The sequence below is a fragment of the Streptomyces phaeoluteigriseus genome (assembly GCF_001896135.2).
Classification (GTDB): domain Bacteria; phylum Actinomycetota; class Actinomycetes; order Streptomycetales; family Streptomycetaceae; genus Streptomyces; species Streptomyces phaeoluteigriseus.
The window spans coordinates 641,656-695,144 of the sequence record NZ_MPOH02000011.1 but is presented as its reverse complement, the minus strand read 5'-3'; the positions used below and the strand labels follow the sequence as shown (position 1 = coordinate 695,144).

The following is a 53,489-nucleotide window of genomic DNA, read 5'->3' as shown; positions in this document are numbered from 1 at the left end:
CTCCGTACCCACCGCACCTGCCCCGCGCCCCGCATCGGCCCCACCGCACTCGCCCCGCCCTCATCACCCGCACGTCGGATCCTCACAACTCCGGGGTGCGGCTCCCCTTCCTTCCTCACGGTGCCGGGCGTACCTTGACGGCCCTATCTGATGCGCCGTCAGGAAAGCAGCGGTGCCGTCGACGACCTGTCAGGAAAGAGGGGACCGTGTCGTACCGGAAGCCAACCGCCGTGCTCGCGACTGCCGCGGCCCTGGCCGGACCGGCGGTGTGGATGGCCGCCCCCGTGGCCAGTGCCCAGGTCGTCGATGTCAACTACGCCTGCAAGACGCCCATCGGCGACAAGAGCGCCGTCTCGCCCATCGACATCAAGGGCGTCGAGAGCGGCGGCACCTACAAGATCACCATGTCCTGGCAGAAGGGCGTCTCCTCCAGCCCCGTCGAACTCGGCAAGGGCGCGATGAACCCGAGCGCCACCATCAAGCTCGGCGGCGCCGACAACGGCACCCTGAATGTCAGCGGCCCCGCCAACCAGGAGGCGATCCCGGCCGACACCCCCATCAAGATCAACGACCTGAGTGGCACGTACACCCCGAAGAAGACCGGCAAGGTCACCTTCACCGCCGGCGTGCTCACCATCAAGGCGCTCGGTACGACCACGACCTGCACCCCCACCAAGAGCCCCCCGCCGTCGCTCACGCTCGACGTGACGGCCGAGGGCGGCGGCGGACGACGACAGGCGGCGGAACGCAGAACGACAGCGGCAGCGCGGCGCCGGCGCCGGCGCCGCGCCGGCGGCGCGCTTCCGCGGACCGGCCCCGAGGACTCCGCGATCGCCCTCGCCACCCTCGGCGGCACCGCCCTCCTGGCGGGCGCGGCGGGCACCCTGTGGCTGACCCGGCGGAACCAGACGCGCTGACCTCACCCCCAGGAGCCGCCGATGCCGTACGCCGCCGCCTGTGCCCTGCTGCTGACCTTGCCCGTCCTGCCTGTCCTGCCCGTCCTGCCCGCCTCCGCCGACGCCGGGTGGTCCGCCGCGCCCGCCGGCCGGGGCAGGCCGTCCTTCTACGCGGAGGGCGTGCCCGGCGCGCTGCTCCGGGACACCCTCGCCGTCACCAACCGCGGCACCCGGCCGCTCACCGTCCGGCTGCGCGCCACCGGCCTGCCGATCGCGCTGGCCGGGACCGCCCTGCGCGTCCCCGCCCGTACCCGCGCCGAGGTGCCCTTCACGCTGAGGGTCCCCCCGGAAGCGGCCCCCGGCGACCGCCCCGCCACGATCGTCGTACGCGCCGCGGACGGCCGGGAGACGACGGTACGGCTGCTGCTGCGGATCGGCGGTCCCCGGCTGGCCGCGCTGACCGTCGAGCATGTGTCCCTACGCGCGGGCCGGATCACGTACGAGCTGGTCAACCGGGGCACGACGGTGCTCGTGCCGCGGCTCGCGGTGCGCGCCGACGGGGTCCTCGGCACGGTCCTCGACCGCGCCCCGCGCACCCTGCCCGTGCGCCTGCCGCCGGGCGGCCGGGTGAAGCTCGACGAGCCCTGGCCCGACCGCCCCGCCCTGGACGCGGTGACCGTCCGGCTGACGGTGACCGCGTCCGGCGGCGCGCGGGCCACGGGCACGGCGTCGGCCCGGTTCGTGCCCTGGCGTACGGCGGCCGGAACGACGGCCGGTGCGCTGCTGCTCGCGGTGACCCCCGTGGCCGTACGTCGGCGAAGGCGCCGTACGACGGCCGAGGCACGGCGTACGGAGGTGGAGCCGACGTGAGCGCCAAGGTGCGGATTCCGGCGCTGGCGGTGGTGCTGGCACTGCTGGTGCTGCCCTGGGCGGGGTCGGCCTCGGCGGCCGGGACGCCCGGCGTGAAGCTGTCCGAGTCGCAGGCGGGGACCGGTGGTTCGATCACCGTGACCGGCAGCGGATGGCGGCCCCGCGCACTGCTGATGCTGCTGATCTGCGGGCAGGCCGAACCGTCGAGGGGCGTCATCGGCGGCACCAACTCCTGCGCGAACGCCGACGGCCGGGCCGTCACCACCGACGCCGACGGCCGTTTCAGCCGCGCGCTGCCGGTGGCCGACCCGCCCGTGCCGTGCCCCTGCGTCGTGCACGTGGCCACCGCGACCGGCGCGAGGGCGCAGGCCGACGCGGTGTTCCAGGTGGCCGGGCACGCCGTCGAACCACTGCCCGCCGAGGCGGTGGGCGGACGGCTGTCGGTCCTCACCGACACGGTGCTGAAGGGCTCCGACTCAGTGCTCACCTGGTTCGGCGCACCCCCCACCCGCACGCTGGTCCTCACGGTCGGCAATGTCGGCACCGCGCCGGTGAAGGACCCGGTGTTCGAGGTCGGCACCGCCCACGGCGTGTTCGCGCCGCAGTGGGACGAGCGCCAGTGGCGCGGCACCGTCGCTCCCGGGAAGAAGGCCCGCGTCGAACTCCCCGTGGAACTCGCGGGCGGCGCCCACGGCGACTACACCGTCTCCCTGAGGTACGGCGGCAAAGTCCTCGCCGAGCAGCCGTGGGGCGTGCGCCGCCCCTGGGGCGTGACCCTGTTCTGGGTCCTGCTCTGCCTGGTGGTGCCGGCGGCGGTGTTCCGCGTCGGCATGGCGGTGGTGGACCGCGTCCGGCCGCGACCGAGCGGGATCCGGCGGAGTACGGCCGCCCCGCGCAGGCACCGGGTACCGCGCCCGACGGCTCGCATCCCCCGCCCGCCCCGGCGCACGCCCGCCCCGGAAGAGCCACCCGTGTCACCCCCGACCCCGACCCTGCCGTGGTTCACCCCGGACTCCGGTCCGGGCCCGGCGGGCCGGCTCTCCGCACCGCACGACGACCGTCCGAGGAGTCCGACGACTCCCACCACTGCGACGACTCCCACCACTGCGACGACTGCGACGACTGCGACGAGTCCGACGAACCCGACGGCTCCGAGGAGTCCCGGCAGGAAGGGATTGACGTGAGCGAGCGCGAGAGAGCCGTACCCCGCGGGCGCAGGAGAGCGGCGGCCGCCGCCGTCGCCGTACTGGCGGGCGGATCCGCCGTCCTCCTCGGCCCGGCCGCCTTGCAGGCGCAGGCCGCCGAGGTGTCCTACGCCACCCGCTGCATACCGCCCGCGGGCATCGGCCTGCCCGACGTCAACGGCACCACGAAGGTCGAGATCACCGCGCCGGCCTCGGCGAAGGTCGGCGACACCGTCGACATCGGGTGGAAGTTCACCCAGGCCGCCTCGAAGAACCCCGACATCATCGATCTGCCCGCCAACTCGGTGCAGCCGTCCGGCACGCTCAAGGCGGCCGGCGCACAGACCGCGAGCGTCGAGATGCGGGGGCCGCGGGAGAACCCGGCCATCCCCAAGGGCGGCGCGATGGTCCTGTCCTCGATGAAGGGCACTCTGAAGCTGACGGCGGCGGGGCAGGTGACGCTGACCCCGGACGCGTACGTCGTGAACGCGATGTCGACGGACACCAAGTGCGCGCCGACGGAGCCGGTGCAGCCGGCCGCGACCATCACGGTGACGTCCGGTGGCTCCTCCAGCGGCTCGCCGGACCCGTCGCAGTCCCCGTCCCCGTCACCGTCGTCGTCGCCACCCCCGTCGCCGTCGCCGTCGGCGACCCCGTCCGTCTCGCCCTCGTCCTCCGGGGGCGGCGGACAGACCGACTTCACGGGCAAGGTCGTCGACGTCCCCTACACCTGCGCCTCACCCATCGGTGAGAAGAAGGCCACCTCGCCGGTGCAGATCAACGCGAAGAGGAACGGCGGGAGCTACGACCTCACCGCGCAGTTCAAGAAGTCGGTGATGGACAGTCCGATCGACATCCCCGCCGACTCGGTCAAGCCGTCGATGCAGATCGTCCTCGGCGGCGCGGACCAGGGCTCGGTGAAGGTGACCGGGCCGACGAACAAGGAGGCCGTCAAGTCGGGTGCGCCGATCGAGATCCCCGACCTGACGGGCACGTACAAGCCCGGCGCGACCGGCACCTCCACCCTCGCGCCGGGGGTGCTCACCATCGAGGCCCTCGGTACGACCACCACCTGCACCCCCGACAGGTCTGCGGTCTCCCTCACCCTGGACACCGCCGAACAGGCGAGCGGCGCCTCGGGCGGCGGCAACGGCTCCGGCTCCTCCTCGTCCTCCTCCGGCGGCGGTACGTCGACGAGCGGCGGCCTCGCCGAGACGGGCGCCGGCGACCACGCGGCGCTGAAGGCGCTGGGGCTTCTCGCGGGCACGGCGGTGCTGCTGGGCGGCGCGGTGTTCACGTATCTGCCGGGGCGCCGGCGGACCCGCTGAACGCGCGGAGGGCCGCCGCGACTCCGGTCGCGGCGGCCCTCGGGGAACCGGTGGGGGAGGGGACGTCAGCGGACGTCGCCCATGAGTTCCTTGACGCGCTTGCGGTACATCCACACCGCGACACCGGCGACCACCGCGAGGGTGGCCTCCATGGCGACGATGCCCGTCCTGTTCAGGTCGACGCCGGCGATGGAGAGCAGACCGGTCGTGGCGTCACCGGCGGTGACGGCCAGGAACCAGACGCCCATCATCTGCGAGGCGTACTTCGCGGGCGCCATCTTCGTGGTGACCGACAGACCGACAGGGGAGAGCAGCAGCTCACCGACGGTCTGGACGAAGTAGATCGCCACCAGCCACATCGCGGCCGCCTTGTGACCGCCGTCGGCGATCGAGAGGGGGGCGAGGAAGAGGAAGAAGGACGCACCGACCAGGACCAGACCCGAGGCGAACTTCACGATCGTGCTCGGCTCCTTGCCGCGCTTGTTCAGCGCGAGCCAGAACCAGGCGAAGACCGGGGCCAGGGCCATGATCAGGACCGGATTGACCGACTGGTACCAGGAGACCGGGAACTCCCAGCCGAGGACGGTGTTGTCGGCGGAGGAGTCGGCGAAGATCGACAGGGTCGAGCCGCCCTGGTCGTAGATCATCCAGAACACGGCCGCGGCCACGAAGAACCAGATGTACGCGGACATCTTCGACTGCTCGGGGCGGTCGAGTTCCTTGTCCCGCTTGATGTTGACCAGCACCATCACCGGGATGATCACACCGAGCAGGGTCAGCGGGACCAGGATCCAGTTCAGCGTGTAGTGGCCGGAGAAGCCGATGACCGAGTACGCCACGACGGCGATGCCGGCCCAGATCGCGGCCTTGCGCAGCGTGCCGGCCTTCTCCTCGGCGGACAGCGGCTTGGGCACGACGCTGGAGCGGTCGGCCAGGTGGCGGCTGCCGAGGAGGAACTGGACCAGGCCCAGCGCCATGCCGAGCGCGGCGAGCGCGAAGCCGAAGTGCCAGTTCACGTTCTCGCCGATGGTGCCGATGATCAGCGGCGCGGCGAAGGCACCGAGGTTGATGCCCATGTAGAAGACGGTGAAGCCGCCGTCGCGGCGCGGGTCGTCCGGGCCGTCGTAGAGGTGGCCGACCATCGTGGAGATGTTGGCCTTCAGCAGACCGGAGCCGATCGCGACCAGGCCGAGGCCGGCGTAGAAGGTCCCGGAGGACGGCAGGGCCAGCGTGAGGTGGCCGAGCATGATCACCAGGCCGGCGACGGCGACAGTCTTGCGCGGACCCCAGACGCGGTCGCCGAACCAGCCGCCGGGCATGGCCAGCAGGTACACCAGCGACACGTACACGGAGTAGATCGCGGTCGCGGTGCCCGCGTTCAGGTGCAGGCCGCCCGGTGCGACCAGGTACAGCGGGAGGAGGGCCCTCATGCCGTAGTAGGAGAACCTCTCCCACATCTCGGTCATGAAGAGAGTGGCCAGTCCGCGGGGGTGGCCGAAGAAGGTCTTCCCGGTCCCGGGTGTTCCCGGACGGACCGAGTCCTTCGTCAGGCTGGACGCCATGGTCGTTCCTTGCTGGTCGGGACGCGCGGTGGAGCGTGCGCGCCCGGTTGGGGCGGCCGGCACCGGCTCGATCGGCCCGTCCACCCACGCCCACGGGGAAACCGCTCCGGGTCACGGAACGGCGGACGGCGACCACCGGGATCCACGCCCCGCGAGTGGGGGCCCGGCCACAGGTCTTTCCTTTCGAAGGCCGGCGGAGAGCCGGCCCGCACACAAAAGAGACCCTCAGCGTCAAGTCGAGCGCCAAAGGTCCTGCGTGCTACAGGCGTCCTTTCACCATACGGCAGGACAGAACCGGATATGGAAGGACTTGAGGCGCAGATCACAGGCCGAGGAGGAACCAGGGGGAGGTTTCCAAGGTCCATACCAGGATGGCATCCCGCGACCCCAGGTCCGTACCAAGATCGACGGAGTTGCTGCGGGCGGGTTGTCCGTCATGTCCCCGAGTAAGAGACCCGGTGCGGCATCACACCACTGGCCTTGCCCTGCGCGGACTACCATCGCCTCATGACCCGTGTACTGCTCGCCGAGGACGATGCGTCCATCTCGGAGCCGCTGGCCCGCGCACTGCGCCGGGAAGGGTACGAGGTCGAGGTGCGTGAAGACGGACCCACCGCACTCGACGCCGGGATGCAGGGCGGCATCGACCTCGTCGTGCTGGACCTCGGGCTCCCCGGCATGGACGGCCTGGAGGTGGCCCGCCGGCTGCGCGCCGACGGCCATGCCATCCCCATCCTGATCCTCACCGCGCGCGCCGACGAGGTCGACACCGTCGTCGGGCTGGACGCGGGCGCCGACGACTACGTCACCAAGCCGTTCCGGCTCGCCGAACTCCTCGCCCGCGTCCGGGCCCTGCTGCGGCGCGGCGCCTCCGAACCCCAGCAGCCGCCCGCCACCCACGGTGTGCGCATCGACGTCGAGTCGCACCGCGCCTGGATGGGCGAGGAGGAGCTCCAGCTCACCGCCAAGGAGTTCGACCTCCTCCGGGTCCTCGTGCGCGACGCGGGCCGGGTGGTCACCCGCGACCAGTTGATGCGGGAGGTCTGGGACACGACCTGGTGGTCGTCGACCAAGACCCTCGACATGCACATCTCGTGGCTCCGCAAGAAGCTGGGCGACGACGCGGCGAACCCCCGCTACATCGCCACGGTGCGCGGCGTGGGCTTCCGCTTCGAGAAGAGCTAGCGGGCGAGGAGCCGGCCGCCGCCGGGTGGGCCGGCGACGGCCCGCCGCCTCACGTACGTCGTCTGCCCGGAGGGCCCTGTGCGTCGCCGTCTGATTCAGTCCACGCTGTCCGTCGTGCTGGTCGTGATCGCCGTGTTTGGGGTGTCCCTCGTCATCGTCGAGACGCGCACGATCAGCAACAGCGCGCAGGAACGCGTGGAGCTGGAGGCCGCCCGGCTGGCCAGCATCGTGGACAGCCGGATCCTCGGCGCCGGGACCGTCGACGCGGACATGCTGCGGGACCAGCTCACGAACGAGCGGTACGCGGTGGTCCGGATTCCCGGCAGGCAGGCCATCGCCGTCGGCAGCCGCCCCGAGGGTGACGTCATCCGGGGCGAGGCCACGGGCGAGGAGGGCGAGACCGTCGTCGTCGAGGAGCCCCGCTCGTCCGTGACCCGTGAGGTCGGCCGCACCCTCATCATCATCGGCCTGGTGGCGCTGCTCGCGGTGATCGCGGCCGTCCTCCTCGCCATCCGCCAGGCCAACCGGCTCTCCTCCCCGCTCACCGACCTCGCCGAGACCGCCGAACGCCTCGGCTCCGGCGACCCCCGCCCCCGCCACAAGCGGTACGGCGTCCCCGAGCTGGACCGGGTCGCCGATGTGCTGGACTCCTCCGCCGAGCGCATCGCCCGCATGCTCACCGCCGAACGCCGGCTCGCGGCCGACGCCTCCCACCAGCTGCGCACCCCCCTCACGGCGCTGTCCATGCGCCTGGAGGAGATCACCCTCACCGACGACCCGGACACGGTGAAGGAAGAGGCCACCATCGCCCTGACGCAGGTGGAGCGCCTCACCGACGTCGTCCAGCGCCTGCTGACGAACTCCCGCGACCCGCGCACCGGCTCCGCCGTCACCTTCGACCTCGACGAGGTGATCCAGCAGCAGCTCGCCGAGTGGCGCCCGGCCTACCGCGGGGTGGGGCGCGCGATCGTCAGCTCGGGCAAGCGCCACCTCCAGGCGGTGGGCACACCGGGCGCGGTGGCACAGGTGCTGGCGGCCCTGATCGAGAACTCGCTGATGCACGGCGGCGGTACGGTCGCCCTGCGCACCCGCGTCACCGGCAACCAGGCCGTCATCGAGGTCACCGACGAGGGCCCCGGCGTCCCCGCGGACCTCGGCGCCCGCATCTTCGAGCGCACGATCAGCGGCCGCAACTCCACCGGAATCGGCCTGGCGGTAGCCCGCGACCTGGCGGAAGCCGACGGAGGCCGCCTGGAGATGCTCCAGACCAAGCCCCCGGTCTTCGGCCTGTTCCTGTCAAGAACCCCCCCGCCCAAGAAGCACCCTCCGGAGGCGGAACGAACGGTGAGGTGACCCGGTGTCCGAGGAACCTCGGGGGCGCACCGGAGGAAAGCCTCGGGGGCTCGGCTGGGGGAACCTCCGGGGCTCGGCTGGAGGACCTCCGGGGCTCGGCCGGAGGAGACATCCGGGGCTCGGCCGGAGGAGACATCCGGGGCTCGCCCGGAGGAGACATGCGGGGCTCGGCCGGAGGCCCAGACCCCGCGCACTGACTCGCGCCCCCGGACCCTGCGCACCGACCCACGCGCACCGCCCCCGACCCCGTCGGCCACACCGGGGTCCGGGGGCGCAGCCCCGGGACGGGACGGGAAGGGGCGGCGGGGGCGAGAGAAGCCCCCTCAGCCCACCCGCTGCTTGCCGGCGGAAGCCGCCGCCGAATCCGCAGCCCCCCGAGCCTCCGCGGCCCCCCGCAGGGGAATCGCCTTGAACACCCACGTCCGGTACGACCAGAACCGGAACAACGTGGCGACCCCGATCCCGATGAACTTGAACACGTTGCTCTGCAACGGACTGTCCCACCCGAACCCGTACGTCGCCAGGAACAACAACCCGTTCTCGATGACCAGCCCCACCACGCTGAACAGCAGGAACAGCGTCATCTCCTTCGTACGCCCACCCTTGTCCCGGTCCCGGTAGGTGAAGTACCGGAACCCGACGTAGTTGAAGGCGATGGCGACGACCGTGGCGATGACGCTCGCCCGCACCACCTGGAGATCGGTGACGTGCCGCACGAGGTTGAAGACGCCGAGGTTGACCAGCAGTCCCGCCCCGCCCACCGCGCCGAACTTGGCCAGCTCACGGGTGAGTCTGCGCAGGCGTCCCTCCCCCGAGGAACCAGCGGAACCATGTGCCATGGTCGTACAGGCCCCCGTCCGGGTGTCGGTTTCGTCAACCCAGCCATGCTAACCACCCCCCTCGCGGGTTTCCTGTGCGACGCCTCCCAGCTGGGTAAGAGCCGCGGAACGGGCGCGGAACAGGCGCGAAACAGGCGCTGGATTCGGCCGGTGCGAAGTGGCCGATACCCTAGGGGCGTGACGTTCCCGGTAGTCGGCATGGTCGGCGGGGGCCAGCTCGCTCGTATGACACACGAGGCGGGCATCCCGTTGGGCATCAGGTTCAAGCTCCTCAGTGACACTCCCCAGGATTCCGCGGCCCAGGTGGTGAGCGATGTCGTCGTCGGCGACTATCGCGACCTGGACACGCTGCGCGAGTTCGCGCGGGGCTGTGACGTGATCACTTTCGATCACGAGCACGTCCCCACCGAGCACCTCAGGGCCCTGGAGGCGGACGGCATCCCCGTCCGCCCGGGCCCGGACGCGCTCGTGCACGCCCAGGACAAGGGCGTGATGCGCGCGAAGCTCGTCGCGATCGGCATCCCCTGCCCTCGGCACCGCATCGTGACCGATCCGGCCGACGTGGCCGCGTTCGCCGCGGAGGGCGGGGCGGGCTTCCCCGTCGTCCTCAAGACGGTCCGCGGCGGCTACGACGGCAAGGGTGTCTGGGTCGTCGGCAGCGAGGCCGAGGCCGCCGCACCCTTCCGCGCGGGCGTGCCCGTCCTCGCGGAGGAGAAGGTCGACTACGTCCGTGAGCTGGCCGCCAATGTCGTGCGGTCCCCGCACGGCCAGGCCGTCGCCTACCCGGTGGTCGAGTCCCAGCAGGTCGACGGCGTCTGCGACACGGTGATCGCGCCCGCCCCCGGCCTCGACCGGGGCCTGGCGCTGAAGGCCGAGGAGATGGCGCTGACCATCGCCAAGGAGCTGGGCGTGGTCGGCCACCTCGCCGTGGAGCTGTTCGAGACCCGCGACGGCCGCATCCTCGTCAACGAGCTGGCGATGCGCCCGCACAACTCGGGCCACTGGTCGATGGACGGCGCGATCACGTCGCAGTTCGCCAACCACGTCCGCGCGGTCCTCGACCTCCCCCTCGGCGACCCGCGCCCGCGCGCCGGATGGACGGTCATGGTCAACGTCCTCGGCGGCGACTACCCGGACATGTACTCCGCGTACCTGCACTGCATGGCCCGCGACCCCCAGCTGAAGATCCACATGTACGGCAAGGACGTGAAGCCCGGCCGCAAGGTCGGCCACGTGAACACCTACGGCGACGACCTCGACGACGTGCTGGAACGCGCCCGTCACGCTGCCGGCTACCTGAGAGGCACGATCACCGAATGAGCCCAGTTGTAGGCATCGTGATGGGGTCGGACTCGGACTGGCCCGTCATGGAGGCCGCCGCCCAGGCCCTCGACGAGTTCGAGATCGCGTACGAGGTCGACGTCGTCTCCGCGCACCGCATGCCGCGCGAGATGGTCGCCTACGGCGAGCAGGCCGCGGACCGCGGGCTCAAGGTGGTCATCGCGGGCGCGGGCGGTGCCGCCCACCTGCCCGGCATGCTGGCCTCCGTGACCCCGCTGCCCGTCATCGGCGTGCCCGTGCCGCTGAAGTACCTCGACGGCATGGACAGCCTGCTGTCGATCGTGCAGATGCCGGCCGGCGTCCCCGTCGCGACCGTCTCGGTCGGCGGCGCCCGCAACGCCGGTCTGCTGGCCGCCCGCATCCTCGCCACGCACGACGAGGACCTCCTCGCCCGGATGCGCGAGTTCCAGCAGGACCTCAACGACCAGGCCACCGAGAAGGGCAGGCGGCTGCGCGCCAAGGTCGACGGCGGCGGCGCCGGCGGTGGCTTCGGCTTCGGGAAGTGACGCCGATGACCTCCCTGGAGCAGGCCCGGGAACTGCTGCGCGCCCACCCGGTCGTCGACGGCCACAACGACCTGCCGTGGGCGCTGCGCGAACAGGTCCGCTACGACCTCGACGCCCGTGACATCGCCACCGACCAGCACACCCACCTGCACACCGACATACCCCGCCTGCGCGCGGGCGGGGTCGGCGCGCAGTACTGGTCGGTGTACGTCCGCTCGGACCTGCCCGACGCCGTCCCGGCGACCTTGGAGCAGATCGACTGCGTACGGCAGCTGATCGACCGGCACCCCGAGGCGCTCAGGGCCGCCCTGACCGCCGCCGACATGGAAGCGGCGCGTGCGGAGGGCCGTATCGCCTCGCTCATGGGCGCGGAGGGCGGCCACTCCATAGCCAACTCGCTGGGCACCCTGCGCGGTCTGTACGCGCTCGGCGTGCGGTACCTGACGCTCACCCACAACGACAACGTGGACTGGGCGGACTCCGCGACCGACGTACCGAAGGCCGGCGGGCTGACGGCGTTCGGCCGCGAGGTCGTGCGGGAGATGAACCGCGAGGGCATGCTCGTCGACCTCTCGCACGTGGCGGCGACGACGATGCGCGACGCGCTGGACGTCTCCGCCGCCCCGGTGATCTTCTCCCACTCCTCCTCCCGTGCCGTCTGCGACCACCCGCGCAACATCCCGGACGACGTGCTGGAGCGGCTGCCCGCCAACGGCGGCATCGCGATGGTGACGTTCGTGCCGAAGTTCGTGCTCCAGGCGGCGGTCGACTGGACGGCCGCGGCGGACGAGAACATGCGCGCCCACGGCTTCCACCACCTCGACACCACCGCCGAGGCGATGAAGGTCCACCGCGCCTTCGAGGAGTCGAACCCCCGCCCGGTCGCCACCGTGGCCACGGTCGCCGACCACCTCGACCACATGCGCGAGGTCGCCGGCATCGACCACCTCGGCATCGGCGGCGACTACGACGGCACGGCCTTCACCCCCGAGGGCCTGAACGACGTCTCCGGCTACCCGAACCTCCTCGCCGAACTCCTCGACCGAGGCTGGTCCCACCCCGACCTCGCCAAGCTCACCTGGCGGAACGCGGTCCGCGTCCTGGGCGCCGCGGAGGACGTCTCCCGCGACCTGAGGACCACCCGGGGCCCGTCCAACGCGACGATCGAGTCACTCGACGGCTGAGCCCATGCGGCCGGTACCGGAATGTCGTACGAGTGCGGTACGGATCTGGAGGTCGTGCGCGAGATGAACCGCCTCGGCGTGCTCGCCGACCTCTCCGGCGCCTCCGACGCCACGATCGCCCGGACCCTCGACATCTCCAGGACCCCGGTCCTGTGCACCCGCTCCGCCGCCCGCGCGCTGCGTCCCCACCCCGACAAACCTGCCCGACGACCTCCTCGCCGCCCTCGGCGCCGCCGGGGGCCTGTGCATGGTGCCGCTGGCCGTCGAACAGACCGGCCCGACCCTCGGGGACGTCGCCGACCACCTCGACCACGTCCGCGAGATCGCCGGGCCCGGCTGCGTCGGCCTGTCCGGCACCCACGACTCCGGTGCCGCCCACCCCCAGGACCTCGCCGACGCCGCCGGCTACCCGCACCTGATCGCCGAACTCCTGCGCCGAGGCTGGCCGGAGACCGACATCACCCAGCTGACCTGGGGAAACGTGCAGCGCGTCCTGCGCACCGCGGACTTCGCCGCCCAGACGGCACAGCAACGCAGGGAGCCGTCGACGGCGACCATCACGGATCTGGACGGCTAGGAACCGGCCGGCCGGGACCTAGAAGGACTCACGAGGACGAACCGTTCTCGATCCGGCACAGGCAGAACGGGTGCCCCGCCGGGTCGGCGTACACCAGGAAGTCCTTCTTCTCCCGGTCCTCCAGGTCCAGCGGTCGCGCCCCCAGCTCCAGCACGCGCGCGTGGGCCGCGTCGACCTCCTCCCAGGTGGCACCGGCGTCGAGGTCCAGGTGGAACTGCTGCGCGTTGCGGTCGGCCCGCGGCCACTCGGGCGGGGTCATCCCCTCCACCCGCTGGAAGGCCAGCCGGGGGCCGCCGGGGACCCGGAGGACGTACCAGTCCTCTTCGCCCTCCTCGGCCTCGGGGGTGCCGCCCACGACGGCGGCGTAGAACTCGGCGAGGGCGCGCGGGTCGGGGCAGTCGAGAACGACGGAACGCAGACGGACGGCGGGTGCCATGGGGCGCCTCCTCGGTGGGTGTGCGACGGACGCAGAGGGCGGCCGAGTGCCCGGACGGGCCGTGGCCCTAACCCACCGGTTGCCCACGGGGCGTCACCCACAGGGCGTTCACACGTCACGCACGGCCCCCGTGCGGCACAATGCGGGGAGACGCCGGTTCGGCCGACTGAGCCTCGGCCGAACGGCGTCACCCGCGTGCCGGCCGGCCCCGTCCCGTCGCCGCCCTCGTCTCAGGCGGTCGGGCGGCCCATCGCCCGGTACGTCCAGCCGGCCTTGCGCCACAGCACCGGGTCGAGCGCGTTGCGCCCGTCCAGGATCAGCCGTTCGGTCGCGACCTCGCCGAGCGCCGCCGGGTCCAGCTCCCGGAACTCCCGCCACTCGGTCAGATGCAGGACGACATCGGCACCCCGGACGGCCTCCAGGGCCGTGTCGGCGTAGCCGAGCGTCGGGAAGACGCGGCGGGCGTTGTCCATGCCCTTCGGGTCGTAGACCGTCACCTGGCCGCCCTGGAGGTGGATCTGCCCGGCGACGTTCAGCGCCGGCGAGTCCCGCACGTCGTCCGAGTCCGGCTTGAAGGTCGCGCCGAGCACGGCGACCCGCTTGCCGAGGAACGGCCCCCCGCCCAGCGCCTGCCGCGCCAGCTCCACCATCTGCCCGCGCTGGCGCATGTTGATCGAGTCGATCTCGCGCAGGAACGTCAGCGCCTGGTCCGCCCCCAGCTCACCGGCCCGCGCCATGAACGCCCGGATGTCCTTGGGCAGGCACCCGCCGCCGAAGCCGATCCCGGCCCGCAGGAACTTCCTGCCGATCCGGTCGTCGTACCCGATGGCCTCCGCCAGCTTGGCCACGTCGCCGTCGGCGGCCTCGCAGACCTCGGCCATCGCGTTGATGAAGGAGATCTTGGTGGCGAGGAAGGAGTTCGCGGCGGTCTTCACCAGCTCGGCGGTCGGGAAATCGGTGACGACGAACGGCGAGCCCTCCCCGACCGGTTGGGCGTACACCTCCCGCAGGGTCCGCTCGGCCCGCTCGCTGCGCACGCCGACGACGATCCGGTCCGGGTGCAGGGTGTCCTGCACGGCGAAGCCCTCCCGCAGGAACTCCGGGTTCCACGCCAGTTCCGCGTCCTCGCCGGCCGGTGCCAGCTCGGTGATCGTGCGGGCCAGCCGGTCCGCGGAGCCCACCGGCACGGTCGACTTGCCCACCACCAGCGCGGGCCGCTCCAGATGCGGGGCGAGCGAGGCGATCGCGGACTCGACGTACGACATGTCGCAGGCGTACTCGCCGTGCTTCTGCGGGGTGTTCACGCAGACGAAGTGGACGTCACCGAACGCGCCGACCTCCGCCCAGTCCTGGGTGAAGCGCAGCCGCCCGCTGGAGCCCTCGAACCCGGCGACGTGCCGGCGCAGCAGCTCCTCCAGGCCCGGCTCGTACATCGGGGTCTCGCCCCGCTCCAGCATCTCGATCTTCTCGCGCACGACGTCGAGCGCGAGCACCTCGAAGCCCAGCTCGGCCATGGCCGCGGCGTGCGTGGCACCGAGATAACCGGTGCCGATCACGGTGATCTTGAGGGCCATGCGTGCTCCTGGACTGGGCGGGGCGGGACCGGATGCGCGCAACGAGCATAGTCGGGGCGTGCACCGCCCCCTCACCGGGCAGTTCACCGGTGGGTTCGCCCTGTCGCCAAGCTCACGTATCACTCGCGTGGGCAGGCCTCTAAAATTTGAGTTACTTAACGGTAATTAGCGAGATCACACCCAGCGTTCTTGGAGCGTGAGAGACCTTGGCCGGATCGGCTGACTTCGACCTGTACCGCCCGTCCGAGGAGCACGACATGCTCCGGGACGCCATCCGCTCACTGGCCGAGGCGAAGATCGCGCCGTACGCCGCAGCGGTCGACGAGGAGGCCCGCTTCCCCCAGGAGGCCCTCGACGCGCTGGTCGCCAGCGACCTGCACGCGGTGCACGTCCCCGAGGAGTACGGCGGCGCCGGCGCCGACGCGCTCGCCACGGTCATCGTCATCGAGGAGGTGGCCCGCACCTGCGTCTCCTCCTCCCTGATCCCGGCCGTGAACAAGCTCGGCTCGCTCCCGGTGATCCTCTCCGGCTCCGAGGACCTGAAGAAGAAGTACCTGGCGCCGCTCGCCAAGGGCGACGCGATGTTCTCGTACTGCCTCTCCGAGCCGGACGCCGGGTCGGACGCGGCCGGCATGAAGACCCGCGCGGTGCGCGACGGCGACCACTGGATCCTCAACGGTGTGAAGCGCTGGATCACCAACGCGGGCGTCTCCGAGTACTACACGGTGCTGGCCGTCACCGACCCGGAGAAGCGCTCCAGGGGCATCTCGGCGTTCGTCGTGGAGAAGTCCGACCCGGGCGTCTCCTTCGGCGCCCCGGAGAAGAAGCTCGGCATCAAGGGCTCCCCGACCCGCGAGGTCTACTTCGACAACGTCCGCATTCCCGCCGACCGCATGATCGGCGCCGAGGGCACCGGCTTCGCCACCGCGATGAAGACCCTCGACCACACCCGCATCACCATCGCCGCCCAGGCCCTCGGCGTCGCCCAGGGCGCCTTCGACTACGCCAAGGGCTACGTCCGGGAGCGCAAGCAGTTCGGCAAGGCGATCGCCGACTTCCAGGGCATCCAGTTCATGCTCGCCGACATGGCCATGAAGATCGAGGCCGCCCGCCAGCTGACGTACGCCGCGGCGGCGAAGTCCGAGCGCGGCGACAGCGACCTCACCTTCCAGGGCGCGGCGGCCAAGTGCTTCGCCTCCGACGTCGCCATGGAGGTCACCACGGACGCCGTCCAGCTCCTCGGCGGCTACGGCTACACCCGCGACTACCCGGTCGAGCGGATGATGCGCGACGCGAAGATCACGCAGATCTACGAGGGCACGAACCAGGTCCAGCGCATCGTCATGGCGCGCAACCTGCCGTAACGCCCCACCGCCGCACGAGAGTCGCCCCCGCCCGTTCTCCGGGCGGGGGGCGACTCTCGTGCACGGACCGGCCAGGGCCTAGGTGAACAGCGGCCGCAGCGCCTTCTCCAGGTCGGCCGCCGTCCGGTGGTGGACGGCCGTCATGCCGAGGGCGGTGGCCGCCACGATGTTCTCCAGGGTGTCGTCGACGAACAGGCAGCGGTCGGGGCGTACGCCCGCCCGTGCCGCGCCCAGTTCGAGGATGCGGCGGTCCGGCTTGGCGAGGCCGACGCGGGCACTGCTGACGACGTCGTCGGCCAGCTCCGTCAGGCCCATGGCCTCCAGGTCACGCTCCAGGCCGAGCGTGGCGTTGGTGACGAGGACGAGCGGCACCCGGACCCGGGCCCGGCGCAGCAGGTCCAGCACGGCCTCGTCCGCCCGGAAGGGGGACTCCAGCAGGGCGGTGCCCAGCGCCCAGCCGGTCTCCTCGTCCACGAGCCCGGCCAGCCCGCGCGCGATGGACGCCACCCACTCCTGCTCGGTGATCCGGCCCAGCAGCAGCGGCCCGTCGACCTCGGGGGAGAAGGCCACCTTCTTGGTGGTCCCCTCCGCGAGGCCCGCGACGCGCTCCAGGGACTCCAGGTGGGTGGAGTCGAAGTGCCGGATCACGTTGTCGACGTCACACAGGACCGCGTCGAAGGGCCGCGCGGCGGCGGGCCGGTCAGCCACCCGACACCGTGACCTTCTCGTCGTTCTTCAGCTGGCTCACCAGCTGCTTCACCTTGGCCTTGTCCCAGACGAGGTTGCCGCCGCTGGACCCGGAGATCGGCATGTTCATCGACGTGCCGTCGCCGCCGTTGACACCCTTCATCGCGAAGAACATCGACCCCAGGTCGTACAGGCCCATGTCCTTGTCGACGATCAGGGTGTCCAGGCCGGCGCTCATGGTCGGGTACAGCTTGAACGGGTTGAGGACCGTGCCCGGCGTGGCCACCTGGTTGGCGAGCGCGGCGAGGAACTTCTGCTGGTTCTTCGTCCGGTCGAGGTCGGAGCCGGCGAGTGCGTACCGGGTGCGGACGAAGGCGAGGGACTCCTCGCCGTTCAGGGTCTGCCTGCCCTTCTTGAGGTCCGCGCCGGACTTGGTGTCCTTGATGTCCTGGGGGATGTCGATCTCGACGCCGCCGACCGCGTCCACGATGCTGGCGAAGCCGGCGAAGCCGATCTCCACGTAGTGGTCGATGCGCAGCCCGGTGTTGAACTCGACCGTGCGGACGAGCAGTTCGGGGCCGTCCTCCGCGTACGCCGCGTTCAGCTTGGTGTGCCGGCCCGTGCCCTCGTAGCGCTTGCCGGAGTCCGAGCCCACGAACGAGGGGATCTCCACGTCCGAGTCGCGGGGCAGCGAGATCAGTGTGTCGCCGTTGGAGCCGGTGTGCAGGATCATCATCGAGTCCGTGCGCTTGCCGTCGGCGGAGCCGGTGTGCAGCGCCTTCTTCTCCTCGGCGGTCATGCCCTCACGGCTGTCGGAGCCGACGATGAGGAAGTTGGTGCCCTCGCCCGCCTCGGGCCGGTCGATGACCTTGGACAGGTCGACCTCGCGCTTCAGCTTGGAGTCGGCCCAGAAGTACGTCCCGACGGTCGTCACGACCAGGACGGTCACGACACTGATCGCGGTCCACTTGATCCGGCGCCGCCAGTTCGGCGCGGGGCGCGCTGCCCGGGTGCCGTGGCCGCCCGGCCCGTCGGAACCGCCGCCGTAGACCTCGCCCGAGCTGTAGCCGCTGTCGTAGCCGGTGTTGCGGGCGTTGGTGAAGTCGCCGCCGCCGTATCCGTGGCCGTCGACGTACGACGGCTGCGGCGGGACGCCCGCGCCCTGCGGCGGGGCGGCCGGACCGCGGCGGACCTGTCGCATCACGCGCGCGCCCTCGGGCTGTGCGCTCGCGCCGCCGTGTCCGTACCCGGAGCCGCGGTTGTTGTCGGACCATCCCTCGGGCCAGTCATTCATGGGCCCCAGTGTGCAGGGCGGCGCCGTGTCCCATACAGGGGCGTCGAGGAATCAGCGCCCCGCTGTTGCCAACCTGACACAAAATCCCGGCTTGTCCGCCTCGGCATAAGGTGGAGGACATGACAGACCAGGTCACCTCCGTGGACTCGGACACCTCGGACATCCCGGGTAAGCCCACGTCCGCGTCCCGCACCACGCTCAGCCACATCATGAGCCACAACGACACCAACCTCCTGGGCACGGTGCACGGTGGCGTGATCATGAAGCTCGTCGACGACGCGGCGGGGGCGGTGGCCGGACGGCACTCCGGCGGACCGGCCGTCACCGCGTCCATGGACGAGATGGCGTTCCTGGAGCCGGTCCGCGTCGGTGACCTCGTCCATGTGAAGGCCCAGGTCAACTGGACCGGCCGGACCTCCATGGAGGTCGGCGTACGGGTGCTGGCCGAACGCTGGAACGAGTCGGCGCCGCCCACCCAGGTCGGCTCGGCCTACCTGGTCTTCGCCGCCGTCGACGCCGACGGCAAGCCCCGCCGCGTCCCCCCGGTGCTCCCCGAGACCGACCGTGACCGCCGCCGCTACCAGGAGGCGCAGATCCGCCGCACCCACCGCCTGTCCCGCCGCCGCGCCATCATGGAACTGCGGGAGCGACGGGTGGCGGAGGGCTTCGACCACTGAGGTCGCGCCGCCCCGGTCTCAGGAGCAGCCGACCTCGTCGCCCCGGACCACTTCGGCCTCGCCCCGTTCCGGGTCGTCCGCCCGGACCTTGCGGACCTGGTGGGCCTCCGCGCCCGCGGTGACCCTCAGGGTGGGGCCCAGGCCCGGGACGGCGCGCAGCTCGCTGCCGGGGAGGGCGGCGGCCAGCGACCTCGCCGAGCGGTCCCAGCGGGGGTCGTGGGAGACGACCGTACGGCGCACCGAGGCGTCGCGGGCCGTGGCCGGCTGTCCGGTCGTACGGAAGCCGGTGGCCCGCAGGGCGGCGTCGACCTGCTTGGCCAGGCCGGGTGTGCGGGTGCCGTTCTCCACCTGGACGCGGATCTGCTGGGGGGCCACCTCCACGCGGACGGCCCTGCCGCGGGCCCGTGGCGTGGTGGCGAGGGGCTTGTCGTCGCGCAGGGCCTCGAAGAGGCGCTCGGAGCGGACGGGGTCCCACTTCACGGTCGAGCCGATGCCCTTCACGGCGTACCCCATCCGCCCGATGGGGACGGTCGTGAACTCCGAGGAGGAGGGGGAGAAGGTGCGCATCGCCCGCCCGAGGTCGAGCAGCTCGGCGGTGCCGAAGTCGCGGTCGGCCCGGACCGAGCCGAGCACCGCCCGCGTCACGTCGCGGAACTTCAGCGGGTTCAGCAGGATCCCGGAGGAGGTCGCCCGGTCGACCAGCCCCGCCAGGAACCGCTGCTGGCGTTGCATCCGGCCCAGGTCGGAGGAGGCGTCGGCGTGCCGGGAGCGGACGTACTGGAGGGCCTCGCCGCCCCGCAGGGTGTGGTTGCCGGGGGCGAGGTCGAGGCCGGTGTAGGAGTCCTGGAGGCGCCGGTCGGTGCAGATCTTCACGCCGCCGAGGACGTCGACGGTCTTCATGAAGCTGGTGAAGTCGACCTCCAGGTAGTGGTCGATCTTCACGCGGGTCATGTGCTCGACGGTCCGCACCGTGAGCTGCGGGCCGCCCTCCGCATAGGCCGCGTTGATCTTGATGGGGTGACCGTGGTGCTTCTCACCGGTGGTCCGGTCGGTGTGCGGGGGCGTCTCGGCGTAGGAGTCGCGCGGCAGGCTGACCACGCTCGCCCGGTCCCGGTCCTCCGAGATGTGCACGATCATCAGCGTGTCGGTGCAGTGGCAGGGCGCGCCGCCGAGCCGGTACCGCTGCCGTTCGGCCTCGGTGATCCGGTCACGGCCGTCGGTGCCGACCATGAGCAGGTTCATGCCGTGACCGGCCCGCGGGCGGTTCTTCATGTCCTTGAAGGGATCGACGCGGGCGATCCCGGAGTCGAGGCTGCTGAGCAGGGTGTGCCCGATCCCGGCGGAGGCCAGCACGACGACCGACAGCGTGAGGGTCGCCCGCATGGCCCAGCGGGGACGTTTCCTCGGTGCGGGGCGGACCGGCCGGCGCGGTGCGCGGCGCGGGTCCCGGCGGACGGGTGCTCCGGCTCGCGCCGGAGGCCTGGCCGCGGCAGCGGACAAGTTCGGGCCGCGGACGGCGGGGGACCGGGGCGGGGTGGGGGACAAGCGGGTCACCTCCGGGCGACGGCCGTACGAGGCGTACGAGGGGAGCCGTGAGCACCGTAGGCCGATACGATCTACCGCCCGCCGCAGGGCACCCGGCGGCGCGCACCCGTGTCCCCCGTTCGCGGTAACGTGATGTCCCTATGAACGCGAAGTCCGACGTGCAGCTCCCCGCCGTGTCCGTCATCATGCCCGTCCTCGACGAGGAGCGGCATCTGCGCGGAGCAGTCCAAGCGATCCTCTCGCAGGAGTACGCCGGCGAGATGGAGGTCGTGATCGCCCTCGGTCCGTCCACGGACCGCACGGACGAGATCGCCGCCGAACTCGTGGCCGAAACCGCGTCCCACAAGAACAAGCGCGTCCACACCGTCCCGAACCCGACGGGCCGTACGCCCGCCGCCCTGAACGCCGCGATCAAGGCCTCGCGCCATCCGGTCGTCGTCCGCGTCGACGGGCACGGCATGCTCTCGCCGAACTACATCGCCACCGCCGTACGGCTCCTGGAGGAGACCGGCGCGCAGAACGTCGGCGGCATCATGCACGCCGAGGGCGAGAACGACTGGGAGCACGCGGTCGCCGCCGCGATGACCTCGAAGATCGGCGTCGGGAACGCCGCCTTCCACACCGGGGGACAGGCCGGCCCGGCCGAGACCGTGTACCTCGGCGTGTTCCGGCGCGAGGCGCTGGAGCAACAGGGGGGATACAACGAGGAGTTCATCCGCGCCCAGGACTGGGAGCTGAACTTCCGCATCCGTGAGGCCGGCGGACTGATCTGGTTCTCGCCGGAGCTGAAGGTGTCCTACCGCCCGCGGCCCAGCGTCAAGGCGCTCGCCAAGCAGTACAAGGACTACGGCCGTTGGCGGCACGTCGTCGCCCGCTACCACGAGGGTTCCATCAACCTGCGCTACCTGGCCCCGCCGGCCGCCGTCTGCGCGATCGCGGCCGGCACCGTGGTCGGCGCGGCCCTCACCCCGCTCGGCTTCCTGATCCCGGGCGGTTACCTCGCGGCGATCGCCCTCGGCTCGCTGCCGGCCGGCAAGGGCCTGCCGCTGAAGGCCCGCCTCCGGATCCCCGTGGCCCTCGCCACCATGCACATGTCGTGGGGCTTCGGCTTCCTGACCAGCCCGAGGTCGCTGGCCAGGAAGGTCATCGCGTCCCGCCGTCCGGCGGTCCTCAGCTCGCGCTGAGCACCGCGGGGGCGCCGCAAGGGCCCGGCCTACCAGGTGTAGGCCGGGTCCACGTGCATGCACTGGCTGGTGTCGGCGGCGTTCATCGTCTCCGCCGAGGTGGGCGTCCTGTCGTCCTCCACCGGCGCCTTGTACGCCGTGCCGGACCGCCAGTCCGCGCCCACGAAGAGCGTGACCCCGGAGACCTCGGTGGACTGCTTCACCCGGCCCGCCGGAACGCCGAGGGCCTTCGCGACCCGCAGGGCGTCCGCCTGGAGGTCGGCGCTCGGGTAGCGGATCACCGTCGTCTTCTCGGCGGTGGCCGGCGAGCTGTCCGCCTTGGCGGCGGTGAAGCCCTTGCCGACCAGCACCTCCGTCACCGCGGTGGCCCGTCCGCGCGCCGCGCCCAGGCTGTCGGTGTACGTCCCGTTGCGGACCTGCACGGCGATCTCGTCGTCCGCGGCAGCCGCGTCGGTGACCGTCGGGGACGGGCTCGCCGTGGCCTTCGCGGCGTCCTTGCCGTCCAGGGCGATGTCCTCGCGCACCAGCCGGAACAGCTTCTCGGCGTCATCGGTGGGCACCACCCGGCCGGGCTGGACGGTGTCGTACCGGTTGGGCATCGTCGTCATGGTGATGCGCTCGGTGGGCACCTTCTGCAGCTCGGTCGCCAGGTCGTACATCTTCTTGACGCTGTCCAGGCCGTCGTCGACCGTGATCGCCCGCGTGGCGGCCTCGGCGAGCTTGCGCAGCCCGTTCGGGTTGGTCAGCTTCGCCTCCGAACGCAGCTGACGGACCATCGAGTTCATGTACATGTGCTGCGCCTTGGCGCGTGCCAGGTCGGTGTCGTCCTCGAAGCCGTAGCGGGTGCGCAGCCACTGGAGGGCCTGCTTCCCCTTGATGTCGTGGGTGCCCTTCGCCAGCTTCAGGCCCGAGCCCTTGCCGGTGCTGGTGTGCGAATGGATGTTGGCGTCCACACACACCGGGACGCCGCCGATCGCGTCCGCCATCGACACCACACCGGTGAAGTCGATCATCATGAAGTGGTCGATGTGGATGTCGGTGAGCTTCTCCCAGGTGGCCACCGTGCAGCCCGGACCGCCGCGCCCCAGCGAGGAGTTGGTGATCTCCCGGGTGAGGGCCCGGAACACCTCGCCGGTGTCGGGGTCCGTGCACTTGGGGATGTCGAGCAGGGTGTCGCGCGGCATGCTCACCACCGACATGTTGCTGCGGTCCGCGGAGACGTGCAGCAGCATCTGGACATCGGCGAGGGGCGTGCCGTTGAAGGTGTCCCTGGCCCCGCCGAGCTTCTGGTTCTCCGCGGTGTCCCGCGCGTCCGAACCGATCAGCAGGATGTTCAGCGCCTTCTGCCCGGCCTCGTTGGCCCTGGTCTCCGCCGCCCGGTCCTTGGCGTCGCCCAGGTTCAGCCGGTCGCTTTTGATGTTGGCGTTGAGATGCTCGTAGTAGAGGTATCCGGCCCCCGCGCCGCCCACTATCACCAACGCGAGCACGGTCGCCGACCAGCGCAGCACGCGCCGTCTGCGCCGTCTTCGGTCCGTGCCACGGCCGGCTCTGCGCCCGCCGCCGTTCTCGCCCGCGCCGCCGTCTCCGCCGCCGTCACTTCCGTCCGGGCAACCGTCTCCGCCGCCGGCGCCTTCGCCCGCGCCACCTTCTCCGGCGCGTTCGCCCGTTCTGCTCTCCTCGCCCGCGCCGCTCTCCTCGTCCGCCGCCGTGGACGTGGTGTCCTCGGCCCCGGGAACCGCTCCCCGTACAGTGCTCCGCCCCACTGGCCCCGCCCCTCCCCCTCGCGCGCCTGACATGACACGGGCCCGTCCCGCGTCAAGTCAGACGCTCGACGGGCCCGCAGGGTTACCTACTTGGCGCACTCGACCTTGTCCGCCGTGGACTTGTCGACCGTGTCCGGCACGGTCGTCGGGGCCGTGAGCGAGACGCCCGCGCCCTTGAAGTCCTTGCCCAGCGTCAGCGTCATCGTCGGCAGACCCTGGGCATTGGTGACGCTCTCGCCCGGCTTCAGCGCCGTCCCCGGCAGCCCCATGATGGCGGCGAGCTTGCGGGCCTGGTCGGCCTGTTCGGGCCCGTACTCGAGCGTCGTCCTGCTGAGTACCTCCGGGGCGTTGCCCGCGTTCTCGGACTTCGTCACGCCCTCATCATTCTGCAGCCAGCTGAGAGTGGCCTGTGCGCTGCCGCCCTCGGCCCCGCCGTTCATGACCCGCACCCGCACCTCGGAGGCCGCGGACTGGGTGCCCTTGAGGCGGGCCGCCGCCGTGGCGGCCGCCGCGTCCTTCGACGCCTTCGCCTGCTCCTTCACCTCGGTGAAGGACACGTCGTCCTGGATCATCCGGAAGACGGTGGGCGCCGTCGCCTCGTTCAGGACGACCGTCGCCTTGACCTTCTCGGCCGGGTTGTCGATGACGGGCACGGTGGTGAAGGTCAGGTTCTTGGTGTTGAGCTTGCCCAGCTCCAGGCCGAGGTCCTTGAGCTTGGTGATGCTGTCCAGCTGGGAGTCGACGGTGAGCGCCTTCGTGCCCGCCTCCGCCAGCTTGATCATCTTGGTGGGGCTGGTGAGCGTGTCGTTCGACTTCAGCTTGCGCATCAGCGAACCGAGGAACTGCTGCTGGATCGCGATCCGGCTCAGGTCGCCGCCGAAGCCCACCGAGTGCCGGGTGCGCAGGAACGCCAGTGCCTGCTCGCCCTGGACGGTGTGCGTGCCCTTCGACAGCTTCAGGTGCGAGTCCGGGTCGTCGATGTCCTTGGCCAGACACACCTCGACGCCGTCGACCGCCGTCGTCAGCGTCTTGACCGCGTTGAAGTCGGCCACCATGAAGTTGTCCGGGGTGACCCCGGTCAGCTCCGTCACCGTGCGCATGGTGCAGCTGGGCGTACGGCCGTCCTGGCCCAGGCTGGTGTTGAAGCGGACGCCCTGCGTGCCCTTGATGATCTCGCTCGAGCCGTCCTCCTGCTCGGTCGGGCAGTCCGGGATGTCCACGATCAGGTCGCGCGGGATGCTGAGCGCGGTCGCGTTCGTCCGGTCCTTGGAGACGTGCAGCAGGATCGTCGTGTCGGCGTGGCCCACGCTGCCGGAGTCGCCGTAGCCCTCGTTGCCCGAGCCGGTGCGCTTGTCGGTGCCGATCACCAGCAGGTTGATCGCCTTGTCCTTGCTGAAGCCACCGGTGCTCGCGCCGTCGTCGGAGACGGAGGTGATGTTGTCGTTGAGGTGCTCCAGGTAGAGGTAGGCCGCACCGGCGGTGCCCACCAGGACGAAGGCCATGGTCCCGCCGGTCCACAGCAGGACCTTCTTCGCCTTCGACTTCTTCGCCGGCCGGCGCCCGCGCCTGCCCGGCGGGGGCTCCTCCGGCACGGCCCGTCGCCGGCGCGGCCCCGGCACCTCCGGGGTGTCCCGTTCCGGAGCCGTCGTACGGCTGCCGGAAGCGGCTTCGGGGCCGGGTGCGCCGCCCGCCGCACGGGCGGCACGCCTACGAGGCCCGGGCACCGCCGACTGCGGTGCGGAAGGGGTCAGTCGCAGTTCGTATTCACCGGTGTCCGGATTGAGTACCCACTGGTCTGCGGGGTCGATGTTCTCCACCCGCCCACGGCCTTGCGCGTCCACGGTTGTCCGAATCCTCCGTCGGGGCCACGCGGCGCCCTTCCCCTCTAAGGCGCTCGGGTCTCGGTCACACAGTGCACGACCCCAGAACGGTCCTCAGGCCGGGTGCACCGGATCGCTCACACTATCCGCCAAGTTCGGCGCAGAGCGACGACGGTGACAAATTCCACGTCCCTACAACCGGTCAATCCGGGCTATTTCCTTGAACTGGCGTTCGCCACGGCCGTCCCGCATGGGAAGCGCTTCACCCGTGACCGTGCGCCCAGCTCACGCGCAGGTGTGGTCGCCGGCCGTGTTCCCCCGGAAAGTCGGCTCCGACGGACTCGGCGACGCGTACGTATCGTGATCGGACGACTCCGAAGAGGTGGAATTCTCCGACTGCTCCGACTGCTCCGACTGCTTCGGCTTCTCCGGCTTCTGCGACTTCCCGGGCTCCCCCGGCGTTTTCCCGGTGACGGAGACCGGCGCGTCCGTGCGCAGCCGTTCGAAGAGCTTCTCCGCCGCCGGCTCCACGAGTTGGTCGCGATTGGCGTTGTAGACGTACGACTCCCGGGGAACGGTCAGGAATCGCACCTGTGCGGTGGGAATGTCCCGCAGGCCGCGCACGAGTGCGTAGAGACCGCGCAGACTCGCCAGATCCGGGTCGGTGGTGAGCGAGGACGTGGCCGCGTCCAGCACCGGATACAGCTTCACCGGATTCAGCAGGACGTCATTGCTCTGCGCCTTGTTGACGAGCGCCCCGAGGAATCGCTGCTGCCGGTCCATCCGGTCGGTGTCGCTGCCGTCGCCGAGGGTCTTGCGGGCGCGGACATAGCCGAGGGCCTGCTCGCCGTCGAGCCGCACCCGCCCCGCGGGCAGCCGCAGTTTGGCCGCCTTGTCGCGGATCGGCTCCTTCAGGCACACCTCGACCCCGTCGAGAGCGTCGACCATCTTCTTGAAGCCGTGGAAGTCGACGACGACGTGGTGGTCGATCCGGATGTCCGTCAGTTTCTCCACCGTCCGGATCGTGCAGGCCGAACCCCCTGTCTGGAACGAGTAGTTGAACATCGCGAACGTCGGCGACGACCGGGAACCGTCCGGCCGCCGGCAGGCCGGCACGTCCACCATGAGATCGCGGGGGATCGACACGGCCGTCGCGCTGCGCCGCCCGGCGGACAGGTGCAACAGGATCGTCGTGTCCGACCGCTCGGTCCCGGAATCCCGCCCGTACTCGCCGTTGCCGTCCCCCGCGCGCGAGTCCGAACCGATCAACAGCACGTTCCGCGCGTCCTTCACCAGCGCGGTCGGCCGCTCCTTCGCGTACCGCGCCAGCTCCGCCGCGGCCGCCTCGTCCGGCGTGATGTTCCCGTCGAGCTTGGCGTACACGACCCACCCGGCCACCCCGGTCCCCACCCACCAGCAGCCCCACCACCCCCGCCCCGACCTCGAACCGCCGCCGCCGACGCCGCCGCACGAGCCCCGCACCGAGAGCGGGACGCCCCACCCCGGCCCGAGGGCCTGTCCGCGCCCGGCCCGAGAGGTTCGCCCGCCCCGTTGCTCCCACTCACGTCGGCACCCGTCCCTCCCGCTCACCGTACGAAAACGCCGTGCAGTCCCTACGACGATGCCGCGCCCGGGGGCGGAGCGCGGGCGGGGAGGGGCTGGACGGGTGAACGGGGAGTGGGGGAGGGATGCGTGTCTCGGAGCAGGGCGGACGCTCACCCGCCCGGCGCGGGTGGGGCGATCGGCCGCCGGAGCGGGTCATGGGCGATGCGGGGGCCCGGCTACCGTGCCGTCGCCGTCACCCGTTCGCTGTCGATCCGCCTCGTCAGGGTCTCCTCCGACGCCTGGTCCATGTTCCGGCACAGGACGACCGAGCCGCCGGTGGCGAGCGGGGCGTACAGGCCGGCGCTGAGGCCCTCCCAGGTGTCGTACGGCAGGCCCGACAGGAGCCGGGAGCCGGGGCCCATGAGGCCGAGGGCGGGTGCGTCGGCGCGGGCGCGCTCCACCAGTTCCGCGCTCGTGTACTCCGCGCCGGCCACGATCAGCGCGGGCTCCTCCGGGTCGACGGGCGCGTACGGCGCGAAACGGTCGCCGTGGGTCGGCACGTCCACCGCGTAGTCGGCGTACCCCTCCGGCGGTGCCGGGACGAACCGGCGGCCGAGCGGCGCCAGCGACAGCGCGTACCGCTCGCCCCGGCACGCCAGCCCCGCCTCGAACCGGCCGGGCCCGGCCACGACGAAGTCAGCGCGGGCCGGATCCCCGGCCACGTCCGCGACGACCCCGGCCGAGGAACACGCGAGCAGCCACACGGCCGTCTGCCAGTGCGCGGGCAGCAGCAGCGCGACGCGGTCGCCGGGTTCGGCGGACAGTCCGTCCTGGACGAGGTTCGCGGTCTTGGCCACCCAATTGGCGAAGGTGGCCACGGACAATTCCACCCGTTCGCCCGTGGCGTCGTCGTAGAAGGTCACCAGGGGACGCGCGGGGTCCGCGGCGAGCGCGGAACGCAGCAGGTCGGCAGGGGTGCGGTCAGTGGCGTTCACCCGCGTCAGCGTACGCGCCGCCCGTCGCCGAACGCCCGCCACCGTGCCACCGGTTCGGCCGAACGCCCACCGACGCCTCGTCAAGTCCCCGATGGACAGAAATGTATGACTATGTCCAGGATCAGTGGCATGCGTGGACTGCTTGCTTCCTCGATCGGCGTCACTTGTGCGGCGGCACTGGCCCTCCCGCTCGACGCCCCCCGCCACCGCGGTGACGGCGCGTCCGGCGACGACCGTGCAGGCGGCGCCCGCCGCGGCCCGGCCCGCCGGCTCCGCCGCCCCGCTCGCCGGCAGCACCCAGTCGCTGCCCCTGACCCCTCTCTCCCGCGACCGTGCCCACGGCGGCACGGGAGCCGAACAGGGCCTGCCCCGCCAAGACGTGCGGTCCTTCTCCCTCCTCGGCGTGGTCTGGGACGACCCGGACGCCGAACTGCACGGCCGCGTCCAGGTCCGCACCCGCGCCGCGGGCACCGGCACCTGGTCCGCCTGGCAGGACGTCGAGACGCACAACGCCGACCACGGCGCCGACCCCGACACCCCCGAACGCGCCTCCGGCCACGTCCGCGGTGCCACCGCTCCGCTGTGGGTGGGGGAGTCCGACGGCGTGGAGGTCCGCGTCAGTCCGGACGCCGAGCAGCGTACGGAGGACACCGCGGGCGGCGCCCGCACCGTGTCCTCGTCCCTGAAACTCCCCGCGGGGATGCGCCTGGAACTCGTCGACCCGGGCGCCTCCGACTCGGGTTCTGCCGACTCGGGCACCACCGACCTGGGCACCACCGACCCGGGCACCTCCGACTCGGGCACCTCCGACTCGGGCACCTCCGACTCGGGTACTGCCGACTCGGGCACCACCGACCACAGCACCGTCGACCAGGGCGGCACCACCGAACACCCCGCCCACGCCCCCGTGGGCCCGCCCCGCAGCCGGGCCGTGACCGCCCAGGCCCCGGCCGACGTCCCGGAGGAGGCGGCGGGCACGGCGGCGGACCTGACCGAAGGCAGGACCGCCGGCGTCGGCGTCACCGTCGAGGCGGCCGGGGCCTCCGCCGCCAACACCGCTCTCGCCCCCGTCGGCGCCACCGAGATCCCCGCCCTCGACCGCGCGGACACCGCACGCGAACTCCTCGGCCTGCGCTCCGGCGAACTGACGACGGCTCAGCGCGCCAAGCCGTACATCGGCCCCCGCCCGGGCATCGTGACGCGCCGCGGCTGGGGCGCCGACGAGAAGCTGCGGGAGAAGACGTTCGTGTACACCAAGAAGGTCAAGGCGGCCTTCGTGCACCACACGGCCTCGGGCAACACGTACAAGTGCTCGCAGGCCCCCTCCGTCATCCGCGGCATCTACCGCTACCACGTCAAGAGCATGGGCTGGCGGGACATCGGCTACAACTTCCTCGTCGACAAGTGCGGCAACATCTACGAGGGCCGCGCGGGGGGTGTGGCGAAGCCGGTCCTGGGCGCCCACACCCTCGGTTTCAACAGCGACAGCATGGGGATCGCCGTCCTCGGCACGTTCACCACCACCAAGCCGTCCGCCGCCGCGGTCAAGGGCATCGCCCGCCTGACGGCATGGAAGCTGGGATTGTTCGGGGCCAATCCGAAAGGAAAGACATACCTGAAGTCCGGTGGTGGCAATCTCTACCGAAAAGGTAAGAACGTACGACTGAACGTGATCTCCGGACACCGGGACGGCTTCGCCACGGAATGCCCAGGACGGCAGCTCTACGGCAAGCTCGGCTCGGCCCGTACGACCGCGGCCGACTACCAGGGCCGCTGACGTCGCGGACCCGCGAACCCGGGGCCTGGGGAGGCCCCGGCGGGATCCGGCGCGGGACGGAGGGCACGGCCAGTGGGGGGCACATCCATAGCCGTCGGGGGGACTGCGCGTGGAACACCGCACGGCCATCGAAGTTGCCGCACCAAGGTCTGCATACACTGGCCGCCGAAAGACAGTTCGGCCGGTCCCGGCAGGAAGCAGAGACGAAGGTGACAGAAGCGATCCTCCTGGTCGGCGGCAAGGGCACCCGGTTGCGCCCGCTCACGGTGCACACGCCCAAACCCATGGTCAGGGCGGCGGGAGTGCCGTTCCTCACGCACCAGCTGGCGCGGGCGAAAGCGGCAGGCGTGGACCACATCGTCCTCGCGACGAGCTATCTGGCGGAGGTCTTCGAACCGTACTTCGGCGACGGCTCGTCGCTGGGCCTGCACATCGAGTACGTCACGGAGGACGAGCCCCTGGGCACCGGCGGCGCCATCCGCAACGTGGCGTCCCGGCTCCACTCGGGCCCCGACGACCCGGTACTGATCTTCAACGGTGACATCCTCACCGGCCTGGACATCGGACGTTTGGTGGCCACCCACGAGAAGACGTCGGCGGACGTCTCCCTCCACCTCACGAAGGTGACCGACCCGAGGGCGTACGGCCTGGTCCCCACGGACGACACGGGCAGGGTCCTGGCCTTCCTGGAGAAACCCCAGACCCCCGAGGAGATCGTCACCGACCAGATCAACGCGGGCGCGTACGTCTTCCGCCGCTCGGTCATCGACACGATCCCCGCCGGCCGCCCGGTCTCGGTGGAACGCGAGACCTTCCCCGGCCTCCTGTCCGCGGGCGCCCACCTCCAGGGGATGGTCGACTCGACGTACTGGCTGGACCTGGGCACCCCGGCGGCCTTCGTCCGGGGCTCGGCGGACCTGGTCCTCGGCCGCGCCCCGTCCCCCGCGATCCCCGGCCGCTGCGGCGACCGCCTGATCCTCCCGACGGCCATGGTCGCCCCCGACGCGAAGCTGACCGGCGGCACGGTGGTCGGCGAGGGGGCGTTCGTCGCGGAGGGCGCGCGCGTCTTCGGCTCGACGATCCTGCCCGGCGCGGTCATCGAACCGGGCGCGGTCATCACCGACTCCCTCATCGGCACCCGAGCCCGCGTGGGCGAACGCTCGGTCCTCACCGGCACGGTCATCGGCGACGGCGCGGTGATCGGCCCCGACAACGAACTGCGCGACGGGGCAAGGGTGTGGTGCGACGCGAGGATCCCGGCAGCGTCCCTGAGATTCTCCTCGGACCAGTAACGGCCTCGACGCCCGTCCGGCCTCGTCCCCCGCCCGGCGTCGGGGCGAGGCCGTTCAGGCCGAAGCCGGGGCCCGGGGGCGCAGGCAGCCCCCGGGTTCGGGACGGTAAGGGGCGGCGGGGGCGGAAACCTCCGACGCCTCGCACCGCCCCCGGGTTCGGGACGGAAGGAGCGGCGGGGACGGCGGGGACGGCGGGGCGAGAACCTCCCACGCCCCGCACCCCACCACCTCTCCGCCTCAAATACCGCGGATGTCCCCCACAGGCATCCGAGGAGCCCGCCGGGCAGGGGCCTTCCCACTCAACAGGATCAGCCGCGCGGCCCGATGCCGCTGCCCCGCATAGGGCTCCAGCAGCGCCAGCATCGCCGCGTCGTCCGCGAACCGATCTCCCGCCAACGCCCACCCCACGATCCCCGGCAGATGCAGATCACCCACGGTCACCGCGTCCGCAGCCCCATGGCTGCGCTGCACGACCTCCGCAGAGGTCCAGGGCCCGATCCCCGGCACCAGCTCCAAGCGCCCCCGCGCCTCCGCCGGAGGCATCCGCACGGCCTCCTCCAACCGCGCGGCAACCCGCACGGCCCGCACGATCGTGGAAGCCCGCTTGTTGTCGACCCCGGCCCGATGCCACTCCCAGGAGGGGATCAGCGCCCAGGTCCGGGCCGCCGGCATCACCCACAGCCGCCCACCCGCCGCGGGCCCCGGCGCCGGTTCCCCGAACTTGCGCACGAGCAGCCGCCACGCCCGGTAGGCCTCGTCGGTGGTGACCTTCTGTTCGAGGATCGACGGGATCAACGATTCCAGCACCAGCCCGGTCCGCAGCAGCCGCAGCCCGGGCCGCCGATGCCGGGTCACGGCCAGGAGCCGGTGCCGGGGTACGAAGGCGTCCGGATCGTCGGAGGCCCCGAGCAGCTCGGGCAGCCGCTCCAGCAGCCACTCGGCCCCCGGCCCCCAGGCCTCTCCCCGCACGGCGCCCTCACCGGGCAGGACGCGGACCCGCAGGGTCCCCGGCCCGCCGGGCGTGAGGCTGGCCCGCCAGACCGACCCGTCGGGCATCGCCCTGAACGTCGGATCGGCGGGCCCGCGCCGCAGCGGACCCAGCACCAGCCCGAGATCCAGCGGCCCGTCCGGCACCCAGGTCCGCACCCGCCCGCCCGCGGACGCCTGCCGGGGCACTCCGGAGGGCATGGCGACCTGCCCGCCGCGCACGGTCGTACGCGAGGTGCGGGGATCGAATCGTCCTGCCACGAATGAGGTCCTAGCTGGGTGGGACGGGGTGCTCGCCCGTCCGGGGTCTCCGGTCTCTCCGGGGTCTGTCGGCCCAGCCTCTCACCGAACCGCCAGGAAGCCCTCCACCTCACGCGCGCCCCGGGCCTTCGGCTCCTCGGCCGCGTGCCCCACCGCAACCGCCCCCATGGGGTCCCAGTCGGCGGGCAGGTCCAGCACCTCCCGGACGACGTCCCGGCAGAACATGGTCGACGACACCCACGCCGACCCCAGCCGCTCCCCGGCCAGCGCGACGAGGAAGTTCTGCACACCGGCCCCGGTCGCGACGACGAACATCTCCCGCTCGGCCGCGTCCCGCCGCGGGTCGCCGTAGGTGTGCGAGCCGTCCATCACCAGGCAGGGCACGACCAGGTAGGGCGCGTTGCGCAGAACGTCCCCGCGCCGCACCCGCCTGGCGATCGACTCCTCGGACTTCCCGTCCCGCCGCAGATCCTCGATCCACGCGTCCCGCATGGCGTCCAGCAGCCGGACCCTCGACTCCGCCGACTCCAGCAGTACGAACCGCCACGGCGTCGTGTGGTGCGGCGCCGGCGCGGTCACGGCCGCGGCCACCGCCCGCCGTACCGCGCCGGGGTCGACCGGCTCGTCGGTGAAGGACCGCACGGTCCGCCGCTGGGTGACCGCCAGCCGTACCGCCTCGGACGTCCCGAGCCGGAACATGTCGTCGCGCGCGCCGCGCACCATCGCGCGGGCGCCCTCCCCGTCGCCTTCGGCCACGACATGGGGCAGACCCCGCACCACGGCCACGGGCAGCCCCGAGGCCTTGCCCTTCACCAGGTCGCCCGCGGCGGCCAGCTCGTCCGCCGTCGCGACGACGGTGGCGCTGAGCGGGTTGCCGTACGCGTCGGTGCCACCCCGCAGGTCGTCCAGCACGCGTACGCCCGCGGCGCCGATGGCCACGTCGGTGAGTCCCGCGCGCCAGGGCCGCCCGAAGGTGTCGGTGACGAGGACCCCGACCTCGACGCCGAGGGCGTCGCGCAGCCCGTCGCGGATCACGCGCGCGGAGGCGTCCGGGTCCTTGGGCAGCAGCAGCACGGTCCCCGAAGGGGTGTTGGAGGCGTCGACGCCGGCGGCGGCCATGACCAGGCCCTGCCGGTTCTCGACGATCCGCAGCGCCCCGCGCCGGGCGACGACCCGGACGGTCTCCGCGTCGATCGCGGCCTCCCGGTCGTCCGCCCGGACGATTCGGCCCTCCGCCTTGGACACGATCTTCGAGGTCACCAGCAGGACGTCCCCGTCGGCGAGCCCCGGCTCGGCGGCGGCGATCAGCTTGGCGAGGTCGTCCCCGGCCCGCACCTCGGGCAGCCCGGCCACGGCCCAGACCCGGTAACCGGTCTGCGTGCTCACGCGCCCCGCACCTCCTCGGCCAGCGCCAGGGCCTCGCGGGCCATCCGCGCGCTCGCGTCGACGTCCGTCATCATCAGCGGGACGGCCCGGCAGCGGATCCCGGCGGCCTCGACCCGCTCCGCGCAACCGGCGTCCACGGTGTCCACGAGCCAGCCGTCCAGCAGCCCCGAGCCGTAGTGCTCGGCGACCGCCGCGGCCGTCGACTCCACGCCGACCGCCGCGAGCACCTTGTCCGCCATCCCGCGCACGGGCGCGCCCCCGACGATGGGGGAGAGACCCACCACCGGCACCCCGGCCTCGGCGATCGCCTCGCGGATGCCGGGCACGGCGAGGATCGTGCCGATCGACACGACCGGATTCGACGGCGGGAAGAGGACGACGTCCGCCTCCGCGATCGCCTCCAGCACACCGGGCGCGGGCTTGGCCTGCTCGGCACCGACGGGCACGATCGCCTCGGCCGGCACGGAGGCCCGCAGCCGCACCCAGTACTCCTGGAAGTGGACGGCCTTGCGCTCGCCGTCCACCTCGACGGCGACATGCGTCTCGACCCGGTCGTCGCTCATCGGGATCAGCCGGACGCCCGGTTTCCACCGGTCGCACAGTGCCTCGGTGACCGCGCTGAGCGGATACCCGGCACCGATCATCTGGGTCCGCACGATGTGCGTCGCGAAGTCCCGGTCGCCCAGCCCGAACCACTCGGGCCCCACGCCGTACGCCGCGAGCTCCTCCTTGAGGTGGAACGTCTCGTCGGTCCGCCCCCAGCCCTGCTCCTCGTTGATGCCGCCGCCGAGCGTGTACATCACCGTGTCGAGGTCCGGGCAGACCTTCAGCCCGAAGAGGTGGATGTCGTCCCCGGTGTTGCCGATGACCGTGATGTCCGCGTCCGGCGCGGCCCGCTTCAGACCGCGCAGGAACCGGGCACCACCGATGCCGCCTGCCAGAACCACAATGCGCATGCGCCAAGTCTTGCAGGCGGGTACGACAGCCCGTCACACGGTCACCGACCACCCCCACGCGACAGCGAACGGTCACGGGCCGCCCCGCTGGGGGACACGGCGCCGCGTCAGGCGCTGACGGGACGTCCCTCGCAGTACGGCGCCGTGTGCATCGGCATCTCGGTCAGGCCGGGGAAGTAGACGTGCAGGCTCACGGCCGGATCCAGCGAGTCGTTGACGACCTCGTGCACGTACCCGGGAGCGAACACGCGCTGCGCGCCCGCCGCCAACGCGCGCGTGCCGCGCTCGGTGCGCTCGGTCAGCGTGCCCTCCAGGACGGTCAGCACACCGGAGGAGCGGCCGTGGCCGTGGAGCCCGCTGCCCTGTCCGGGCACCCAGGACAGCAGCCAGACCTCGTAGCCGGGGCCGGTGCGCAGCCGGTGGTACCAGCGGGTGGTGGCGTCGTACTTGACCAGGTGCTCCCACTGGGAGCGGTCGGCGGCCACGGAACGGGCCAGGCCGGCGAACTCGGCGACGGTGGCCGGGTGCTCGCGGGGGGCCTGGAGGAGGTGCGGGACTTCGAGGATGTCGCCGGCGATCTGGAGGTCGCTGTCGCTGTTCATGGGATGCGGTGGTTCCTCGGCGGAAGAAGAGGCGGGGGCTGGGTGTCACGTACCGTCCGCCCGGATCACGGGCGGGAGGGGTGCCCTGGTGCGGGCGCGGAACAGGCAGCCGAGTCGCGGTCGGACTCAGGAGCAGCCGGAGCGAGAGGGAAGGCTCAACAGCTGGAACAGCAACAACAGCTACAGCGAGCGCGGGCAGCACCGTGGGACCCGGCGGTGCGGGTCGAGGTGAGTGCCAAGTTCGCGAGCATGCCCACAAGGACAGCGGTTCACACCCTCGGTGTCAACTCGGCAGCCGTCATGCGAGACCGGTTCACCTCATCAGGTCCATCTGTGAGGCGAAAGGTTTGTCCATGCCCCCACCGGGACACATGGCGCACAAGCCGGGCGCGCGGACCCGTCACGAACCCGTGATCCACATGTGATCCGGTTCGCTTCCGGTCGCGTGTCGGAACGAGATCGCTTCCCGGGGCGTCCTCCCCCGTACAGGCGCTGTGCGGGGCGGAAGTCCTCGGGGGCCTTTTCTGCTTGTCAAGGTTTAGGCCGATTTGAACACTTACTGCACGGCCTTGGTTCCGCAGAGTGAATAAGAGGCCCAATAGCAGATCTCGGCTTGACTCGCCCGGAGCCGCACACTTGTAATTTCACTCGTGTCGTTCAGCCGACATCGGTAACGGCCACGTCACGGGGACGCGAAAGACAGAGCGAGGGGCGCACATGACCGAGCTGGTGCAGCAACTGCTGGTCGACGTCGACGACGCGGACGAGGAACTCGGCTGGCAGGAGCGCGCACTGTGCGCCCAGACCGACCCCGAGTCCTTCTTCCCCGAGAAGGGCGGCTCCACCCGCGAGGCAAAGAAGGTCTGCCTCGCGTGTGAGGTCCGTTCCGAATGCCTCGAGTACGCACTCGCCAACGACGAGAGATTCGGCATCTGGGGCGGCCTGTCCGAGCGGGAGCGCCGCCGACTCAAGAAGGCGGCCGTGTGAGGACGGCCTCGCCCGAGGCTTCGAACGGCCCGTCGCAGGTGGGTTGTCCACAGGCGGCGGGCCGCCGTCGTGCCCAGCCGATAGTGTGGGCGCTCGTCCGAGACACCCCGCCGCCCCCACGCGGCGCAGGCGTCCACCGCAGTCCACCGAACCGGGGCCCGTACCTCGATGTCCGTGCACCAAACGGCAGGTCAACGCGACGCTGCCACTCCTGAGTTCCCGCGTCACGTGGTGACCGCGGTCCTCGTCTCCCACGACGGCGCCCGCTGGCTGCCCGACGCGCTCGCCGGGCTGCTCGGCCAGGAGCGTCCCGTCCAGTCCGTCATGGCCGCCGACACCGGCAGCGCGGACGACTCGGCCCAGCTGGTCACCGACGCCCTCGGCGCCGACCGCGTCCTGCACCTCGCCCGGCGCACCGGCTTCGGCCAGGCCGTCGAGGAGGCCAACCGGACCGCCCCGGTCCTCACCCCCGACGAACTGCCGTACCTGAAGCGCCCGAGCGGCTGGGACCCCGTCACGCGCACCTGGCGCGACGACGCCTACGACCTGCCCGACCTCCCGCACGGCGAACCCGTCCAGTGGCTCTGGCTGCTGCACGACGACTGCGCGCCCGAGCCCGAGGCCCTGGCCGAACTGCTGCGCGTCGTGGACAACGAAGCCCAGCTGGGCCGTGACGACGTCGCCGTCGTCGGCCCCAAGCTCCGCGGCTGGTACGACCGCCGCCAGCTCCTCGAGGTCGGCGTCACCATCGCCCACTCCGGCCGCCGCTGGACCGGCCTGGACCGCCGGGAACAGGACCAGGGCCAGCACGACCAGGTGCGCTCCGTACTGGCCGTGTCCACCGCCGGCATGCTCGTCCGCCGCGACGTCTTCGAGGAACTCGGCGGCTTCGACCGCCGCCTGCCCCTCATGCGCGACGACATCGACCTGTGCTGGCGGGCGCACGCCGCGGGCCACCGCGTCCTCGTCGCCCCCGACGCCGTCGTCCGGCACGCCGAGGCAGCCTCCCGCGAGCGGCGCGCCGTCGACTGCGCGGGCCGCACCACGGCCTCGCCCCACAAGGTCGACAAGGCCGGCGCCGTCTACACCCTCCTCGTCAACAGCCGTACGGCCCTGCTGCCCTGGATCCTGTTCCGCCTGGTCGTCGGCACCCTCCTGCGGACCGTCGCCAACCTCGTCGGCAAGGTCCCCGGACAGGCCCTCGACGAGATCCGCGGCCTGCTGGGCACCCTGCTGCGGCCCGAGCGCATCATCGCCGGGCGACGCCGCCGCGGCGGCTCCCAGATGGACAAGGACGAACTGCGCCCGCTGTTCCCGCCGCCCGGCGCGACCGTGCGGGCCACCGTCGAGCACGTCGCGGGAGACCTCTTCGGAGCCACCGACACCGAGACCACGACCGGAGCCGGCCGGCACGGCGGCGCCGTCGAGTCCGGCCCCGGCGGCGACGACGCCGACTTCCTCGAGATCGAACAGTTCGCCCGGCTCAAGCGCATCGCCCGCAAACCGGGCCCGGTGCTCTTCCTGGTGCTGCTGCTCGTCTCCCTGGTCGCCTGCCGCAACCTCCTGGGCGGCGGCGCCCTCACCGGAGGGGCCCTGCTGCCCGCCCCGGCCGACGCCTCCGACCTGTGGTCGCGCTACCTGGACGCCTGGCACCCCGTCGGCGCCGGCGGCACCCCGTCCGCCCCGCCGTACCTCGCCATCGTCGCCCTGTTCGCCTCCCTGCTGTTCGGCTCGACCGGCCTCGCCGTCACCGTGCTGCTGGTCTGCTCGGTGCCACTGGCGGGCCTCGCCGCCTACTTCGCCTCCCGCCCGCTCATCGGATCCAGCCTCCTGCGCGCGTGGGGCGCCGTCGTCTACGCCTTCCTGCCCGCCGCCACCGGCGCCCTCGCGGGCGGCCGTATCGGCACCGCGGTCCTGGCCATCCTGCTGCCCCTCATCGCCCGCGCGGGCATCGCCGCGAGCGGCCTCGCCAACTCCTCCGGCACGCGCGGCAGCTGGCGCGCCACCTGGGCGTACGCCCTGCTGCTGACGATCACCACGGCCTTCACCCCGATCGTGTGGCCCCTGGCGCTGATCCTCGGCCTCGCCGTCCTCGCCGTGCGCCGCACCGACCTCCCCGCCTACGGCCTGCGCTTCCTGGTCCAGCTCGGCACCCCCCTGCTGGTCCTCGCCCCCTGGTCGCTCTCGCTGCTCCCGCTCGGCTTCTTCACCGAGGCCGGCCTGGAGTACGGCCCCTCGGCGGCCTCCGCGACCGACCTCCTCGGCATCAGCCCCGGCGGCCCCGGCACGGTCAGCGGACTGATGCTCATCGGCGTCGTCCTGGCCGCACTCGCCGCCCTGCTGCGCACGGAGCGCCAGCGGGGCATCTGGACGGCCTGGGCGGTCGCCCTGGTCGGCCTCGTCCTCGCGGTCCTCTCCAACAGCTCCACCTGGGCCGGCCCCGCCACCCTCGTCTACGGCATCGCCCTCCTCGCCGCCGCCCTCATGGGCGCCGACGGCGCACGCACGCGTGTCGCCGAGCAGAGCTTCGGCTGGCGCCAGCCGGTCGCCGCCCTCATCGCCTTCGCCTCGGCCGCCGGCCCCCTCCTCGTCGCCGCGGGCTGGATGCTCGGCGGCGCCGACGGCCCCCTGGAGCGCCGCGACCCCGTGCAGGTGCCCGCGTTCGTCGCCGAGGAGAGCAACACCCGCGACCAGGCCCGCACCCTCGTCCTGGACAGCGACTCCGCCGCCCACGTCGGCTACATGCTGGTCCGCGGCTCCGGCGCCCGCATGGGCGACGCCGAACTCGCCGCGGCCGACGGCCGCAACGGCACGCTCGACAAGGTCGTCGCCAACCTCGTCGCCGGCTCCGGCGCCGACCAGGCCGACCAGCTCGGCAAGTTCGCCGTGCGCTACGTCCTCGTCCACAAGGGCGCGCCCCGCGAGGTCACCCGCGTCCTGGACGCCACACCCGGCCTGTCCCGGCTCAGCCAGCAGGACGGCAGCGCCCTGTGGCGGGTCGACCAGGAGGTCTCCCGCGCGGCGATCGTCACCGCCACCGGCAAGGGCACCCCCACCGCGGTCGCCGCCGGCCCCGTCGACATCCACACCACGATCCCCGAGGGCGCCGACGGACGGATCCTGCGCCTGGCCGACTCCGCGGCCGACGGCTGGACCGCCACCCTCGACGGCAGCCCGCTCACCCGGACCACCGTCGACGGCTGGGCCCAGGGCTTCCGGCTCCCCGCCTCCGGCGGCAGGCTGGACGTCACCTACGAGGCCCCGTTCGGCCACACCGCCTGGCTGTGGGCACAGGGCCTCCTCGCCCTCGTCCTGGTCGTCCTCGCCCTGCCCGGCCGCCGCCGCGACGTCGACGACGACCTCCCCGAGGAGCAGTCCGTCCCCGACCGTGCCGTCGAGGGCGAGGGCCGCCGCGCCCGCCGCCTGCGCGCCCAGGCCGAGTCCGAGGACCCCGGCCAGGACGAGCAGGCCCCGTCCCCGCCGCGGCCCCGGACCCCGGCCGCCGTACCGCACCAGCAGTCCTACGCCGACTGGGAGGCGCCGGCCCACCAGCCCGCCCAGTACGACGCCTACGGCCAAGACCAGTACCAGGACGCCCCGCAGCAGTACCCCGCGGGCGGCTACGACCAGCAGTACGACCCCTACCAGGCCGGCCAGTACGACCCGTACGCCTACGAGGCCCGCCCCGAGGCCACCGCCGCCTACGACCAGGCGTACCAGCAGGGCTACGACCCGTCGGCGTACCAGCAGGACGGCTACGACCCCGCCCGCGACCCGGCGCAGCACCCCCACGGCACCGGCAGCGAGCGCCCCGACGGGAGCCAGCAGTGAACCGCACCACCCTGTCCCTGATCGCCGCCACGGTCGCACTGGCCGCCGTCACCGGATTCGCCACCCTCAACGAACCGGACGCGCCCGCCGCGGACACCGCCGAGGCGGCAGCCGTCCTGCCCGTGGAGCGCACCGGCCTGCTCTGCCCGGCGCCCAGCGCCTCCGACCTCGCCGAGACGACCTACACGTCGTTCACGCCCGTCACCAAGGGCGCCGGGAGCGACGGCTCGGCCCAACTCCAGTCCGCACCGCGCGAGTCGACGGACCCGGCCACCGAGGACGACGGGAAGACGACCGAGGACGGCACGCCCACGGACGAGACGGACGCGGACAAGGCGGCCGACGACAACGCGGCCGACGACAACGCGGCCGACGACAAGAAGACCGCGGCGGCCAAGCCGGTCCTGACCCCCAAGGCGCCCGGTACACCCGTCACCGGCGAGACCTCCGGCGCCGACGGACCCGCGCTCGTGGGCACCGCCGAGGGCGGCTTCGCCCCCGGCTGGACGGTCCAGCAGACCACCCAGGTCACCGCCGGCAACGGCCGCGGCCTGCTCGGCGTGACGTGCACCGCCCCCGACACCGAGTTCTGGTTCCCGGGCGTCAGCACGGCGGCCGACCGCACCGACTACGTCCATCTCACCAACCCCGACGACTCCGCGGCCGTCGCCGACATCGAGCTGTACGGCAAGGACGGTGCCGTCGCGACCACCGTCGGCGAGGGCCTGACGATCCCGGCGCACTCCAGCGAGCCGATCCTGCTGTCCACCCTCACCGGCGAGAAGCAGGACGACCTGACCGTCCACGTGAACGTCCGCAGCGGCCGGGTCGGCGCCGCCGTACAGGCCCTGGACGACAAGCTCGGCGGCGACTGGCTGGCCGCCTCCACCGACCCGGCGGGCACCCTGGTCGTCCCCGGTATCCCCAAGGACGCCACCGCGGTCCGCCTGGTCGTCTTCGCGCCCGGCGACGCCGACGCCGACCTCAAGGTCCAACTCGCCTCGCCCACCGGCCTGATCACCCCCGCCGGCCAGGAGACACTGCACGTCAAGGGCGGCATGACGACCGCGGTCGACCTCGGTGACGTCACGCGCGGGGAGGCCGGCTCACTGGTCCTGACGCCCGCCGACGGATCGGCGCCGGTCGTCGCGGCCGTACGCGTCGTGCGGGGCAAGGGCGACAAGCAGGAGTCCGCGTTCATCCCCGCCACCGGCCCGGTCGTCGCGCGCGCGTCCGTCGTCGGCAACGGCGCCAAGGACACCACGCTCTCCCTGACCGCGCCCACGGGCACCGCCAAGGTCAAGGTCACCGCGTCGGCGGGCACCGGGGGAGGCACCGAGGCCTCCAAGACGTACACGATCGGGCAGGGCACCACCCAGGACGTGCAACTCCCGGTCCCCGCGGGCCTGAAGGGCACCTACGCCCTGACCGTGGAGAACCTCTCGGCCGGCACCCCCGTGTACGCCTCGCGGACCCTGACGGCGACGAACGGCGGCATCCCCGGCTTCACGGTCCAGACACTGCCGGACGACCGGGGCACGGTGGCGGTCCCGGAGGCGGACGAGGACCTGACGGTGCTGCAGAAGTAGACGGTGGGGGAGGGCCGGGGCCGCTCAGTCCTCCCCGTAGCGCGGATCCACCGTCTCCGGAGTCAGCCCCAACAGCTCCGCCACCTGCTCCACGACGATCTCGTGCACCAGCGCGGCCCGCTCGTCGCGCCCCTTGGTGCGGATCTCCACCGGCCGCCGGTAGACGACGACCCGCGCGCGGTGTCCGTCCCGGGCGGCCATCGTGCCGCCCAGCGGAACCGCCTCGTCGTTCCACGGCTCCCCGGCCCCGCCCAGCCGCGGCACCTCCAGCACCATGAAGTCCATGTCGGCGAGCTGCGGCCACCGCCGCTCCAGCCGGTCCACGGAGTCCTGCACCAGATCCGCGAACACCTCGGCACGGCTCGCGGCCAGCGGTACCTGAGGGGGCGCGATCGGCCCGCGCATGCCCCGTCCGTGGCGATCACGACGACGGGGGCCGGGGGCTGCGGCACGGGGCGGTACGGGGCTGTCCATCACTACTGAAGCGTAGTCCCCGCCGCCACCGGCCGCCCGGCTCCACGCGGCGACCCGGACACCGCCCGACCGCTCCGCTCCCCATGTCGTCGACGTGTCGAAGGATGACCATTCCGGCCAAGGTCCGGCTCGATTCCGTATCTCTCCGAGACCGCCGAACTCATGGCAATTGATGGTGTTTGTACGTATCGATGACCGGACCCGGACACCTTCCTCACCCTCAGGACTGGTGTTCGCGCAGGTCAGCGGGGTATGACTGGAGTCGCCTGTGGGGCGTTTCACAACACGACACGGTGGAGTGACCTGGTGGAGAGTCGTCGCGGCCCGCTCAAGAGTGCGGTACCGTCCAACGTCGTGAGCCCTGTACGTCGCTGTTCGCGAACCGCCTGCGGCCGACCCGCCGTCGCGACGCTGACGTACGTCTACGCCGACTCGACCGCCGTCCTCGGCCCGCTCGCCACCTACGCCGAACCTCACTGCTACGACCTCTGCGCCGAGCACTCCGAGCGCCTCACCGCCCCGCGCGGCTGGGAAGTCGTCCGGCTCCTCGACGGTTCGGCCCCCGCCCGACCCAGCGGCGACGACCTGGAAGCGCTCGCCAACGCCGTCCGCGAGGCGGCCCGCCCGCAGGGACGGGCGGCCGGAGCCGGTGGCCCGAGCCGCGGGGCGGACCCGATGGAGGTCGCCCGCCGCGGCCACCTGCGGGTCCTGCGCTCCCCCGACAACTGACCCGCCCGGTCCCTCCGTTCGTCCGCCGCACCACCAGGACGTCCGCCGCGACGGCCGGATCCGGACCGCATGCTTCCCCTGGCGCCCCCGACCTGAGGTTTCGGCACGCGACGTCTGGGGGCCGGACTCGACGGACCCTCGGCGGTCTGTCGGTCGCGCCGGGTAGTTTGTGGTGACTGACAGGACTTTCAGGAAGGTTTGGCCGTGGCTGCTGATCTGTCTCAGATCGTGAAGGCTTACGACGTACGCGGGGTGGTCCCGGATCAGTGGGACGAGTCGCTGGCCGAGCTGTTCGGAGCCGCCTTCGCCGAGGTGACCGACGCCGAGGCGATCGTCGTCGGCCATGACATGCGCCCCTCGTCCCCCGGCCTGTCCGGCGCCTTCGCCCGCGGCGCGGTAGCCCGCGGCGTGCACGTCACCGAGATCGGCCTGTGCTCCACGGACCAGCTGTACTACGCCTCGGGCGCGCTCGACCTGCCGGGCGCGATGTTCACCGCCTCGCACAACCCCGCCCAGTACAACGGCATCAAGCTGTGCCGCGCGGGTGCCGCCCCGGTCGGCCAGGACACCGGCCTCACCCAGATCCGCGCACTGGTGGAGACCTGGTCGGAGTCGACCGGCCCCGAGCCCGCCGCACAGCCCGGAACGATCACACGGGCGGACACGTTGAAGGACTACGCGGCCTACCTCCGCGCCCTTGTCGACGTGACCTCCATCCGCCCCCTGAAGGTCGTCGTGGACGCGGGCAACGGCATGGGCGGACACACCGTCCCCACCGTCTTCGAGGGCCTGCCCCTGACCCTCGTCCCCATGTACTTCGAGCTGGACGGCACCTTCCCCAACCACGAGGCCAACCCCCTCGACCCCGCCAACCTCGTCGACCTGCAGAAGCGGGTCCGCGAGGAGGGCGCCGACCTCGGCATCGCCTTCGACGGCGACGCCGACCGCTGCTTCGTGATCGACGAGCAGGGCGACCCGGTCTCCCCGTCCGCGATCACCGCCCTCGTCGCCGCCCGCGAACTCGCCCGCCACGGCGGCAAGGGCACGGTGATCCACAACCTGATCACCTCGTGGACCGTCCCCGAGGTCGTGAAGGAGAACGGCGGCAGCCCCGTCCGCACCCGCGTCGGCCACTCCTTCATCAAGGCCGAAATGGCCCGCACCGGCGCGATCTTCGGCGGCGAACACTCCGCCCACTACTACTTCAAGGACTTCTGGAACGCCGACACCGGCATGCTGGCAGCCCTCCACGTCCTCGCGGCCCTCGGCGGCCAGGACACCCCCCTCTCCGCCCTCGTCGCCCAGTACGACCGCTACGCCGGCTCCGGCGAGATCAACTCCACGGTCGACGACCAGACGGCCAGCATCGCCACGATCAGGTCCACCTACGGCCCCCGCCCCGACACCACCCTCGACGAACTGGACGGCCTCACGGTCACCACCCCCGACTGGTGGTTCAACGTCCGCCCTTCCAACACCGAACCGCTCCTCCGCCTCAACGCGGAGGCCCGGGACGAGGCGACGATGAGGAAGATCGTGGACGAGGTACTGGCGCTGATCAGGGGCTGAGTCGGACTCCTGCGGCCCGTCCGGCGTTTGCGGACGAGGCCGTTCAGGCCGATCGGCGGTTCAGGCCGATCGGCGGTTCAGGGGGCGGGCCCCTGGCGGGGTCCTGAAGGGGCAGAGGCCCCTTCAGGGACGGGAAGAGGAGGGCGGCGGGCGACAAACCCCCCCCCACCTGGCCACCCCACACCCCACCCCCACCAGCGGTACCCTGACCAGGCACATCCACCCACCCCAGCCCCACCCCGACCTCACCTCGAAGGGACACCCCATGCCGCTCGAAGCCGGCCTCCTGGAGATCCTCGCCTGCCCGGCCTGCCACGCCCCCCTCGAGGAGCAGGACACCGAGCTGATCTGCACAGGCCAGGACTGCGGCCTGGCGTACCCGATCCGCGACGGCATCCCCGTCCTCCTCATCGACGAGGCCCGCCGCCCCGCGTAACGGCGCCCACCCCGCCGTACGGGCCGAAGCCACCCGCAGCGGGCGACGCGCACGCGAGGTGACCCGCACGCGAGGCGACCCCAGCGGCCGACCGCGCAGCGCCCCCGCACACCGACGACCACAGGCGATCGGAGACCTGACGCCATGCTCGACGAATCGCTGCTCGACACGCCGGAGGCCCTGGCCGAGGCGGACCACCGCGCCCTCCTGCGCGGAGCGGCCGAGGCAGGCGCCCGCGTCCGCACCGCCGCCCGGCACGCCACCGAGGCAGGTGTGCACGAGCTGAAACCGGACGGCCGCCCGCGCGCGATCCTCCTCGCGGGCCCCGGAGCCGCCGCCACCTGCGTCGCCGACCTCCTCGGCACCCTCGCAGGCGCCGCCTGCCCGGTCACCCGCCTCGCGCCGGCCGGCGTCGCCCCCGCCGCGGGCGCCCTCCGCTGGGAACTCCCCGGTTGGGCCGGCCCCGTGGACCTCCTCATCGTCACCACCCCCGACGGCAGCGAGCCGGGCCTCTCCCTCCTCGTCGAGCAGGCGTACCGCCGCGGCTGCACCGTCGTCGCCGTAGCCCCCGCCGGCTCCCCGCTCGCCGACGCGGCCGGCGCGGCGCACGGTCTGTTCGTCCCGATGGCGATCGCCCCGTACGAGCAGGACGAGCAGCCCCCCGTGGCGGCCTCCGCCCCCGGAGTCCTGTGGGCGCTCCTCACCCCCCTCCTCGCGCTCCTGGACCGCATCGCCCTGATCTCCGCCCCGCCCGAGGAACTCGAGAGGGTCGCCGACCGCCTCGACCAGATCGCCGAACGCTGCGGTCCGGCCATCGCGACCTACAGCAACCCCGCGAAGACCCTCGCCGCAGAACTCGCCGACTCCCTCCCGGTGATCTGGACGGAGGGCACCTCGGCCGGCCCCGCGGGCCGCCGCTTCGCCGCAGCGCTCGCCGAACTCGCCGGCCGCCCCTCCCTCGTGGCCGAACTCCCCGAAGCCCTCGCCGCGCACAACGCCCTGCTCGCGGGCCCGCTCGCCGCCAGCGCCGACCCGGACGACTTCTTCCGCGACCGCGTCGAGGAAGCGCCCGCCCTGCACGCGCGCGTGGTGCTGCTGCGCGACCGCCCGATCGGCGGCCTCACCGCCGCCCCGGCCGCCCGCGAGCTGGCCCTCAGCCACGACACGCCGATCAGCGAGCTGGAACCGGAGGCCGGTGACGAACTCGTGACCCTCGCCCAACTGATCGCCATGACGGATTTCGCCGCCGTTTACCTGGCGCTCGCCTCGGGAGCCTGATCTGACGACGACCGTCCGCGCGGCGCCCGAAGCCGCGACGGACCGTCGCCCCGGACAGCCACCAGCAGCCGGCCGGCCGCCGAAGACAACCGACTGACCGCCGAGAGCGAACGAGCGATCGCCGACAGCCGACCGCGGACGCCGACCGCGGACCGCCGACCGCGGACCGCCGATCGCCGACAGCCGATCGCGGACGGCGGACGGCCGACCGCGGACAGCCCACAGCAGCGGCCGACCGCAGGACAGACAGAACAGGCAGGCAGACACCCGATGGACCGCCTCGACAACACCATCCGCCCCTACGCCTGGGGTTCCCCCACCGCCATCCCGCACCTGCTCGGCGTCGAACCCACCGGCGAACCGCAGGCCGAGATGTGGATGGGCGCCCACCCCGGCGCCCCCTCCCGCACCGGCCGGGGAACCCTCGTCGAGGTCATCGAGGCCGCCCCGGAGCGGGAACTGGGCGAAAAGGCCGTCGCCAAGTTCGGCCCCCGCCTCCCCTTCCTCCTCAAACTCCTCGCCGCAGGCGCCCCCCTCTCCCTCCAGGTCCACCCCGACCTCACCCAGGCCAAGGAGGGATACGCCGACGAGGAGCGCCGCTGCATCCCGATCGACGCCCCCCACCGCAACTACAAGGACGCCAACCACAAGCCCGAACTCATCTGCGCCCTCACCGAGTTCGACGGCCTGTGCGGCTTCCGCGACCCGGCCCGCGCCGCCGACCTGCTCGACGCCCTCGGCGTCGACTCCCTCAAGCCGTACGTCGACCTGCTGCACGCCCAGCCCGAGGAAGCGGCCCTGCGCGAGGTCCTGACGGCGATCCTCACCGCGGACCCCGACGAGATGGCCCGCACCGTCGCCGCCACCACCGCCGCCTGCGACCGCCTCGGCGGCGACCACGCCCCCTACGCCGTGCTCGCCCACCACTACCCCGGCGACCCCGGCGTCATCGCGGCGATGCTCCTCAACCACGTCCGCCTCCAACCCGGTGAGGCCCTCTTCCTCGGCGCCGGCATCCCGCACGCCTACCTCAGCGGCCTCGGCGTCGAGATCATGGCCAACTCCGACAACGTCCTGCGCTGCGGCCTCACCCCCAAACACGTCGACGTCCCCGAACTCCTGCGCATCGTCCGCTTCGAGTCCGGCGACCCCGGCGTCCTGCGCCCCGAGGCCGCCCCGGACGGTGAGGAGGTCTACGAGACCCCCATCGACGAGTTCCGCCTCTCCCGCCACGTCCTCCCCGAGGGCGCCCCCGCCCACGACCTCACCCTGACGACCCCACAGATCCTGCTCTGCACGGCCGGCACCGTACGGGCCGGCGAGCACACCCTGACACCCGGTCGGTCCGTCTTCGTCCCCGCGGGCGAAAAGGCCGAAGTATCCGGAACCGGCACCGTTTTCAGGGCCACAGTCATCGCCTGACGCGTCGCATCGGCCCGTCCGGGCACACGCATCACGGGCCGGGCTGCAACAATGACCCACCGCAAAGGACGGGCAAAGCCGGAAACGGCACACCGCCCGGCCCGCACCCGCACGAGGCGACCCCGAGGCGACACGAACCCGCCCCGGGGGCGACCCCGAGAACGACCCGAGGACGAAGGGACCACGCGACACATGAGCGCGTCAGGCGGCACCAAAGCGATCGTTGCGGCACTCGCCGCCAACCTCGCGATCGCGGTAGCGAAGTTCGTGGCGTTCCTCTTCAGCGGATCGTCGTCGATGCTCGCCGAGTCCGTGCACTCGCTCGCCGACTCCGGCAACCAGGCCCTGCTGCTCGTCGGCGGCAAGAAGGCCCAGCGCGAGGCCACCCCGCAACACCCCTTCGGCTACGGCCGCGAGCGCTACATCTACGCCTTCCTCGTCTCCATCGTCCTCTTCTCGGTCGGCGGCATGTTCGCCATCTACGAGGGCTACGAGAAGATCAAGCACCCGCACGAGATCGACCACTGGTACTGGCCCGTCGGCGTCCTCGTCTTCGCGATCATCGCCGAGACCTTCTCCTTCCGGACGGCCATCAAGGAGTCCAACACCGTACGCGGCAAGAAGTCCTGGAAGGAGTTCGTCCGCCACGCCAAGGCACCCGAGCTGCCCGTCGTCCTCCTGGAGGACCTCGGCGCACTCGTCGGCCTCGTCCTCGCCCTCGGCGGCGTAAGCCTCGCACTGCTCACCGGCGACGGCGTCTGGGACGGCATCGGCACCCTCTGCATCGGCGTACTGCTCATCATCATCGCGCTCGTCCTGGCCGCCGAGACCAAGTCGCTGCTGCTCGGCGAGGCGGCCGGCATCGAGGACATCCAGAACATCGAGGCCGCGGTCGTCGACGGAGCGACCGTCACCGGCATCATCCACATGCGCACGCTCCACCTCGGCCCCGAGGAACTGCTCGTCGCCGCCAAGATCGCCGTACGGCACGACGGCACCGCCACCGAGATCGCCGCCGCCATCGACGCCGCCGAGTCGCGCATCCGCCAGGCCGTCCCGATCGCCCGCGTCATCTACCTCGAGCCCGACATCTACAGCGAGACCGAGGCCACCAAGGGCCCCGACCCCGAAGCCACCCCCGGCGGCCCGGCCCACCCCACGGCCGGACACTGACCCCAGGCTCACCCGACGGGCCCGCCGACCACCGGCGGGCCCCGCCGCCATTCCCGGACCGGACCACCAGATCGGCGCGATCTGTTCGAAGGGGGACTGGGGCCGTCCGCCGCCGCCGGTGTAGCTTGGAACGGAGCCAGACGTCGCTGCTGATGGCGGTCGGGCGGTCCCACACGGACCGTCCGAGGGAGAGAGGGCCTCCGACGGACTGCGCTGCGCGCACGCGGGCATGCCTGTGTCCCCCTGAGGGCACCCCTGTGTCCGCCGCCGCGCAGACCAGCCGCACCCAGACCTCTCCCAACCCGAGGAGCAGCTCCACATGACGACTGTCGACAACCGGCAGGACTTCAAGGTCGCCGATCTCTCCCTGGCCGAGTTCGGCCGCAAGGAGATCACCCTCGCCGAGCACGAGATGCCCGGCCTGATGTCGATCCGCAGGGAGTACGCCGAGGCCCAGCCCCTCGCAGGCGCCCGCGTCACCGGCTCCCTGCACATGACCGTGCAGACCGCCGTCCTCATCGAGACCCTCGTCGCCCTCGGCGCCGAGGTCCGCTGGGCCTCCTGCAACATCTTCTCCACCCAGGACCACGCGGCCGCGGCCATCGCCGTCGGCCCGAACGGCACGCCGGACAACCCGCAGGGCGTCCCCGTCTTCGCCTGGAAGGGCGAGACGCTGGAGGAGTACTGGTGGTGCACGGAGCAGGCGCTGACCTGGCCGAACACCCCCACCGGCGGCCCCAACATGATCCTGGACGACGGCGGCGACGCCACCATGCTCGTCCACAAGGGCGTCGAGTACGAGAAGGACGGCAAGGTCCCCTCCGTCGACACCGCCGAGTCCGACGAACACCGCGTCGTCCTCGAACTCCTCGACCGCACCATCACCGACGGCTCGCAGAAGTGGACCCAGCTGGCGTCGAGATCCGCGGCGTCACCGAGGAGACCACCACCGGCGTCCACCGCCTTTACGAAATGCAGCGCGACGGCGTCCTGCTGTTCCCCGCGATCAACGTCAACGACGCCGTCACCAAGTCGAAGTTCGACAACAAGTACGGCTGCCGCCACTCCCTGATCGACGGCATCAACCGCGCCACCGACGTCCTCATCGGCGGCAAGACCGCGGTCGTCTGCGGCTACGGCGACGTCGGCAAGGGCTGCGCCGAGTCCCTGCGCGGCCAGGGCGCCCGCGTCATCATCACCGAGATCGACCCCATCTGCGCCCTCCAGGCGGCGATGGACGGCTACCAGGTCACGACCCTCGACGAGGTCGTCGACAAGGCCGACATCTTCATCACCACGACCGGCAACAAGGACATCATCATGGCCTCCGACATGGCCAAGATGAAGCACCAGGCCATCGTCGGCAACATCGGCCACTTCGACAACGAGATCGACATGGCCGGCCTCGCCAACACCCCCGGCATCGTCAAGGACGAGATCAAGCCGCAGGTCCACACCTGGACCTACCCCGACGGCAAGAAGCTCATCGTCCTCTCCGAGGGCCGCCTCCTGAACCTGGGCAACGCCACCGGTCACCCGTCGTTCGTCATGTCCAACTCCTTCGCGGACCAGACCCTGGCCCAGATCGAGCTGTTCACCAAGCCCGACGAGTACCCGACCGACGTCTACGTGCTGCCCAAGCACCTCGACGAGAAGGTCGCCCGTCTCCACCTGGACGCCCTCGGCGTGAAGCTCACGACCCTCCGCCCCGAGCAGGCCTCGTACATCGGCGTCGACGTCGACGGCCCGTACAAGTCGGACCAGTACCGCTACTGAGCCCGACCCACCGGCTGGGGAGCGCGTCCGTACACGAACGCACTCCCCCAGCACCAGGTCCTCCGAGACAGGCCCCCGCACCCCCGTGTCGGGGGCCTGCCCCGTCGGCCTCCGCCCGGACCGGCCGTCACCAGCACCGGCCCGGCACGCCCAGGTGACCGGACCAGCCCGTCACACCCCAGGACCCCCATGCCCCGCGGCCGCTATTCGCTCCACGATCCGCACGATCACACCCCCCTCGCCCACGAGCACTTCCAGTGCGCCCCCGGCCCCTCCGGCTGGCGCTACGTCTCCCGGCTGACCACCCCCGCCGGTGATCACCACGGCTCCGTCGACCTCACCCTCGACGCCCTCGGACGCCCCCTCCGCCTCGAACTCCACGCGAGCGACTGGCAGGTACGCGGCGCAGCCCTCGAGGGCGTCACCTGGGTCCGCACCGACCCCACCGGCAGCCACGCCACAGAAGGCAACGTCCCCGCCCACGCCTTCACCGGCACCTCCCCCGCGTTCCTCATCGCCACCACCCGCCTGCTGCGCCTCACCCCCTCCGCGTCCGCGACCCGCGTACGCCTCGTCGCCTTCACCGACCCGGTCCTCGCCCCGCGCACCGTGGACCAGTCCTGGGCCTTGCTGAAGAGAGAAGCACACACCACTGACAACGGACCCCTGACCGTGGACGAATACCAGGTCACAGCCCTGGACACCGGCGAACAGCACAGCGTGCACATCACCGGAGACGTCGTCCTCGCGGCGCCCGGCATCGAGCTGGAAGACCTCGAATCGCCCCCGTCGACATTCGACTGACACCAGCCCCGCGGGGACCGCTACGCGGGCGGAACGAACCCGGTGGCAGGCCGCTCACCCGACGGAGGCTCCACCGGCACCACCGGATCCGCCCCCACACCCCGCCGCACACCCGGCGACCCGGAACCGGCCCGACCGACCCACCCGGCCAAGCCGCCCGCTCCCCGGCCACCGGACCAGCCCCGAACGTCCGCCGAGCCTCCCGCACCTGCCGCTCCTGCACCACCGCGGCCAAATACGCGGCCGGCGGCACACCCGGCGGCACGGCGGCCCCCGTACGCTCCGCCAGATCACCGGCCAGGCGCTCCGCCATCGCCTGCCCCACCCGCGGATCCAACTGGTTCATCCGCCCCAGGTACTGCCGGACCGCCAACCACAGCCCGTCCGGCACCGCCGACAGATCGAGCCCGGAGAACCTCCCGGCCAGCCACGGCGGAGGAGGCGGCACGAAACCCATCCGCGCCGCAGGCACCCGCTCCCGCACCACCAGCGTCCCCGCGAACACATCGCCCAGCCGACGCCCCCGAGCCGACACCAACGAGGCGACACACGCCACCACACCGGCCGTCAGCAGAATCTCCACCACCCCGAGCGCACCCCGAACCAGCGCATGCCGGAACCGGATCGGCCCCCCGTCATCCCGCACCACCCGCAGCCCGCACGCCGCCTTCCCGAGCGAGCGCCCATGGCTGAGGGTCTCCACCGCGATCGGACCGCCCACCAGGACCAGCAGGAACGTGGCGATCGACACCGCGGTCCGCGCCGCCTCGTCCAATGACCCCGTCGCCATCAGCAACGCGACACTCACCGCCACATAGGCCACCAGGGCCACGGTCAGATCCAGCAACGTGGCCAGCGCCCTGCTGGGCAGCCTGGCCGGCTGAAGCTCCAGCGCCACCGCCTCACCCGTCACCAGCTCACTCACACCCGCGTCCCTTCCCTGACCTGCCCCGACACCGGCCAGTCTGCCAAGCTGAAGGCACATCGCGCCGCAGTACGACAAGCTGACCCCGACCGGTCCCCCGACGAACAGCCGAGGAGCAGGCACCCCGATGGACCTCGACGTCTTCGTCTCCGCCCACCGAGCCGAATGGGACCGCCTCGACGCCCTGCTGCGCCGCCGCAACCTCACGGGTACCGAGGCCGACGAACTCGTCACCCTCTACCAGCGCACCGCGACCCACCTCTCCCTCATCCGGTCGAGCGCTCCCGACCCACAGCTCACCGGGCGGCTCAGTCAACTGGTGGCACGCGCGCGTAGCGCCGTGACGGGGACCCGCCGAGCCTCCTGGCACGACGTCACCCGCTTCCTCACCCAGAGCTTCCCCGCCGCGGTCTACCGCTCCCGGAACTGGTGGGTCCCCACCGCGCTCGCCTCCACCGCGCTCGCGGCGCTCCTGGGCTGGTGGATAGGCACCCACCCGGAAGTCCAGTCCTCCATAGCCGCCCCGAACGAACTGCACGCGCTGACCCGCCCCGGCGGCCAGTACGAGACGTACTACTCCAGCCACCCCGCAGCGTCCTTCGCCGCCCAGGTCTGGACGAACAACGCCCAGGCCGCCGCGATGTGCCTGGTCCTGGGTGTCTTCCTGTGCGTCCCCGTCCTCTGGATCCTCTTCCAGAACATGCTCAACCTCGGCATCGGAGTCGGCCTGATGTCCTCGGCGGGCCGCCTCGACACCTTCCTGGGCCTGGTGCTCCCACACGGCCTGCTCGAACTGACCGCGGTCTTCGTGGCAGCCGGCACCGGTCTACGGCTCGGCTGGACCGTCATCGACCCGGGCCCCCGCACCCGCCGCACAGCCCTGGCCGAGGAAGGCCGAGCCGCCCTCGGCATGGCCATCGGCCTGACCCTGGTCCTCTTCGTCTCAGGAGCCGTCGAAGGCTTCGTCACCCCGTCGGGCCTCCCCACCTGGACCCGCATCACGATCGGCATCCTGGCCGAGCTGGCCTTCCTCGCCTACGTCTACGTCCTGGGCGGAAGGGCCGCCCGAGCCGGCGACACGGGCGACGTCGAAGCGGCCGAACGCAGCGCCACGGTGCCGACGGCCGCCTGATGTGCATGGACGGCAGGTGAACTGCTAGTCTCCTCTTCGCCCCACAGGACCCGTTGACACGGGTCGCGCGGGGAGGTAGATTCGAACAGTTGCCTGGACTGGACTTGAACCGGTCGGCGGCAGGGTTAGTATCTATAAAGCCTCTCGGAACTGGATTCCGCAGAAGCGCCCCCGATGAATCGGAAATGAGTGGCTGGTCAAACCGGCCCGGAACTTCTGATAAAGTCGGAACCGCCGGAAAGGGAAACCGCGAAAGAAAAGCGGGAACCTGGAAAGCACCGAGGAAATCGGATCGGAAACGGTCTGATAGAGTCGGAAACGCAAGACCGAAGGGAAGCGCCCGGAGGAAAGCCTGAGAGAGTCTCTCGGGTGAGTACAAAGGAAGCGTCCGTTC

41 protein-coding genes and 3 pseudogenes are annotated in these 53,489 nt (G+C 72.0%); 27 read left to right on the top strand and 17 right to left on the bottom strand.

Annotated features, from left to right (window positions below; genetic code table 11):
• Positions 1–206 precede the first annotated feature (206 nt).
• From BM536_RS14205 to BM536_RS14190, 4 genes are all read left to right on the top strand, one after another.
• Entirely contained in the window at positions 207–917 is a 711-nt protein-coding gene (locus tag BM536_RS14205) for an LPXTG cell wall anchor domain-containing protein (protein ID WP_094103002.1), read from the top strand.
• A gap of 21 nt (positions 918–938) precedes the next feature.
• Positions 939–1,766, top strand: a complete 828-nt coding sequence (locus BM536_RS14200; RefSeq protein ID WP_094103001.1) for a FixG Ig-like domain-containing protein — start codon at positions 939–941, stop codon at positions 1,764–1,766.
• Complete coding sequence (locus BM536_RS14195) at positions 1,763–2,950, top strand: hypothetical protein (RefSeq protein WP_073499282.1); 1,188 nt, start codon at positions 1,763–1,765, stop codon at positions 2,948–2,950. The genes BM536_RS14200 and BM536_RS14195 overlap by 4 nt, the downstream gene beginning before the upstream one ends.
• A 62-nt stretch (positions 2,951–3,012) precedes the next feature.
• Complete coding sequence (locus BM536_RS14190; protein ID WP_073499284.1) at positions 3,013–4,278, top strand: hypothetical protein; 1,266 nt, start codon at positions 3,013–3,015, stop codon at positions 4,276–4,278.
• A 65-nt stretch (positions 4,279–4,343) separates the two neighbouring features.
• Here BM536_RS14190 and BM536_RS14185 read toward each other — a convergent pair whose 3' ends face one another.
• Positions 4,344–5,840: an oligopeptide:H+ symporter gene (locus BM536_RS14185; RefSeq protein ID WP_073499286.1), complete on the bottom strand. Its 1,497-nt coding sequence runs from the start codon at positions 5,838–5,840 to the stop codon at positions 4,344–4,346.
• Between the two features lie 507 nt (positions 5,841–6,347).
• Between BM536_RS14185 and BM536_RS14180 the strand changes: the two genes are divergently transcribed.
• Complete coding sequence (locus tag BM536_RS14180) at positions 6,348–7,025, top strand: response regulator transcription factor (protein WP_073499288.1); 678 nt, start codon at positions 6,348–6,350, stop codon at positions 7,023–7,025.
• A gap of 78 nt (positions 7,026–7,103) precedes the next feature.
• The gene (locus BM536_RS14175) at positions 7,104–8,378 is read left to right on the top strand and encodes an ATP-binding protein (RefSeq protein ID WP_073499290.1); all 1,275 of its coding nucleotides are present in this window, start codon (positions 7,104–7,106) and stop codon (positions 8,376–8,378) included.
• Between the two features lie 323 nt (positions 8,379–8,701).
• On the opposite strand, the gene BM536_RS14170 is transcribed toward BM536_RS14175, so the two are convergent.
• Positions 8,702–9,217 carry a GtrA family protein gene (locus BM536_RS14170; protein ID WP_073498509.1) on the bottom strand — a complete coding sequence of 172 codons (516 nt, stop codon included), beginning with the start codon at positions 9,215–9,217 and terminating at the stop codon, positions 8,702–8,704.
• Between the two features lie 177 nt (positions 9,218–9,394).
• On the opposite strand from BM536_RS14170, the gene BM536_RS14165 reads away from it, so the two are divergent.
• From BM536_RS14165 to BM536_RS14150, 4 genes and pseudogenes are all read left to right on the top strand, one after another.
• Positions 9,395–10,537 (top strand): 5-(carboxyamino)imidazole ribonucleotide synthase, encoded by a 1,143-nt coding sequence (locus BM536_RS14165; protein ID WP_107439587.1) that lies wholly within the window; start codon positions 9,395–9,397, stop codon positions 10,535–10,537.
• Positions 10,534–11,064, top strand: a complete 531-nt coding sequence (purE, locus tag BM536_RS14160) for a 5-(carboxyamino)imidazole ribonucleotide mutase (RefSeq protein WP_073498506.1) — start codon at positions 10,534–10,536, stop codon at positions 11,062–11,064. The genes BM536_RS14165 and purE overlap by 4 nt, the downstream gene beginning before the upstream one ends.
• A gap of 5 nt (positions 11,065–11,069) precedes the next feature.
• Positions 11,070–12,248 (top strand): dipeptidase, encoded by a 1,179-nt coding sequence (locus tag BM536_RS14155; protein ID WP_094102999.1) that lies wholly within the window; start codon positions 11,070–11,072, stop codon positions 12,246–12,248.
• 48 nt (positions 12,249–12,296) lie between these two features.
• Positions 12,297–12,825: pseudogene (locus tag BM536_RS14150) on the top strand (membrane dipeptidase); the annotation flags it as partial.
• 28 nt (positions 12,826–12,853) lie between these two features.
• Here the strand turns inward: BM536_RS14150 and BM536_RS14145 are convergent.
• Both BM536_RS14145 and BM536_RS14140 read right to left on the bottom strand, forming a co-directional pair.
• The gene (locus BM536_RS14145) at positions 12,854–13,261 is read right to left on the bottom strand and encodes a VOC family protein (RefSeq protein WP_073498505.1); all 408 of its coding nucleotides are present in this window, start codon (positions 13,259–13,261) and stop codon (positions 12,854–12,856) included.
• Positions 13,262–13,491: 230 nt separating this feature from the next.
• Entirely contained in the window at positions 13,492–14,835 is a 1,344-nt protein-coding gene (locus BM536_RS14140) for a UDP-glucose dehydrogenase family protein (protein WP_073498503.1), read from the bottom strand.
• Between the two features lie 206 nt (positions 14,836–15,041).
• Here BM536_RS14140 and BM536_RS14135 point away from each other — a divergent pair, with 206 nt between their 5' ends.
• The gene (locus tag BM536_RS14135) at positions 15,042–16,199 is read left to right on the top strand and encodes an acyl-CoA dehydrogenase (RefSeq protein ID WP_094102998.1); all 1,158 of its coding nucleotides are present in this window, start codon (positions 15,042–15,044) and stop codon (positions 16,197–16,199) included.
• A gap of 78 nt (positions 16,200–16,277) precedes the next feature.
• Here BM536_RS14135 and BM536_RS14130 read toward each other — a convergent pair whose 3' ends face one another.
• Complete coding sequence (locus BM536_RS14130; RefSeq protein WP_073498501.1) at positions 16,278–16,907, bottom strand: HAD family hydrolase; 630 nt, start codon at positions 16,905–16,907, stop codon at positions 16,278–16,280.
• On the bottom strand, positions 16,900–18,180 hold the full coding sequence (locus tag BM536_RS14125) for an LCP family protein (RefSeq protein WP_073498499.1): 1,281 nt from the start codon (positions 18,178–18,180) through the stop codon (positions 16,900–16,902). The genes BM536_RS14130 and BM536_RS14125 overlap by 8 nt, the downstream gene beginning before the upstream one ends.
• Before the next feature lie 119 nt (positions 18,181–18,299).
• On the opposite strand from BM536_RS14125, the gene BM536_RS14120 reads away from it, so the two are divergent.
• A complete protein-coding gene (locus BM536_RS14120) occupies positions 18,300–18,857 on the top strand; it encodes an acyl-CoA thioesterase (RefSeq protein ID WP_073498510.1) in 558 nt (185 codons plus the stop codon).
• Between the two features lie 18 nt (positions 18,858–18,875).
• Here the strand turns inward: BM536_RS14120 and BM536_RS14115 are convergent, their stop codons facing one another.
• On the bottom strand, positions 18,876–20,357 hold the full coding sequence (locus tag BM536_RS14115) for an LCP family protein (RefSeq protein ID WP_245873495.1): 1,482 nt from the start codon (positions 20,355–20,357) through the stop codon (positions 18,876–18,878).
• A gap of 185 nt (positions 20,358–20,542) precedes the next feature.
• On the opposite strand from BM536_RS14115, the gene BM536_RS14110 reads away from it, so the two are divergent.
• Positions 20,543–21,586 (top strand): glycosyltransferase family 2 protein, encoded by a 1,044-nt coding sequence (locus BM536_RS14110; RefSeq protein ID WP_073496288.1) that lies wholly within the window; start codon positions 20,543–20,545, stop codon positions 21,584–21,586.
• Between the two features lie 29 nt (positions 21,587–21,615).
• Here the strand turns inward: BM536_RS14110 and BM536_RS14105 are convergent, their stop codons facing one another.
• The 4 genes and pseudogenes from BM536_RS14105 to BM536_RS14090 all read right to left on the bottom strand — a co-directional run bounded on the left by BM536_RS14105 (position 21,616) and on the right by BM536_RS14090 (position 27,709).
• Positions 21,616–23,349 (bottom strand): LCP family protein, encoded by a 1,734-nt coding sequence (locus BM536_RS14105; RefSeq protein WP_425444631.1) that lies wholly within the window; start codon positions 23,347–23,349, stop codon positions 21,616–21,618.
• A gap of 86 nt (positions 23,350–23,435) precedes the next feature.
• A complete protein-coding gene (locus BM536_RS14100; protein WP_073496286.1) occupies positions 23,436–25,190 on the bottom strand; it encodes an LCP family protein in 1,755 nt (584 codons plus the stop codon).
• Positions 25,191–25,454: 264 nt separating this feature from the next.
• Positions 25,455–26,670 (bottom strand): annotated as a pseudogene (locus tag BM536_RS14095) (LCP family protein).
• A 280-nt stretch (positions 26,671–26,950) separates the two neighbouring features.
• Positions 26,951–27,709: a TIGR03089 family protein gene (locus BM536_RS14090; protein ID WP_073496284.1), complete on the bottom strand. Its 759-nt coding sequence runs from the start codon at positions 27,707–27,709 to the stop codon at positions 26,951–26,953.
• 211 nt (positions 27,710–27,920) lie between these two features.
• Between BM536_RS14090 and BM536_RS14085 the strand changes: the two genes are divergently transcribed.
• Positions 27,921–29,486, top strand: a complete 1,566-nt coding sequence (locus BM536_RS14085) for an N-acetylmuramoyl-L-alanine amidase (protein WP_245873491.1) — start codon at positions 27,921–27,923, stop codon at positions 29,484–29,486.
• Between the two features lie 209 nt (positions 29,487–29,695).
• Entirely contained in the window at positions 29,696–30,778 is a 1,083-nt protein-coding gene (gene manB, locus BM536_RS14080; protein WP_073496279.1) for a mannose-1-phosphate guanylyltransferase, read from the top strand.
• A gap of 237 nt (positions 30,779–31,015) precedes the next feature.
• Here manB and BM536_RS14075 read toward each other — a convergent pair whose 3' ends face one another.
• The 4 genes from BM536_RS14075 to BM536_RS14060 all read right to left on the bottom strand — a co-directional run bounded on the left by BM536_RS14075 (position 31,016) and on the right by BM536_RS14060 (position 34,970).
• Positions 31,016–32,026: a DNA-3-methyladenine glycosylase family protein gene (locus tag BM536_RS14075; RefSeq protein ID WP_073496277.1), complete on the bottom strand. Its 1,011-nt coding sequence runs from the start codon at positions 32,024–32,026 to the stop codon at positions 31,016–31,018.
• An 81-nt stretch (positions 32,027–32,107) separates the two neighbouring features.
• Positions 32,108–33,412: a coenzyme F420-0:L-glutamate ligase gene (locus tag BM536_RS14070; RefSeq protein ID WP_094102996.1), complete on the bottom strand. Its 1,305-nt coding sequence runs from the start codon at positions 33,410–33,412 to the stop codon at positions 32,108–32,110.
• Complete coding sequence (gene cofD, locus BM536_RS14065; RefSeq protein WP_094102995.1) at positions 33,409–34,368, bottom strand: 2-phospho-L-lactate transferase; 960 nt, start codon at positions 34,366–34,368, stop codon at positions 33,409–33,411. The genes BM536_RS14070 and cofD overlap by 4 nt, the downstream gene beginning before the upstream one ends.
• A 107-nt stretch (positions 34,369–34,475) precedes the next feature.
• On the bottom strand, positions 34,476–34,970 hold the full coding sequence (locus BM536_RS14060; protein ID WP_073496273.1) for a cysteine dioxygenase: 495 nt from the start codon (positions 34,968–34,970) through the stop codon (positions 34,476–34,478).
• Positions 34,971–35,687: 717 nt separating this feature from the next.
• On the opposite strand from BM536_RS14060, the gene BM536_RS14050 reads away from it, so the two are divergent.
• From BM536_RS14050 to BM536_RS14040, 3 genes are all read left to right on the top strand, one after another.
• Complete coding sequence (locus tag BM536_RS14050) at positions 35,688–35,957, top strand: WhiB family transcriptional regulator (protein ID WP_020128551.1); 270 nt, start codon at positions 35,688–35,690, stop codon at positions 35,955–35,957.
• A gap of 168 nt (positions 35,958–36,125) precedes the next feature.
• The gene (locus BM536_RS14045; RefSeq protein WP_094102994.1) at positions 36,126–39,788 is read left to right on the top strand and encodes a glycosyltransferase family 2 protein; all 3,663 of its coding nucleotides are present in this window, start codon (positions 36,126–36,128) and stop codon (positions 39,786–39,788) included.
• Positions 39,785–41,377, top strand: a complete 1,593-nt coding sequence (locus tag BM536_RS14040; RefSeq protein ID WP_073496271.1) for a DUF5719 family protein — start codon at positions 39,785–39,787, stop codon at positions 41,375–41,377. Before BM536_RS14045 ends, BM536_RS14040 begins: the two co-directional genes overlap by 4 nt.
• A gap of 24 nt (positions 41,378–41,401) precedes the next feature.
• On the opposite strand, the gene BM536_RS14035 is transcribed toward BM536_RS14040, so the two are convergent.
• On the bottom strand, positions 41,402–41,851 hold the full coding sequence (locus BM536_RS14035) for a metallopeptidase family protein (protein WP_073496269.1): 450 nt from the start codon (positions 41,849–41,851) through the stop codon (positions 41,402–41,404).
• 306 nt (positions 41,852–42,157) lie between these two features.
• Between BM536_RS14035 and BM536_RS14030 the strand changes: the two genes are divergently transcribed.
• The 8 genes and pseudogenes from BM536_RS14030 (at position 42,158) to BM536_RS13995 (ending at position 51,038) form a co-directional block, all read left to right on the top strand.
• The gene (locus tag BM536_RS14030; protein ID WP_094102993.1) at positions 42,158–42,580 is read left to right on the top strand and encodes a DUF3499 domain-containing protein; all 423 of its coding nucleotides are present in this window, start codon (positions 42,158–42,160) and stop codon (positions 42,578–42,580) included.
• 204 nt (positions 42,581–42,784) lie between these two features.
• Entirely contained in the window at positions 42,785–44,149 is a 1,365-nt protein-coding gene (locus tag BM536_RS14025; protein WP_094102992.1) for a phosphomannomutase/phosphoglucomutase, read from the top strand.
• Between the two features lie 265 nt (positions 44,150–44,414).
• Positions 44,415–44,585 carry a Trm112 family protein gene (locus tag BM536_RS14020; RefSeq protein ID WP_094102991.1) on the top strand — a complete coding sequence of 57 codons (171 nt, stop codon included), beginning with the start codon at positions 44,415–44,417 and terminating at the stop codon, positions 44,583–44,585.
• Positions 44,586–44,729: 144 nt separating this feature from the next.
• Complete coding sequence (locus BM536_RS14015; RefSeq protein ID WP_094102990.1) at positions 44,730–45,863, top strand: SIS domain-containing protein; 1,134 nt, start codon at positions 44,730–44,732, stop codon at positions 45,861–45,863.
• A gap of 270 nt (positions 45,864–46,133) precedes the next feature.
• The gene (manA, locus tag BM536_RS14010; RefSeq protein WP_073499986.1) at positions 46,134–47,285 is read left to right on the top strand and encodes a mannose-6-phosphate isomerase, class I; all 1,152 of its coding nucleotides are present in this window, start codon (positions 46,134–46,136) and stop codon (positions 47,283–47,285) included.
• Between the two features lie 192 nt (positions 47,286–47,477).
• The gene (locus BM536_RS14005; protein ID WP_073499984.1) at positions 47,478–48,458 is read left to right on the top strand and encodes a cation diffusion facilitator family transporter; all 981 of its coding nucleotides are present in this window, start codon (positions 47,478–47,480) and stop codon (positions 48,456–48,458) included.
• 319 nt (positions 48,459–48,777) lie between these two features.
• Positions 48,778–50,234, top strand: a pseudogene (ahcY, locus tag BM536_RS14000) (adenosylhomocysteinase).
• Positions 50,235–50,423: 189 nt separating this feature from the next.
• Positions 50,424–51,038, top strand: a complete 615-nt coding sequence (locus BM536_RS13995; RefSeq protein WP_073492700.1) for a hypothetical protein — start codon at positions 50,424–50,426, stop codon at positions 51,036–51,038.
• On the opposite strand, the gene BM536_RS13990 is transcribed toward BM536_RS13995, so the two are convergent.
• A complete protein-coding gene (locus tag BM536_RS13990; RefSeq protein ID WP_245873489.1) occupies positions 50,962–51,963 on the bottom strand; it encodes an RDD family protein in 1,002 nt (333 codons plus the stop codon). The genes BM536_RS13995 and BM536_RS13990 overlap by 77 nt on opposite strands.
• A gap of 127 nt (positions 51,964–52,090) precedes the next feature.
• Between BM536_RS13990 and BM536_RS13985 the strand changes: the two genes are divergently transcribed.
• Complete coding sequence (locus tag BM536_RS13985; RefSeq protein ID WP_073492702.1) at positions 52,091–53,095, top strand: stage II sporulation protein M; 1,005 nt, start codon at positions 52,091–52,093, stop codon at positions 53,093–53,095.
• Positions 53,096–53,489: the final 394 nt, after the last annotated feature.

Coding starts and splice junctions, on each gene's coding strand:
- BM536_RS14110 (WP_073496288.1), top strand. CDS start 20,543: ATGAACGCGAAGTCCGACGTGCAGCTCCCCGCCGTGTCCGTCATCATG.
- BM536_RS14155 (WP_094102999.1), top strand. CDS start 11,070: ATGACCTCCCTGGAGCAGGCCCGGGAACTGCTGCGCGCCCACCCGGTC.
- BM536_RS13985 (WP_073492702.1), top strand. CDS start 52,091: ATGGACCTCGACGTCTTCGTCTCCGCCCACCGAGCCGAATGGGACCGC.
- BM536_RS14060 (WP_073496273.1), bottom strand. CDS start 34,970: ATGAACAGCGACAGCGACCTCCAGATCGCCGGCGACATCCTCGAAGTC.
- BM536_RS14140 (WP_073498503.1), bottom strand. CDS start 14,835: ATGGCCCTCAAGATCACCGTGATCGGCACCGGTTATCTCGGTGCCACG.
- BM536_RS14170 (WP_073498509.1), bottom strand. CDS start 9,217: ATGGCACATGGTTCCGCTGGTTCCTCGGGGGAGGGACGCCTGCGCAGA.
- cofD (WP_094102995.1), bottom strand. CDS start 34,368: ATGCGCATTGTGGTTCTGGCAGGCGGCATCGGTGGTGCCCGGTTCCTG.
- BM536_RS14125 (WP_073498499.1), bottom strand. CDS start 18,180: ATGAATGACTGGCCCGAGGGATGGTCCGACAACAACCGCGGCTCCGGG.
- BM536_RS14045 (WP_094102994.1), top strand. CDS start 36,126: ATGTCCGTGCACCAAACGGCAGGTCAACGCGACGCTGCCACTCCTGAG.
- purE (WP_073498506.1), top strand. CDS start 10,534: ATGAGCCCAGTTGTAGGCATCGTGATGGGGTCGGACTCGGACTGGCCC.
- BM536_RS14005 (WP_073499984.1), top strand. CDS start 47,478: ATGAGCGCGTCAGGCGGCACCAAAGCGATCGTTGCGGCACTCGCCGCC.
- BM536_RS14200 (WP_094103001.1), top strand. CDS start 939: ATGCCGTACGCCGCCGCCTGTGCCCTGCTGCTGACCTTGCCCGTCCTG.
- BM536_RS14145 (WP_073498505.1), bottom strand. CDS start 13,261: ATGGCACCCGCCGTCCGTCTGCGTTCCGTCGTTCTCGACTGCCCCGAC.
- BM536_RS14015 (WP_094102990.1), top strand. CDS start 44,730: ATGCTCGACGAATCGCTGCTCGACACGCCGGAGGCCCTGGCCGAGGCG.
- BM536_RS14050 (WP_020128551.1), top strand. CDS start 35,688: ATGACCGAGCTGGTGCAGCAACTGCTGGTCGACGTCGACGACGCGGAC.
- BM536_RS14035 (WP_073496269.1), bottom strand. CDS start 41,851: ATGGACAGCCCCGTACCGCCCCGTGCCGCAGCCCCCGGCCCCCGTCGT.
- BM536_RS14180 (WP_073499288.1), top strand. CDS start 6,348: ATGACCCGTGTACTGCTCGCCGAGGACGATGCGTCCATCTCGGAGCCG.
- manA (WP_073499986.1), top strand. CDS start 46,134: ATGGACCGCCTCGACAACACCATCCGCCCCTACGCCTGGGGTTCCCCC.
- BM536_RS14020 (WP_094102991.1), top strand. CDS start 44,415: ATGCCGCTCGAAGCCGGCCTCCTGGAGATCCTCGCCTGCCCGGCCTGC.
- BM536_RS13995 (WP_073492700.1), top strand. CDS start 50,424: ATGCCCCGCGGCCGCTATTCGCTCCACGATCCGCACGATCACACCCCC.
- BM536_RS14185 (WP_073499286.1), bottom strand. CDS start 5,840: ATGGCGTCCAGCCTGACGAAGGACTCGGTCCGTCCGGGAACACCCGGG.
- BM536_RS14120 (WP_073498510.1), top strand. CDS start 18,300: ATGACAGACCAGGTCACCTCCGTGGACTCGGACACCTCGGACATCCCG.